The sequence below is a fragment of the Hymenobacter cheonanensis genome, assembly GCF_030581075.1.
Lineage (GTDB): Bacteria > Bacteroidota > Bacteroidia > Cytophagales > Hymenobacteraceae > Hymenobacter.
In genome coordinates this window covers 1-56140 of record NZ_JAUQSW010000012.1, presented here as the reverse complement: position 1 = coordinate 56140, position 56140 = coordinate 1, and the positions used below count along the sequence as shown (strand labels likewise).

Here is a 56140-nt window from a genome sequence, read left to right as displayed (position 1 = left end):
ATGGGCAGCCCGCCCTGGCTGCGGCGGTGCAGGTAGGCAATGACTTCGGTGGCCCGTGCCCGTAGCGGCCGGCCACTCAGGCCGCCCGCGCCGTAGGCCGCCACGGTGGCCGCCGGGGTGGCTAGCCCACCGCGGCCGATGGTCGTGTTGGTAGCCACCAGCCCGCTCAGCTTGGTTTCTTGGGCTATTTCCAGAATGTCGTCGAGCTGCGCGTCGGTGAGGTCGGGCGCAATTTTGAGTAGCAGCGGGCGCGGCGTGGGGCGGGCCAGGTTGTGCGCCTGCACCTGCTGCAAGAGGCTGATAAGCGGCTTTTTATCCTGCAATTCGCGCAGGCCCGGCGTATTGGGCGAGCTAACATTGACCACGAAGTAATCGACCACCTCGGCCAGGGCCTTGAAGGCGGCCACGTAGTCGTCGGCGGCGCGCTCATTGGGCGTGTCCTTGTTCTTCCCGATGTTGCCGCCGATGATGAGCTGCCGGTTGGTACGCTGCCGCAAGCGGGCCGCCACGGCCGCCGCCCCGTCGTTGTTAAAGCCCATGCGGTTGATGAGCGCCCCATCCTGCGGCAGCCGAAACAGGCGCGGCTGCGGGTTGCCGGGCTGCGGCCGGGGCGTCACCGTCCCGATTTCCACAAACCCGAAGCCCAGGCTGGCCAACTCATCGGTAAGCACCGCGTTCTTGTCGAAGCCCGCCGCCAGCCCCACGGGGTTGGCGAAGGTTAGCCCAAATACCTCGCGCCGCAGGCTAGGGTGCTGGTAGTCGTAGAGGCTGCGCAGCAGCGCGGCCGTGCCCGGCACGCGGCTAGCCCGCTTCAAGTTGTTGAAAATGAGATGGTGCGTCCGCTCGGCATCGAGCTGAAACAGCAAGGGCTTGACAATGGATTTATACATCGGGAAGGCTTCGCTAGCGCTCAAAAGCCGGGCAAAGTTACCCCGCCCAGCCTTCGCGGTCGAGCGAGCGGTACTGAATAGCCTCGGCCAGGTGCTGAATCTGAATCTCGTCGGTGCCGGCCAGGTCGGCAATGGTGCGGGCCACTTTCAGGATGCGGTCGTAGGCGCGGGCGCTGAGGCCTAGCCGCTCCATGGCCGTTTTGAGCAGGTTGCGGCCATCTGCGCTTATCTCACAAATGTCCTTCACCATTTGCGATGGCATCATGGCATTGGAATGAATATCAGCCTGTTCGGCAAAGCGCTTACTTTGTACTTCCAGGGCTCGCTCCACGCGCTGCTGAATGTCGTGGCTGGTTTCGGCCTTGCGCGTCTCGGTCATCTGGTCGAAGGTGACGGGCGTTACCTCCACGTGCAGGTCAATGCGGTCGAGCAGCGGGCCGCTCACCTTGTTGAGGTACTTCTGCACCACGCCGGGGCCGCACACGCACTCCTTGTCGGGGTGGTTGTAATAGCCACACGGACAAGGGTTCATGCTGGCAATGAGCATAAAATTGGCCGGAAAATCGATGCTCACCTTGGCCCGCGAAATGGTCACGCGGCGCTCCTCCAGCGGCTGGCGCATCACCTCCAGCACGGTGCGCTTAAACTCGGGCAGCTCATCCAAAAACAGCACGCCGTTGTGCGAAAGCGAGATTTCGCCCGGCTGCGGGTTGCCGCCGCCGCCCACCAGCGCCACGTCCGAAATGGTATGGTGCGGTGCCCGAAACGGCCGCTGGCTCAGCAGGCCCTGGCCGGTGCCCAGCTTGCCGGCCACCGAATGAATCTTGGTAGTTTCGAGCGCCTCCTGCATGTTGAGCGGCGGCAAAATGGTGGGCAAGCGCTTGGCTAGCATGGTTTTGCCGGCGCCGGGCGGGCCTATCATGATGACGTTGTGACCGCCGGCCGCCGCTATTTCCAGCGCCCGCTTGATGTTCTCCTGGCCCTGCACGTCGGCAAAGTCGGCGGCGTATTGGTTGGCAGTGTGCTGAAAAATATCGCGCGTGTCAATGCGCACGGGCTCAATGCTTTCGCGGCCCTCGAAGAAGTCGATAGCCTGCTGCATCGTGGCCACCGGAATCACGTCGAGGTTGTTGACAATGGCGGCTTCCTGAGCGTTCTCCTTGGGCAAAATGATGCCCTTAAAACCCTCCTTGCGGGCCTGAATGGCAATCGGCAGCACGCCCTTGATGGGCCGTAGCGCACCGTCGAGCGATAGCTCGCCCATTATTACGTAGTCGCCTAGCGTCTCGGTATTCAGCTGCTGCGAAGCGTGCAGGATGCCTAGCGCGATGGGCAGGTCGTAGGCCGCGCCTTCCTTGCGGATATCGGCAGGCGCCATGTTCACCACCACTTTGGTGCGCGGCATGCGGTAGCCGCGCAGCTTCAGGGCCGACTCGATGCGCTGCTGGCTTTCCTTAATAGCGTTATCGGGGAGGCCAACCACGTAAAAATTCGTCCCGGCCGTCACAACTACTTCAATCGTAATGGTATAAGCATTGACACCCTGCACGGCCGAGCCGTAGGTCTTGGTTAGCATCTGTGTTGGTATAATACTTTATTCTGGCAAAGGAACGCTAAAGTACACCTAAACAAACAACGTCATGCCGAACAAAGGAAAGCACCTTACCCATGCCGCTAGGGTGGTAGCCTAGTGACACGGATAAGGTGCTTTCCTTTGTTCGGCATGACGTTGTTTATCAAAACGCTATACCGGAGTTTTCTTAGCCGATTACCAGCTTCTCAATCAGCATAATCAGGATATGAATGACCTTGATGTGCACTTCCTGGATGCGGTCGGCGTAGCCGAAGTGCGGCACCCGGATTTCGACATCGCTGAGGCTAGCCAGCTGGCCACCGTCTTTGCCGGTAAGGCTCACCACTTTCAGGCCAGCGGCACGGGCGGCTTCGGCGGCGCGCAAAATATTGGGCGAGTTGCCGCTCGTGCTGATGGCCAGCAGCACATCGCCGGGCCGGCCCAGCGCTTCTACGAAGCGGCTGAACACGAACTCAAAGCCGAAGTCATTGGCTACGCAGGTCATGTGCGAGGCTTCGGTGAGGGCAATGGCGGCCAGGGCGCGGCGGTCCTGGCGGTAGCGGCCGCTTAGCTCCTCGGCAAAATGCTGGGCGTCGCAGAGGCTGCCGCCGTTGCCGCAGGTGAGGGCTTTGCCGCCACTGGTGAGGCTAGCGGCAAACACCTCGGCCGCCTGGGCAATGCGGTCGAGGTTGGCTGGGTCGGCCAGAAACTGGTCGAGTACGGAGCGGGCTTCGGTAAGCTCCGTGCGGATGAGGTCGGGGAGGTGCAAGCAGAAAAAACTAGTAGGTGGGCGGGGTAGTGGGCGGCGTGTTATAAGTAGGCGGGTAGGCCGTGGCGCCCGGGGCCGACGAGATGCCGGGCGGCGAGGAGTGCATGGTGGGGGCGGCCGCCAGGGCCTTCTGCGTGTCGAAAAGCTGTGCCTTCAACTCGTTGATTTTCTGCTCCTGCTTGGAAGCACTGCGGCGAAGCAGGCCGCTGTCGAGGTTCTCAAACACAAGCAGCAGCCCCATAATAAAGACGCTGGCCCAGGTAAAGCCCAGCAGCATGTTAATTTCCATGGGCAGGCTGTAGACGCTGAAAATACCGACCGTGGAGCTGCGCACAAACGGAAAAAACAAGATGAGCAGGGCCAGCAGCAGGTAAACCAGGGCTAGCACGGTGACGATGCGTTTTAGAAAAAGCATGGTGGGAGGGCGGAGAGGGGTAAAACGCGAAAATTAAGCAAAACCACACGGCCTGCCAGCTTGCTTACGTTTAGACCAAGGCCGCGTTGGTTTGCAGCTGGCTCAGGCGCTGGTACAGCCCCCCTTCGCGGGCCAGCAATTCGTCGTGGGTGCCGCGCTCCACAATGCGGCCGTGCTGAAGCACGATAATCTCGTCGGCGTGGCGCACCGTGCTGAGGCGGTGCGCGATAACGAGCGAGGTGCGCGAGGCCATGAGGCGCGTGAGGGCTTCCTGCACCAGCTTCTCGCTCTCAGTATCGAGGGCCGAGGTGGCTTCGTCGAGGATGAGGATGGGCGGGTTGCGCAGGATGGCCCTGGCAATGCTCAGGCGCTGGCGCTGCCCGCCGCTCAGGCGCCCGCCCCGGTCGCCGATGGTAGTTTGGTAGCCGTCGGGGCTGGCCATAATAAAGTCGTGGGCGTTAGCCGTTTTGGCGGCTTCTATCACCTCGGCTTCGGTAGCTTCGGTGTTGAATTTGATGTTGTTGTAAATTGTGTCGTTGAAGAGAATGCTCTCCTGCGTGACAATGCCCATCTGGGCGCGCACCGAGTGCAGGGTGCAGTCGCGCACGTCGTGGCCGTCGATGAGCACCTGGCCCGCGCTAGGGTCGTAGAAGCGCGGCAGTAGGTCGGCGATGGTGCTTTTGCCGCCGCCGCTGGGGCCCACCAGCGCCACCGTCTGGCCTTTTTTTACGGTCAGGTTCAGGTCGAAGAGCACCGGCACGTCGCCGTAGTGAAAGCTCACGTCGCGCAGCTCTACCTGCTCGTTGAAAGCCGGTAGTATAGTAGCATCGGGCCGGTCGCGAATCGTCGATTCGGTGTCGATGATGCCCAGTACCCGGCCGCCCGCCACCAGCCCGCGCTGGATGTTGCTGAAAGCGCCCGACAGGTTTTTGGCCGGCGTCAGAATCTGCGAAAACAGGATGATGTAGGTGATAAACGCCGAAGCCGACAACTCGGCCTGCCCGCCCAGCACCAGCGAGCCGCCGTAGTACAGCAGCCCCGCTACCACCGTAACGCCCGCAAACTCCGAGAACGGCGAGGCCAGGTCGCGGGTGTTGTCGATGGCCTGCGTGGTGCGGGCGTACAGGTCGTTCTGGTACTCAAATTTCTCCACCACGTAGGGGCGGGCGTTGAAAGCCTTCACCACGCGCATACCCCCTAGCGTTTCCTCAATCACCGAGAGCATGGCCCCCAGCGTGGTTTGGCTGATGGTGGCGTGGCGGCGCAGGCGCTTCGATACGCTGGCGATAATGCCGCCCGAAATGGGCAGCAGCACCAGCGAAAACAGCGTGAGCTTGGCCGACATCGAGAACAGCAGCACGAAAATGCCGATGATGTTGGCGGGCTCCTTGAACACGGCCGTGAGGGTGTTCACCACCGAAATCTCGATTTCCTGCACGTCGTTGGTGAGGCGCGAGATGAGGTCGCCCTTGCGCTCATTCGAAAAGTAGCCCAGCTCCAGCTCCGTAATGCGTCCGAAGAGCGAGCCGCGCACGTTGCGCACCACCCGCGCCCGCACCCTGGCCAGCAGCCGCCCGCCGAGGTAACGAAACAGGTTGCTCAAAAAAACCGACCCGATGAGCAGCCCGCACACAAAAGCCAGCGTGCCCTGCTTGCCGTGCTCGGCCAGCATCTGGGCAAAGTAGAAGTTGAACGTGCCCTTGATGTAGTCAATTGAGAGCGAGAAGGAGGGCAGCACGGCGGGCGCCTCGGCCGTGTGCGTGCCGGTGGTACCGAAGAGCACGTTGAGCAGCGGAATAACCAGCGTAAAGTTAGCGATGCCGAAAAAGATGCCTAGCGTGGCGTACAGTGCATACAGCGGCACAAAATCGGCGTAGGGCCGCGAAAAGCTCAGCAGGCGGAGGTAAGTCTTCATAGATGGGAGAGGCTACCAGCTAAGAACGCCGGAAGGTAGCCGTTACTTCAATCGGGCCCACAATGTGCTGGTTGAACTCCGCTAGCTGCTCGGCGGGCACCCACAGCTCATTATGCTGAGCATCGCCCACATTTTGCACCGCAAATTGGGCCAGGTAGTCGCTATCGACGGCAAAGCGCACCACGTGGCCCACACCGTAGTAGGGCACATTCCAGTCGCGGCTAATTTGCACGGCGTAGTCTTCATTCAGCACCGGATAAAAAATGGGCTGCTCGGGCAGGCGCGGCGGAAAAGCCCGCCAGCCGCTGGCCGCAATCAAGTCCAGCTCCTGCTGATTGACGGGGCGATATAAAAACGTAGTGGCGGGCATGGCTTAAAACTCGTGCAGGCGCTGGGCAATGTTCCAGCGCAGGGCCAGCGAGGCGTAGACCTCGGTGCCCGACACGGCGCCATAGTAGGTGGGCTGGTCCAGCTTCTGGTTGCGGGCAATGAGGGTGGCATCCACAAACAGATTCAGCTTGGGCTGATAAGTACCCGTGAGGTCGAAGTGCAGCAGGCGGTTTTTGTCGCCGTTGCCCACGCGGTAGCCGTAGTCCATCGCCCGCGTGTTGTAAGAGAGCAGCACGTTGCCCCCGTTATTATTGAAACCAATGGGCGAAGTAGCCAGCGCATCCACACCCTGCACCGTGTAAAAGGCCTTGGCCACGAGGCTCAGGCGGGGCAGCGGCTGGTAGCTGAGCACGCCGAGCACCTCCGTGAGGTTGGCGCCCATGGGGTGGGCTAGCGGCTGCTGATAGTTCTGGTAGTTGGTGTACTCGTTTTCGTGCTGGTAGGTGAAGGGCCGGATGTAGTTGACTTCCATCTGCAAATCGAGGTTCGATACGCCGGCCACATCCAGCAATTTACCCCCTAGCTGGAAAGCCTGCTTATTGGCCCACCAGCCATTACCGGCCAGAATTTCGCTCAGCTTAAACTCATCGAGCACCAGCTGGCCGTAGAGCTGGGCGCGGTGCTTGATATTCCACTTAAAGTCGAGGCCTAGCAGGGCGTTATCCGTCGAGCCCACTTGCTGCTCGATGGCGCGGTAAAAAATAACCGGGTTCAGGTACTGCAATTCCAGCCCGCGCCCCGGCCCGCCCGACACTTCCGACTCGAACACGCCGATGTTGAAGTTATTGGTCACGTCCAGGCTCAGGTGGTGCAGCGCCAGGTACTTTTTAGGAAAGAGCGAATCGAGGCCCGAGATGCTGCGCCGGGCATTCAGCTCGGCAAAGATGTTCTGGTAGTTGAACTTCCAGACCCGCGTATTCAGCTTCAGAAAGAAATACGGCGCACTGTAATCCGAGAGGATGAGCGAGCGGTAGCCGTTGCCAATAAAATTGCGGTCGTGGGCAAACTGCACATTGATGTGCTTGGTAGCTGCATACGTGATGCCGCCCCGCGCCGTGAAGAAGTCGTACTGGTCAACCTTGTCCTTGAAATACTTGGTGTAGCCCTCGTGGGGCGCCACCGGCACGAGGCCATTGTCGCGCAGGCCGCGCTGGTACACCCAGCCCGGCACGGCCTCCTGGTTGTCGGTGAGAAAGCCGTAGAAGCCCAGCCGCTGGTCAATGAGGCCTTCGAAAGCCACGCCGCGCGTGTTCACGTAGCGCAGGCCGTCGCGGCTGTTTTCGCCACCGTCTTTGCCAGCTTGCAGCAACAGCACAGGGTTTAGCCGAAAGGCAAAATCCTTGGTCTGGACGTCGTAGAGGTCCGTCTGGTTGCGGTAGAGATAGTTCAGAAACGGCCGCTGGCTCTGGTTGAGGCTGTCGCCGAGGGGCGAAAACATCCAGTTATCCTTGGCTAAGTACTGCGCATTAAACTGGTCGGCGGCCGAGAGCCCGGCCGGGCTAGCCAGCAGGCGCTCGCCCAGGTGCGCGGCGGCCGAGCGGGTGTAGGGCCGGGCGCTGGTGTGCGGGTCCTGCAGCGAGTCGGGCCCGTACTTGATGGCGTAGCGGTCGATGAGCCGGTAGGTATTGGGGTCGAGCGGCACGTAGAGCGGCCCCTGGTAAGGCGCGTGCACTATGCGGCCGGGGCTGGCCACCGGGGTAGGGCGGGGGCTAGGGGCCAGTGCCGGGCGCGGGGCTGCCTCCCGCACCACCGGCGCGGGCGTGGCACCTGCAGTTTGCTCCCGCAGCGGCTGTTCCGAATTCAGCGGTTTGGCGTCTTTCACCGGCTTGTCGCCCTGCGGCGTAGCGGGCAACGGCTGGTTGAAGATGTACCAGTTGGCCGAGTTGGGCGTGGGCGCGCCGGCGGGCGGGGTCGTCTGGGCCGCCAGGGGCCCAGCCAACGCAAAGAGAAGCGAAGACAGGTAGTATTTCATCAACCAAAAAACTACCCGAAAGGGGGCAGGCCAGGCAAATTTACGTCGGCCGGCGCGGCCCCGGCTTTTCGCCCCGACCTTTGGCCCCGGCCCACTGCCCGGGCCGCTTGCCTGCCGTGCTGCGCCTGCTCCGTTTCCGTGCCCTCGACCTTGCCCGCTGGGCGGCCTGCGTGGCCGCTAGCCCCGGCGCGCCGCCCTACGTGCAGGCGTGGTGGCTGGCCGCCACCGCCCGCCGCTGGGCTGCCGTGGTGGAGCTGGGCCCGGCCGGCGAGTACCGCTCGCTGCTGCCCCTGCCCACCAAGTGGCGCCCTGGGGGCCGGGTGGCCTACCAGCCGCTCTTCACCCAGCAGCTAGGCCTGGTGCTCACACCTGAGAGCCAGCAGCGCGACCTAGCCGCTTACCTGGCCGTGGCGGCCCGGCACTGCGCCCGGTTTTACCAGCAATTGCCACCCGCCGCCGCGCCGCTGCCCCCGCTGCCGCCGGGCTTCACCGCCGCCGAGCGCCTGACCTACCACCTCGACCTGAGCCCTGGCGCCGAGGCCCTGCGGGCAGGCTACGCCCCCGACTACCGCCGCCGCCTGCGCCGTAATGCCGGGCTAGCCACGCCCCTGCGCGTGACGCCGGGCCCCGACCTGCACGAGCTGATTTCCCTGTTTCTGGCCTACCGCGGCCCCGAGCACACCGGCCTGCACCCGCGCCACTACGCGGTGCTGCCGCGCCTGGTGGCCGCCGCCCAGGGGCTAGCCGAGCTGCGGCAGGTGCGCCACCCTGCCACCGGCGAGCTGCTGGCCGGGGCGCTGTTTGTGCGCCACGCGGGCGGGCTTATTTATTTGTTTGCGGCAGCCTCGGCGGCGGGGCGGGCGGCGGGCGCCCCGCTGCTGCTGCTCGACGAGGCCATCGCCCGCCACGCCGGACAGCCGGGCCAGGTGTTCGACTTTGAGGGCGGCAGCCTGCCGGCCATTGGGCGTTTCTTCGCCAATTTTGGGGCGCGGCCCGTAAGCTACCCGGTCCTCACGTTTACTTCTAGCCCCTGGTTTCCCGCATGGATGCGCCCCTGACTTCTTCCGACACGCCGGCCCTGCCCGCCGACCGCCTGCACGTGGTGTGCGCCGAGCCCAGCATTGCCAACCATTTCCTGGCCGAGCTGCGCGATGTGGACATCCAGAAAGACAGCCTGCGCTTTCGGCGCAACCTGCAGCGCCTGGGCGAAATTATTGCCTGCCGCATCAGCGCCCAGCTTAGCTACACGCCGCAGGCCGTAAAAACGCCGCTAGGCGAGGCCGCCAGCCAGCTGCTGCGCGATTTTCCGGTGCTGGCCACCGTGCTGCGCGCCGGCCTGCCGTTTCACCAGGGGTTTCTGAATTATTTCGACCAGAGCCCCAGCGCCTTCGCCGCCGCCTACCGCATCGAGGGCACGGCTCAGGTGCAGGTGCAGCTCGATTACCTCACCGCCCCGCGCCTCGATGAGCGCGTGCTCATCCTGGCCGACCCCATGCTGGCCACCGGCAAAAGCCTCGTGCAAACCTACCGGGCCATGCTGCGCTTTGGCACGCCACGCCAGGTGCACATTGCGGCCGTTATCGCCTCGCCCGAGGGCGTGGCCTACGTGATGCGCGAAATTCCGGAAGCCACACTATGGGTAGCCGCCGTTGATGACAAGCTCAATGAGCAGGCTTACATAGTGCCGGGTTTAGGCGACGCTGGCGATTTGGCTTTTGGTAGTAAAATTTAGGACTGTAGCCGGGGGCATTTGCCACTAGCTGTTGTACCTTCATCAGCAGGAGACTAGCTGTGCCCGGCCCGGCCATGTTTCGGCGGCCCGTAGTCAGTTAGTGGCAGCCACCAAAGCTGGCACGAAAACAGCAGCGTAAAACACATAACATAAATTTCAAGGCCTAGCGCGTAAACTGATACCGGAAATTGTCTATTTTTGCTGCCATACCTGTTTAAACACACAGGTTGGGTTGCTATTTTATTGTTATTCCTGTATTAGTGTTACACTTTGCCATGAAGCTTGCTTCTGTTTTTCTGCTCAGCACCGTAAAATTTTTGGGCGGCCCACTAGCGGGCAGCAGCATGGGCCTGGGCTTTTGGCCCACGCTGGTCCTCACCGTGGCTGGCATGATGACGAGCGTTTTCATTATTTCGGGCGTGGGCCGGGCCTGGGTGCGCCACCGGCAGCAGCAGCGCCGACTGCGCCGGGCACCAGTGTTTTCCAAGCGCTCGCGCAATATCATCAAGGTATTCAAGCGGTTTGGTATGGGTGGCATTGCGTTTCTGACGCCTGTTTTGCTTTCGCCCATCGGCGGCACTGTCATTGCCACGCTGCTAGGGGTGCCGCGCCAGCGCATCTTGCTGCACATGCTCTGGAGCGCCGTGCTGTGGGGCGGCGTGCTCACCCTGGCCAGCGCCCGCCTCGGGCACCTGCTGCACCATTAATAAGGTGCCCGGAAACCCAGTAAGTAAAAAACACTAAATCAGCTAAAAGCTTCGTCTAAAAAGCCAGCGCCCCGTATAAGCCCCGCGGTTTCGCCCTGCTCAGCAGCGCGGAGCTGCGGGGCTTTTTCATTTCCTTTTCCCACCTGTATGAGTACTTCTTCTTCTCCGCTTGTAACAACGCTGCTGGTAGAGCCGGCCCCCGTGCAGGCGGCCGTGTCGCGCCGGCTGGCCGTCGAGTTTGTGGGCACCTTCTGGCTGGTGCTGGGCGGCTGCGGCAGCGCCGTGCTGGCGGCTGGCTTTCCCAAAGTTGGTATTGGCCTGCTAGGGGTGTCGCTGGCTTTTGGCCTCACGGTGCTCACTATGGCGTTTGCCTTCGGGCATATCTCGGGCGGCCACTTCAACCCGGCCGTGAGCCTGGGGCTGTGGTTGAGCGGGCGCTTTTCGGGCCGCAACCTGTTGCCGTATTGGGTAGCGCAGGTATTGGGCGGGCTGGCCGGCGCCGGCGTGCTCTACGTCATTGCCTCTGGCAATCCGGCCTACAATGCGGCAGTCAATGGCCTGGCGGCCAATGGCTACGGCACGGCCTCGCCGGGCGGCTACTCGCTGCTCGCCTGCTTCGTGACCGAAACGCTGCTCACGATGATTTTCCTCTACATCATCCTGGGCGCTACCGATACGCGGGCGGCCAAAGGCTTCGGTCCCCTTGCCATTGGGCTGGGCCTCACACTCATTCACTTGCTTAGTATTCCGGTCACCAACACCTCCGTAAACCCGGCGCGCTCGCTGGGGCCGGCGCTTATTTTGGGTGGCGTGGCCTTGCAGCAGGTGTGGCTGTTTTGGGTGGCGCCGCTGCTAGGGGCGGCCCTGGCCGGGGTGTCATACCAGTGGCTCACGGGCAGCGAGGGTACCGAAGCCGTAGCGGCCTCGGCGCAGGCCATTGGCCGAGCTACCACCACTATTGGCGAGGTAACGGCCAACAGCCCAGCCCCACCCCTGTAGGCGCGTGCCTAAGAAGCAAGAACCCCTCCGCAAAGCAAGTATTCCTTGCTTTGCGGAGGGGTTTTTTTAGGTAATATTCTGTCAGTCAATATGCAACCCTGGCGCTGCCAGAAGAATCATCGCTAAAATGCCTGTCTCTTATGAAAGCACTACGACTACCACTAGTAAGCGTACTAGGGGGCCTGCTGCTGCTAGCGGGGTCCTGTAAAAAGACGGATGAGCTAGCCGCGAACGCCATCATCACGGGCTACGACCCACGTATGTGCGCCTGCTGCGGTGGCCTGATGATAACCTTTACGGGCAAGCCGCAGCCTTTCGCCGGCGAGTTTAAGCTTATTGACAATAGTGCCGGGCTAGGTATCAGTTCCACCGAAAAATTTCCGCTCTACGTGCAGGTAGATTATATAACGCTGGCCAATACGTGCGGAGGACAGCACATTAAAATCACCAGTTTGAAAAGGTAACACCGCTAGTCAGCAGCTGGCTACTAGCTGCTGCGCCGGCGCGGCCGGGCATTAATAGCCTTCATGGCCGGGGCCGAAGCGCCTTTCTTACCCGGGTTCTTCTTGTTGCCTTTCTGGCTCTTTTTGTGGTGCTTGCCCTCCTCAAAAGGCTTGCCGGTGCGCTTATCGATGGTGACGCCGGGCTTTATCCACTCCTTCTTTTCGTGGAAGGAGCCCTTAAAATCGGGGTCGTCGCGGCGGCGCTGCTCATCCAGCACGCGGGCGTGCTGCTGGCCTTCGATAAAGGGCGTATTCGTGATTTCAACTTCCTCCGGAATGGGCAGCAGTGGAATTTCCTGCCGAATCATCTCCTCAATACGCTCGATGTGCTGGCGCTCGGCGGGGTTGGCAAAGGTGATGGCCTCGCCCGTGTGCCGCGCCCGGCCCGTGCGCCCAATGCGGTGCACATAGTCGTCGTAAATCAGCGGCACGTCGAAGTTGATAACGTGGCTCACCTGCGGCACGTCAATGCCCCTGGCCGCCACGTCGGTAGCCACCAGGTAGCGCACGTTGCCTTCCTTAAAGGCGTCCATGCTGTTGAGGCGGGCGTTCTGGCCCTTGTTGCCGTGTATCACGCGCACCTCACCCACGGGCGCCTTGCGCTGCAGAAAGCGGGCTACCTCATCGGCGTTTTCCTTGGTGCGGGCAAACAGCATAACACGGGTCATTTGCTCGGCCTCGTGGTGCAGCAAGTGCTCTAGCAGGTTGATTTTGGTGGCCAGGTTGGGCACTTCGTACAGGCGCTGGGTTACGGTTTGGGCCGTTTGGGCGGGCGGCGTCACCTCCACGCGCACCGGAAACTCCAGAAACTCCTCGCTCAAAATCGTGACCCGCTCGGGCATCGTGGCCGAAAACAGCACGTTCTGGCGCTTGCGCGGAATAATTTCCAGGATGCGCCGAATCTGGGGCATGAAGCCCATGTCCATCATCTTATCGGCCTCGTCGAGCACCAGCGTGGTCAGGTTTTTCAGCACCAGGTCGCCCTTCAGGTAAATCTCCATCAGGCGGCCCGGCGTGGCAATCAGAATGTCGAGCCCCGCCTTTATCGTCTCAATCTGCGTTTTGGGCCCTAGCCCGCCGTAGATGGCGTAAATGCGCAAATCGGTATAAGTGGCCAGCGCTTTGAGGTGCTTTTCGAGCTGAATGGCCAGCTCGCGGGTGGGCGCCAGAATGAGGGCGCGCGGGTGCTCGCCCTGCGCATATTTCACCTTCATAAGCAGCGGCAGGCCGAAGGCGGCCGTTTTGCCGGTGCCGGTTTGGGCAATGCCCAGCACGTCGTGCCCGGCCAGCAGCAGCGGAATGGTCTGCACCTGCACCGGTGTGGGCTCGGTGAAGCCAGCTTCGGCTACGGCGGTGAGTAATTGCTTGTTAAGCTTGAAGTCGGTGAAGGCGGCGGGGGTATCCATCCTACAAAGGTCGGGCAATTTTGCTGCGCGGGGCGCGCCGGGCAGTTTGCGCACCCCGCGCCGGGCTAGCCCACGCAGATGATTTTTTGCCCGAAAATCTTGCAAAAAACAATCCTCCGCGTATCTTTGCACCCACAAACCACCACACGGTAGATATAGCTCAGCTGGTTAGAGCGTCGGATTGTGATTCCGAAGGTCGTGGGTTCGAGCCCCATTATTTACCCGCAGGAAAGTCCCCGGATGCGAATCCGGGGACTTTTTTTGTTATTTGCATAGTTGCGTCTCCAAACGCCTCTTTTCTTTTTACCCTAATTACTCGCGATGAGTCTGCTCGTTATCGGCTCCGTGGCCTTCGACGCCCTGGAAACTCCCTTCGGCAAAACCGATAAAATTATCGGTGGCGCGGCTACCTATATCAGCCTCTCGGCTTCGTACTCGACCAAGCCGATTAATCTGGTGGCTGTGGTGGGCGGCGACTTTCCGCAGTCCGACATCCAGATTCTGGAAAACCACGGTGTGAACACCGAAGGCCTGCAAATCAAGCCCGACGAAAAGTCGTTTTTCTGGTCGGGCAAGTACAACAAGGACCTCAACTCGCGCGAAACCATCACCACCGAGCTTAACGTGCTCGGCTCGTTCGACCCCATTATTCCCGACAATTACCAAACCTGTAAGTACCTGATGCTGGGCAACCTGGCCCCGCAGGTGCAGCGCCTTGTGGTGCAGCGCCTCGTGAACCGGCCCAAGCTCATTGTGCTCGACACGATGAACTTCTGGATGGACTCGGCGCCCGACGAGCTGCTCGCCACCATCGAAATGGTAGACGTGCTCAGCATCAACGACGAGGAGGCGCGCCAGCTTTCGGGCGAGTACTCGCTGGTGAAGGCCGCCCGCAAAATTCTGGCGCTAGGGCCTAAGTTTTTGATTATCAAGAAGGGTGAGCACGGCGCGCTGCTGTTTCACAAAAACAAGGTGTTCTTCGCCCCGGCTCTGCCGCTGGAAGAAGTATTTGACCCCACTGGCGCCGGCGACACCTTCGCGGGCGGCTTCATCGGCCACATCGCCGCTACCGACGACTGCTCGTTCGAGAACCTCAAGCGCGCCGTTGTCCATGGCTCGGCCATGGCCTCTTTCTGCGTCGAGAAATTCGGCACCGAGCGCCTGCTCAACCTCACGCAGGAAGAAATTGAAGCCCGCGAAGCCCAGTTTGAAGAACTGGTAAAAGTGCAGCCAGTGAGCGTAACGGCTTAGTAAATAAGACATAGACAGAAAAAGCGTCCGTCATGCTGAGCTTGTCGAAGCAGATTACTCGCCCCGCTAGGGTTCTTAACCTAACGATGCGAGCAAGCTGCTTCAACAAGCTCAGCATGACGGACGTTTTGTTTTTATTCAACTCTTAAACGCATTTTCTTATGCCAACCTGGCTGCGCAAAAACCTGGGAGAAGTCTGCTTTTTCGGCGCTTTCGCGGTCGTGATGGGCACCGATTTGCGCCTGCCGGTTGTCAGCACCTTGCAGCGCGGGCTGCTGGCTAGCGGGTTGTGGCGCGCCACGCCGCCCGCTGCCCCGGCCGCGCTGGCTAGCCCACTGGCCGACTATCCGCACCCGCTGCCGCTGCTCACGCTCGATGGCCGGCCGGCCAACCTGCGGCAATTTCGGGGCAAGGCCGTGCTGGTGAATTTGTGGGCTAGCTGGTGCCCGCCCTGCCTGGCCGAAATGCCGGGCCTACAGGCGCTGTACCAGAAAACGGACACCAGCAAAGTAGCTTTCGTGCTGATTTCGCTCGATGCCAACCCCAATAAGGCCAAGGCCTTGCTAAAGCGGAAAGGTTACACGCTGCCGGTATATTTCCCGGCTGCGCCGCTGCCCGCGCCGTTCGATTCGCCCTCCATTCCGTCTACCATCATCCTCACGCCTAGCGGCCGGCTGGCCGACCGCCACGATGGCATGGCCGACTACGACACGCCCGAATTTCGAGCGGCGCTCGAAAAGCTGGGGGCTGGCCGCTAGCCCGGCAACCCTAGCGCCGCCCCAGTGGTAAAAGGAAGGGTAAGTGCGTCCCACCTTTCCCTTTTCCAGCCATGTCACTCGCCAAGAAAGAAACCGACCTCACGAACGATAAAACGTCCGTAAATCCTGCCGCCAATACCAAGCGTAAAAGCACGCAGGTGCAAAGCCCGAACACGACCGACGTATCGGCCCACGGCAACACCACCGACGGCAACAGCGCCGGCCACGGCGTAAACAACATTCGCAACAACCCCCAGGGCAACAAGCCCATGTCGGTAAACAGCGGTAAAGTGGGCAAGGGCGGCGACGCCAAGCACTAGGCCCTGTTAACTGCGGCTAAACGCCCGGCTCCAGCGGTAGTACCGCTGGAGCCGGGCGTTTCAGTTGGGCAGAATGAGCCGAACGTAAGTAGTGCGTTCCCGGGGCTCAAAGCGTACTTGCTCAATGGCGATGGTATAGTCATCGAGCCACCGCGCCTGGTGCGGCTGCCAGTTGTGCAACTTTCTGCTCCACAGCGGCTTTACTGCTTGATTAGAAATAGCAAGCAATTCGAGCCCGTTAAGGACGCTTTCGATATCCAGGCCGGGCGAGGCAACAACTAAAAGCTGTCGATTGGGCGAGATTTCCGGGTCCCATTTAAGCAGAGTAGCGCGGCCCGAATATTTATTGACGAGAAACGGCTGATAACGCTCCCACTGCAAGCTGTCGATTAGCCAGTAGGGCCGACCGGGCACGCTACCCGAAAACTGGCAATGCGTATCGATTTCTTCGTTGTCATCTTTCCGCAGCTGGTACGTATCGTCAGCAAAACGCAGTAAAGGGCCATTGAAAGGCCGCACCACCAGCGTATGGCCAATGCGGCGTACCCGGCCATCGCCTTCTTGCCGGATGGTGCGGGCTTCTGAGTAAAGCAGCTGGCTGCCTGCTGCCTGCGCAAAATCACTTTTGCTGCCCGGTTCCAGCCGAAGCACTCCGCCCAGGCCTACGTGCAGCGTGTCGTGTGGCCCACTGGTGGTCCGGTCGCCGGAGGTGAGGATTATGGAAGATGTAGCCGGCGGCACCGGCCTAGCTGCCACCGCAGGCCGCGTAGCTGCCCGGCGAACAGCAGGCTGCTGCTCGGCCGTGTTCTGTCCGCAGCTGGCTAGTATCGGCAGCAGCCAAATCAGCTTTTTCATGGCCGAAAAATAGGTTGGCGAAGTAGCTGCGCTAAAACTCCCAGCCCAGCCATTTCTGAAAGCCCGCCTGCTGCGCCTCGTCGGCTTCGGCTAGCTGCTCTACGGCGTAGCGCGGGCCAAAATGCACGCCCGGCAGCGCGGCCAAATCTACCAGCAGCAGGCGGTTTTGGCGAAACACGGCCACCTCGTAGTGCGGGGCCCCGGTGCTGAGCAAGCTTTGCAGGTTCATATCGACGCGGCGGCCGTTCACGGCCACAATCTCGTCATCGACGGTGAGCGCCGCGGCGGCCGGCGAGCCCGGCCAGATGTAGGTGACCTCGGTACGCTCATTCTTCACCACCGTGCGAAAGCCGAACATGCCCTCCGATGTCGAAGCATTCTCATAGGCCACCAGCTGGCAGCCCACCGTGTGCAGGGCTTTGTCGAGCGGCTCCTGCAAAGGCGCGGTGCCGTTGATGAATTTATCGAAGTAGACCTGCATCTTGCGGCCCGCCACCTCGCTCACAATGCGGGCGTAGTCGGCCTCGGTATAGCCCACGCCGGTTTTGCCAAACTCCTCGTAGAGGCGGCGCATCACGTCGTCGAGGCTGCGGGCGTGGGCGTGCAGCTGCCGGATGGTGAGGTCGAGCAGCAGCGCGACCAGGGCCCCTTTGTGGTACACGCTCACCTTGCGGTCGGGCACGCCGGGCTTGTAGCCATCGAGCCAGAGGTCCATGCTGGCATCGGCCAGGCTCAGGTTCTGGCCGCCCGCGTCGTCGTAGTGCTTACGCAGCACCAGGTTCAGCTCCTCAAAATACTGGGCCGGCGTGCGCACGTGGCAGCGGGCCAGCAGGTACTCGCCGTAGTACGTCGTCACGCCCTCGGCGAGGTAGCAGGTGCGGAAGTAGTTTTCGCGGGCGTAGTCATAAGGCTGCATCTCGGCGGGGCGAATGGCCTTGATGTTCCAGGTATGAAACAGCTCGTGGCAGCTCACGCCCAGCAGCTCCTTATACAGCGCCTCTTGCATCAGCAGCTCGGCGGGGCCTAGCACAATCACCGTCGAGTTGTGGTGCTCCACACCGTGGTAGTGCTTGTAGGGCAAAAACTGATTCAGAAAGTGGTACTCCTGCACCGGAAAGCCGCCGAACAGCGCCAGCTGCTCTTCCGAAAAAGCCTTAAAATCAGTCAGCAGGCGTGGCCAGTTAATAAGCGCTTCCTCGCCCTGCGCCCACACGTGAAAGGGCAGCCCGCCCGCCTCATACTGCTGGTGCTCGATGGTGGGGCTAGCGATGAGTGGCGCATCGGCCAGCTGGTCGAAGTTCTTCGCTTGCAGCGTGTTGGGCAGGGTTTGGGGCAGGCCGCAGGCCAGGCGCCAGCCAGCGGGCAGGTCCAAGGTGAGCTGGCAGGGCGCCCCCTGCTGGCCCTCGGCGTACATAAGCGCCTGCACCGGGTTAAGGTAAAGCTGCGTAGCATCGAGCCACGAGCCGCCGGCATCCATCTGGTGGGCGTAGAAGTGGTAGCGCACCCGCACGCTGCGGCCGGCCGCGCCAGGCACTTCCCAGCGGTCCTTGGTGGTTTTGCGGTAGGGCAGGGGCTCGTCGGTTTCGGCATCGCTAATCTCCACGCGCTGAATCTTCTGGGCAAAGTTTTGCAGCTCGTAGCGGCCCGGCCGCCAGGCGGGTAGCTGCAGGGCCAGCGGCTCGTTGGCCTCGGCGGGCACCTCCACCATCAGCTGCACCTGCAGGTAAAACGTAAGCGGATTTTCGAACGAAACGTGGTAATAAGTCATAGAAGAGCGGGTGAAAAGCGGCCGCGTGTAGAGACGCAGCTTTGCGTCTTGGCGTTGTTGAATTCGAAGTAAGGGCTAACCCGTCGCGCTATCCTGAGCCCTGGCCGGCGGGCCGGGCCCCCGGGCCGCAAAGATGCAGCGCTGCCCGCCGCTAGGCCGGCACTGCGGCAATGAGCAAAGGCCCCTTGTTATTGTAAAGAGAAATCCGTACCTTTGCCGGCCCAACTCGCAATTTGACCGGACATGAAACGTACCTATCAACCCTCGCAGCGCAAGCGCCGCAACAAGCACGGTTTCCGCAACCGTATGGAAACCGCTAACGGCCGCAACGTGCTGGCCCGTCGCCGCGCCAAAGGCCGCAAGCGCCTCACCGTATCGGACGAAGGCCGTCACAAGCGCTAGTACCTTAGGCTGTTAGCGCGTAGCTGATGGCGGGGGCCCTTCATTGGACCTTCGCTAGAAGGTAGCCGCATTGTTGGGGCAGGTTGTTTTCTGGCTAGGCCAGAAAACGCTGCCGCTACAATGCGGCTTCGCTATTTCCTCTATTTTCGTGAACGAGCTATCCGCCCCCGGCCCGCCGCTGCCCGCCGCCCGGCAGTACACTTTTCCTAAAGCAGAGCATTTGTGCAGTAAAAAGCGCATCGAAACGCTTTTTAACCGGCGCAATCCTTCGCTAGGGGTATATCCGCTGCGCCTTACCTGGGTGGCGGCCCTAGCGCGCACCACTGCCCCGCCCGAGGTGCTCATTACGGTGCCCAAGCGCGCCTTCAAGCGGGCCGTGGACCGCAACCGCCTCAAGCGCCTGCTGCGCGAGGCATATCGCCTCAATAAGCATCTGCTCACGGAAGCCGAAAACGGCCATCCGGTGGCGCTGCTGGGCATTCTCTACACCGGCAAAGAAAAAAGTGAGCTGCCGCTGATAGAAAAAAAATTAATTTCCGGGTTGAATCGTTTGCTGGCAGAATCCTCGGTGCAACCCGCACCGTAGTTTTTCTTATCTTCACCTAGCAACCCCGCAGGGGGCGAAGGCTATAGCGCCCCTAGCCGGGGCTGCTTCTGGCCAACGTACCATTCCTTGCTATCTTTCTGCCCGATGACAAACCGTAAAAAACTACTCGCCGTTTTGGGTCTTGGTACGCTCGGGCTGGTTAGCTTTCGGGCCGCTTCCGACAGCGACCGATACTTCGAGATTGCCAAAAACCTCGACATCTTCGCCACCTTGTTTAAGGAGGTGAACACGTACTACGTGGACGAGATTACGCCCGGCAAGCTGGTGAAAACGGGTATCGACGGCATGCTGAAATCGCTGGACCCGTACACCAACTACATTCCGGAAGACGATATTGAGGATTTCCGCACCCTCACCACCGGGCAGTACGGCGGAGTGGGGGCTTCCATTGTGAAGCGCAACGGCAAAACGGTGGTGCAAAGCGCCTACGAAGGCTACCCGGCGCAAAAGGCTGGGTTGCTGCCCGGCGATGAAATATTGACTATCAATAACATAAACGTTGATAAGAAAAGCAATTCCGACATCAACAAGCTGATGCGGGGCCAGGCCAACTCGGTGGTAAAGCTCATCGTGACGCGCTACGGCCAGGAGAAGCCCGTTGAAATCGACATCACCCGCGATAAAATTCAGGTTGATAACGTGCCGTATTACGGCATGCTAACCAATGATATTGGCTACTTCCAGCTCATCGGCTTCACGATGGATGCGGGCCGCGAGGTGCGCAACGCGGTAGTGAAGCTGAAGGAAAAGGGCGCGAAAAAAATCATCTTCGACATTCGGGATAACCCCGGCGGCCTGCTCAACGAGGCGGTGAATATCTCTAACCTCTTCGTAGACAAGGGCCTCGACGTGGTGAGCACCAAGGGCAAGGTAACGGAGTGGAACAAGACCTACAAGGCCCTCGATGTGCCGCTCGATACCCAAATGCCGATTGCCATTATCACGAGCAACCGCTCGGCGTCGGCGTCGGAAATCGTGTCGGGCGTGCTGCAGGACTACGACCGGGCCGTGCTGGTGGGCGAGCGCACGTTTGGCAAGGGCCTTGTGCAGGCCACTAGGCCCCTGAGCTACAACTCGCAGCTCAAGGTGACTACGGCCAAGTACTACATCCCTAGCGGGCGCTGTATTCAGGAAATTGACTATTCGCATCGCGGCGACGACGGGGCACTGACCAAGTTTCCGGACTCGCTGCGCACGGCCTTCAAAACCCAGGCCGGCCGCACCGTGTACGACGGCGGCGGCGTGGCGCCCGACGTGGACGTGCAGGACCGCGAAATTGCGGATATCACCCGCGTGCTCATCCAGAAGAGCTACCTCTTCGACTACGCCACCCGCTACCGCGCCGAGCACGCCACCATTGCCCCGGCCCGCGATTTCAAGCTTTCGGATGCTGACTATCAGAAGTTTGTAGCCTACCTGCAAGGTAAGAGCATCTCGTATAGTACCGATGCCGAGCGCTCGCTCACCGACCTCACCAAGAAGGTGAAGGAAGAAAAGCACTACGACGATGTAAAGCTGGAGCTAGACGCCATCAAGCGCAAAGTAGCCGCCAACAAAACCAACGACTTACAGCGCTTCAAACCCGAAATCCGCGAGCTGCTGGAAGAGGAAATTGCCTCGCGCTACTACTACGAGCGGGGTCGCACCGAAGCTGGTTTCAACGACGACCCCAATATCCAGGCCGCCGTGGCCGTGCTCAACGACCCCAACCGCTACGCCGCGCTGCTGAAGCCGGGCGGCCGGGCCGCCAGCGCTACAAAATCGGCGGGCACGAAGTAAAAAAAGAGGCGTCGTAACTGACGCCTCTATCATTTTTGTGGCAATGGATATCCGAGCTTTAGTCGGCGTTATTCAAACTAACAAATGCAAGGTTAGGATGAAAGTAAGAGGCTATTCTGCCCCTGAAGGCTGGAATGATTGGGCCATAATTCCAACCGCTGGCTACATTGAGATAAACGGCCCTTGGCCAATTCGTCAAGTAGATTGGGTAGAAATAAACCCTATTGTTACAGAGCACATAGGGCGCCTCGTGCCACCTAAGCGAATTGATAGTTCGATGCAGATTGAGGAAGGCCTACGCCAAGCAGACATATCCTACATCGTCTTGGATGGAATCATCCGTATTTCGTTCCCAGATACAGCATACTAGCGGCTATTAGCGGGAGCGGTACTTATTCGTCGTAAAAATTGCCGCGCTGCCCGAGTTTCACTACTTCAACCATCAGCACTTTGTCGGAGATGGTATACAGTATTCGGTAGTCGCCTACTCGCAGCCGGTAGCCTTCTTAACCCTTGAGTTTTTTAACCCCGGAAGGACGTGGGTCAGTTGCTAGCCCATCAATGGCCAATTGGATAGCGCCTTTTGCTTTGTCCGGAAGCTGTAGCAATTGCTTGCGGGCCGGGCGAGCCACGGTAATCTGGTAAATAACGGGTGAGCCAGCTGCCTTTTTCACGCGGCTTGGCGCTGAGAAGCGTTTTCTGCGGGGCTAGTTGCGGTGCCCATCTCAGCCTTCACTTGCTCCCATGGAACCGCGTTTTTGGGGTCAAAATCATCAGGATTAGCGGCGCGGGCGGCCTCCAGTTCCTGCAAATCCAAGGCGTCCTCGTAGTCGTCGAGCAGCTCTACGATACGCTGCTTCACCTTGCCGGGCAGCGCCCCGAAGGCGGCCAGAAAGGCTTCGGCGGTAGCTTCTACGGCCGCCGCCGTGAGCTTGGGAGTAGCGGACTTTTTGGCCATGAGCGTAAGAGCTAAGATGATACGTTAATAATACGTGCCCGCCGCCAAATACCCCTGCACGTAATCCCGAATACCCTCCTCAAGCGAGGCAAACGGCCGGTCGTAGCCAATACTGCGGAGCTTGCGCATGTCGGCCTCGGTGAAGTACTGGTAGGTGTCGCGGATATCCTCAGGCGTATCGCGAAAGCGGATATCGGCGGGCTGGCCCATTGCGGCGAACGTGTTGAGGGCCAGGTCCATGAAGGTGCGGGCCTGGCCGGTGCCGAGGTTGTAAAGACCCGAGTGCGTGCGGTGGTGCAGCAGGAAGTAGCACACTTCCACCACGTCCTTCACGTACACGAAGTCGCGCATCTGGCCGCCATCTACGTACTCGGGGTTGTGCGAGCGGAAGAGCTGCATGCTGCCGTTTTCGCGAATCTGGCGGAAGGCGTGCAGGATGACCGAGGCCATGCGGCCCTTGTGGTACTCGTTGGGACCGTAGACGTTGAAGAACTTGAGGCCGGCCCAGAAATAGGGTTTCTCTTCCTGGGCCAGCGCCCATTTATCGAAGTCGTTTTTGGAATCGCCGTAGGGGTTGAGTGGGTGCAATTGGTAAGGCAGGGCATCATCCTGGTCGGAGTAACCGAGGCGACCGTCGCCGTAGGTGGCGCCGCTGCTCGCGTACACCAACGGCAGGTTGTAGCGCACGCAAGCCTGCCACATTTGCTTGCTGTAGTTGAGGTTGAGCAAGTCGAAAATGGCGGGGTCTTGTTCGGTGGTGTCAGTGCGGGCGCCGAGGTGAAAGATAAATTCGACTTGCTCGTGGTGGGCGTCGAGCCACGGAAAAAACTCCTCGCGGTCAACGTATTCGCGCAGCTTTTTGCCTTGAATATTAGGCAGCTTTTTCTCAATGGCGAAGTTATCAACCACCACGAGGTCGTTGAAATTGGCGGCGTTGAGGCGGGAAACTAAGCAGCTGGCAATGAAGCCGGCGGCGCCGGTGACGACTATCATATAAGGTAGGGTAAGCTTTGGCTTGCCGATTGGGGTAGTACGCTTTCTGCGAACGGCAAGCTAAAGCTTATCCTACGCTCGCCAAAGGTACCCTGCCGCGTTGGTTCGGGCTACCTTTGCGGCCATGCGCGTTTCGCTCTTTCTGCCGCTAGGGCTACTTGGGTTGCTAGCCTGCCAACCTGAAAATAAGCCGGCTAGCCCGGCCGCCACCGTGCAGGTGCACGACGATTTGGGCCGGGCCCTTACGCTGCCCGCCCACCCGCGCCGGGTGCTGGCGCTAGCCCCCAGCCTCACCGAAATGCTGTACGCGGTGGCCGACACGGCTACCATAATTGCCCGCACTCAGGCCGACGACTACCCGGCCGCCGCGCTGCGCAAGCCGCTGGTGACCTCGTATCCGCTTGATTTGGAGCGCCTGGTGGCGCTGCACCCCGACGTGGTTTTTACGGTGGAAGGCATGACGCCGCCCGATGCCGCCGCGCGCCTGGGCGAGCTTGGCATCCCGGTATATTACCAGAAATACCGGCGCGTGGCCGACGTGCTGCGCGGTATCAACGATGTAGGCCGGCTGCTCGGCCGCCCGGCGCAAGCCAAGCGCCTCACCGATTCGCTGCAAGCGCAGCTAGCCCAGCTAGGGTCGGCCCCAGCCGCCACCCGGCCCACGGTGCTGGCGCTGGCCTCGGCCGACCCTATTTATGTGTACGGCCAGAACACGCTATTTACGGATGAAATCAGGCTAGCCGGCGGCCAGAATGCGGTGCGCGACACGTTTCCGCAGCCCTTCCCAGCCCTTACGCGGGAGTATATTTTGAAGCTGAACCCCGAGGTGGTGCTCGGCGGCCGCTTCGGAAAGCTGGATAGCACATTCTTCAAGAATAACCCCGAGCTGCGTCGCACCCGCGCCTACCAGCGCCGCCGGGTGTATACCACCACGCCCAACCTGCTGCAACGCCCCAGCCCGCGCATTGTGGAGGCCGTGCGTGAGCTGCAAGCCCTTTTGCGGAAGTAAGCGATGGGCCACGCGCACCCCGGCCGTTGGCTTTTGGCGGGCAGCCTGCTCACGCTGCTACTACTCGGGCTGGGGCTGCGCGTGGGCTCCTACGCCACCAATTACGCCTTTATTTTCAAGACGCTGCGGCACTACGACCCCGCCGACCCGGCCCAGCTGGTGCTGGTGCAGCTGCGGCTGCCGCGGCTGCTGCTGGCCTGGTTGGCGGGGGCTAGCCTGGCGCTGAGCGGTTATTTGCTGCAAACGCTGGTAACGAACCCGCTGGCCGACCCCTACTTGCTGGGCACAGCCTCGGGGGCGTCGCTGGGGGCCATCGTGGCGTATTTGTTTTTCCCGGCGCTCACGCTGGGCGGGCTGTATCTGCCGCCGCTGGCCGCCCTGGCGGGTGGGTTGCTGGCCACGGTGCTGGTGGTGGCCATTGGCTCGCGGCGGGGGCGGGTGCTGCCGGCGCCGCTGCTGCTGGGCGGCGTGGCAGTGGGCGCGCTGGCGGCGGCCGTGGGCTCGCTCATCACGTTTCTGAAGGCCGACCAGGGCAACTTGCAGGCGGTGGTTTTCTGGGCCTTCGGGTCGTTTGAGCGGGCTAGCTGGGCAGTGCTGGGCTACCCGGCCGCCGTGCTGGCGGGCAGCCTGGGCCTGCTGATTTTTTTGCAGAAAGACCTGAACCTGCTGCTGCTAGGCGAGGAGCGGGCGCAGGCGCTGGGCCTGCCGGTGGCGCGGCTGCGCTGGCTGCTGCTGGGGCTGGTGGCGGCGCTCACGGGTGGGGTGGTGGCCTTATGCGGGCCGGTGGGCTTTGTGGGGCTGGTGGTGCCGCACCTCACGCGGGGGCTGCTGGGCACGGCGGGGCGCCTCAATTTAGCATTTTGCGCGGTGCTGGGCGGCGGCTTCCTGCTAGCCTGCGATTTGCTGGCGCGGGTGTTGTACCCACCTGCTGGCCTGCCGGTGGGGCTAGTGACGGCCCTGCTGGGGGTGCCATTTTTTGTATCTTTGCTGCGGAAAAAGAGTTTCTAGCTCTTCGCTTTTTGCCTTTCGTGGTTGGTTTTTTGTTGTTCCTCAAACGGCAAGCCAATTGGTGAACTCCAAAAAGCGAATACCGACCAACGAAAAAAACTATGCTATACGTCAGCCGCCGCGAGCACTTTAACGCCGCCCACAAGCTCTACAACCCCGCCTGGAGCCCGGAGCGCAACGCGGAGGTTTTTGGCCCCTGCGCCAACGAAAACTGGCACGGCCACAACTACGAGATGATAGTGACCGTGAAGGGCCAGCCCGACCCCGACACCGGCTTCGTGGTCGACCTCAAGGCCCTCAGCGACCTCATCCGCACACACATCACCGAGCAGGTAGACCACAAAAACCTTAACCTCGACGTGCCCTTCCTGAAGGGCCAGCTCGCCAGCACCGAAAACCTGGCCGTGGCTTTCTGGCAGATTTTGCAGCGCGAGCTGCCGGCCATTACCCCGGCCCAGCTGCACTGCATCAAGATTTACGAAACGCCCCGCAACGCGGTGGAATACTTCGGTTAATTATGAATTATAAATTATGAATTATGAATTGAGCCAGCTGCTTCGGTAGCGGCTTGAGAATCAATTCATAATTCATAATTCCCAATTCATAATTAAAAAATGAAATACTACCTGATAGCCGGCGAGCGCTCCGGCGACACCCACGCCGCCCACCTCGTGCGCGAGCTGAACAGCCAGGACCCGGCCGCCGATTTTCGCTTCTGGGGCGGCGACCAGATGGAGGCCGAGGGCGGCCACCTCGTGCGCCACTACCGCGAGCTGGCCGTGATGGGCTTCTGGGAAACGGCCACCAGCCTGCTCAAATTTCGGGGCTTTCTCAAAGAATGCCAGCGTGATATACTCGCCTACCGGCCCGATGTGCTGATACTTGTCGACTACGGCGGGTTTAACCTGCGTATGGCGGCCTGGGCCAAAACGCAGGGCATCCGGGTGTTTTACTACATCTCGCCCAAAATCTGGGCCTGGAACCAGAGCCGGGTCGAGAAGATTAAGGCCTTGGTAGATAAGATGTTCGTCATCCTGCCCTTCGAGTCGGAGTTCTACCAGCGCTTCGAGTATAAGGTCGATTACATTGGCAACCCCACGGCCGATGAGGTAGCCGCCTTCCGGCCCGACCCTGATTTTATGACCCAGCACGGGCTCGACCCCGAGCGCAGGATTATTGCCGTGCTGCCGGGCTCGCGCAAGCAGGAAATCGAGGAGATGCTGCACGAGATGCTGGCCGTGCTGCCCGCGTTTCAGGAGTACCAGTTTGTGGTGGCCGGCGTGAGCAACCTCGACCGCGCCTACTACGCGCACTTCGAGCGCAACGGCATCAAGCTCGTCTTCGACCAGGCCTACGACCTGCTGAGCCGGGCCAGCGCGGCCCTCGTGACCAGCGGCACGGCCACCCTCGAAACGGCACTTTTTGGCGTGCCGCAGGTGGTGTGCTACCGCACCAGCGGCCTCACCTACATGATTGGCAAGGCCGTGATTAAGGTGCCCTACATCTCGCTCGTCAACCTCATCGTGGGCCGCACGGTGGTGGAGGAGTTTATTCAGGGCGACTTCACGGCCCGCAACCTGCTCGACGAACTCAAGCGCCTGCTCACCGACGAGGCCTACATTGCCAAGCAAAAAGCCGGCTACGAAGAGCTGCGCCAAAAGCTGGGCCAGCACAACGCCGCCCGTCAGGCCGCCGCGCTGATGATTAACTATTTAGGTTTAGGCGAAAAGCAAGTTACTGCTTAATCGGAAAGCAAGTAGGCCAGTGCGCTGAGCGCGTGAACATTTGGGCCGGCTTGGTTATTTAGGTAACCAGGCCGGCCCGCTTAGTTGGCGGCTAGCCTCCCTTTATGCTGCCCCTCCCGACCTACTCCCAGGCCAGCGCCGAGCGCACCACCGTGCAGCGCGTGGTGGGCTCGGTGCTGGCCCGCGACACCGATTTGCTGGCCATCGAGGCGCCGCTCGAAATCAGCCTCGAATACGGCCCTAGCGGCCAGCGCCAAACCCAGACCCTGGCCGTGACCATGCGCACGCCCGGCCACGACGCCGAGCTGGTGGCGGGCTTCCTGCTGAGCGAGGGCATCATCAGCGGCCCGGCCGATATCGAGGGGCTGGCCCACCACGCCGACCCGCGCCGGCCCAAGGAGCGCGGCAACGTGCTGCGCGCCGCGCTAGCCCCCCACGTGGTGCTGGAGCTGGGCCGGCTGGAGCGCCATTTCTACACCACCTCCAGCTGCGGGGTGTGCGGCAAAACCAGCATCGACGCGGTGAAGGCGACCAGCTGCCCCGCGCCCCCGCCCGCCGACAGCCCGCGGGTGCCGGCCAGCCTCATTCACCAGTTGCCCCAGCGGCAGCGGGCGGCCCAGGCAGTATTTGAGCAAACGGGCGGCCTGCACGCCACGGCGCTCTTCTCCGCCGAATGCGAGCTGCTGCTGCTGCGCGAAGACGTGGGCCGCCACAATGCCTTCGACAAAGTAGTGGGCGCCGCGCTGCTGGCCGGCCAGCTGCCGCTAGGCCAGCACATTGTATTATTGAGCGGCCGGGCCAGCTTCGAGCTGGTGCAGAAAGCTGCGCTGGCCGGCGTGGCCATTCTGGCCGCCGTGGGCGCGCCGAGCAGCCTGGCCGTGGAGGCCGCCGAAGAGTTTGGCCTTACGCTGCTGGGCTTTGTGCGCCAGGAGCGCTTCAATATCTACACCCACGAATCACGGATTACACGGATTTAAGCGGATTGCACAGATTTTGTGTACGCTGGCTATCAACCGGCTAGCAAAGCCACCCTATGCAGCCTAAATAACTACGGAACGCTAACCATGCTGGCAAAACTGGGCAGCGCGCCCACGTAGAGATGCAGCCTAAATAATTAATAATTACGGAACGCCAACGGCCAACAATCAGGTAGTAGCCAAGCAAATACAGCGTAGCCGGCGCTCACAAAATCCGCGCAATCCGTTTAAATCCGTGTAATCCGTGATTTATGAAATTGAGACTGGAAGAAAATTCCCTGCGCCTGCGGCTGTCGGAGGCGGAAGTGCAGCAGTTTGCCGCCACCGGCCGGGTGGCCTACACCATCGCCTTCGGCTCCGCGCCGGGGCAAACGCTGGTGTACGCTCTGGAGCGCCTGCCGGCCGCCAGCCCCGCCACCAGCGTGCAGGTGCGCTACGAAGCCGGCGCGCTGGCCGTAGAGGTGCCCGCGGCCGTGGCCCGGCACTGGACTGATACCGAAAACATTGGCTTCAAAGGTCAGGTTCTGGTAGCAGAAGGCCAGGAATTACGTATTCTGGTTGAAAAAGACCTCGACTGCCGACATTAGCCCACCCAACTGCCCGCGGGCGCGGGTAGGGGCTAGCCCCGGCACTCCTTTGCGCTAGTCATTCCCACCTTTTTTAGTATGCATCCTATGGAAGAGTCACCCATCGCCGACCCTGGCAAAGCCGGCAAATCTGAGCAGCAGGGCGCCCAGGACAACAAGCCGAAGAGCGGCGAGCGCTCGGAGCAGGGCACGGCCCCGGCGCCCGACCACTACAAGCCCGACCCGCAGAATGAGCGCGACCAGCGTCACATTCCGGCCCCCGACAACCTGGGTGCCAAGTTTCAGTACCCCGTGCTGGCCCAGCCCACCGAGGAGTTTACGGGCCTGAAGCTGGAGAAACGCATGAAAATCGCGGCCGGCGTGCAGGCCGTCATCAAGTCGATGGAGTTCAACTGGGGCGAGGCGGGCCTTACGCGGGGCACCCACGGCTTGCTCAAGATGAACCAGAAAGACGGCTTCGACTGCTCGAGCTGCGCCTGGCCCGACCCCGACGACCACCGCTCGGTGGCCGAGTTTTGCGAGAACGGCGCCAAGGCTACGGCCTCCGATGCCGACGACAAGGCCTGCGGCCCCGAGGTATTTGCCAAGTATAGCCTGGCCGACCTCTCGCACCTGAGCGACCGCGACCAGAACAACCTGGGCCGCCTCACGCACCCCATGGTGAAGCGCCCCGGCGGCACGCACTACGAGCCCATCGAGTGGCCGGAGGCGTTCGAGATTATCGGCCGCGAGCTGAACGCCCTGAAGTCGCCCCACGAGGCGGCGTTTTACACCTCGGGTAAGGTGCCCAACGAGCCGGCGTTCCTGTTTCAATTGTTTGCCAAGCAGTTCGGCACCAACAACCTGCCCGACTGCTCCAACATGTGCCACGAAAGCAGCGGCGCGGCCCTCAGCCCCACGCTAGGGCTGGGCAAGGGCTCGGTCACGCTCAACGACATTCACGAAGCCGAGGTGATTCTCATCATCGGCCAGAACCCCGGCACCAACCACCCGCGCATGCTCACGGCCCTGCAAAAGGCCAAGCGCAACGGGGCTAAAATCATCAGCGTGAACCCGTTGATTGAGGCCGGCCTGAACCACTTCAAAAATCCGCAGGATTTTATGAACCCGGTGCGGGCGCTGGGGGCGCTGCTCGGCGACGGCACCCAGATTACCGACCTCTTCCTGCAAGTGCGGGTAGATGGCGATATGGCCCTGCTGCGCGGCATTATGAAGCACCTGTTTGAGGCCGAGGACCGCAACCCCGGCCAGGTCGTCGACCATGCTTTTGTCAAGGAGTTTACCACCGGCTTCGAGTCGTTTGAGCAGAATATTCGCGCTACGAGCTGGGAGGATATTGAGCAGCTCAGCGGTATCAGCCGGGCCTTGCTGCTGGAGGCGGCTAACATCATCGCCACCAAGCAGAAAATCATCACCTGCTGGGCTATGGGCGTAACGCAGCAGCGCCAGGGCGTGCAAACCATTCAGGAGATTGTGAACCTGCAACTGATGAAAGGCGCTATTGGCAAGCCCGGCGCGGGCACCTGCCCGGTGCGCGGCCACTCCAACGTGCAGGGCGACCGCACGATGGGTGTATGGGAGCAGCCGACCAAAGTATTCCAGGATTCGCTGGGCAAGGAGTTCAACTTTAAGCCGCCCTACGAGCACGGCTACGATACGGTGGAGGCCATCAAGGCCATGTACCACGGCGATTTGAAAGTGTACTTCGGGCTAGGGGGCAACCTGCTGGCCGCCGGCCCCGACACCGAGCTGATTGCCGAAGGCATGCGCCGCCAGAACCTGACCGTGTACGTGGGCACCAAGCTCAACCGCGGCCACCTCACCACCGGCAAAACCAGCCTGCTGCTGCCCTGCTTCACGCACGCCGACATCGACATGCAGAAGAGCGGCCACCAGATGACCTCGTGCGAAAACTCGATGGGTGTGGTGAGCCAGAATAAAGGTGTGCTTGTGCCGCTGCCCGGCAACCAGATGATGAGCGAAGTGGCCATCCTGGCCGGTGTAGCCATTGCCACGCTAGGCCCCGACCGCACCAACGTGGCCGACTGGGTAGCCATGACGGAAAACTACGACGTGATTCGCGACCACATTTCGCACGTTATTCCGGGCTTCGAGAAGTTCAACGAGCAGCTGCGCAAGCCCGGCGGCTTCTACCTGCCCAACGGCCCCCGCGAGCGCAAGTTCACGACCCACAACGGCATGGCCAACTTCACCACTACCGAGCTTGAGAAGTACACCGTGGAGCCCGACCAGCTCATCCTGATGACGGTGCGCAGCCACGACCAGTTCAACACGACCATCTACGACTACAACGACCGCTACCGGGGCATTCATGGCGAGCGCCGGGTGCTGTTTATGAACAAGGAGGACATTGCCGCGCGCGGCCTCAAGGCCAAGGACCTCATCGACATCACGAGCCATTTTGAGGGGGAGCAGCGCACGGTAGAGAAGTTTATCGTGGTGCCCTACGACATTCCGAAGGGCAACGTGTCGGCCTACTTCCCGGAGGCTAACCCGCTGGTGCCCATCTCCAGCGTGGCCAAAACGAGCAATACGCCCACCTCAAAATATGTGGTAGTAACGGTGGCGCCTACCAAGGCCGGCCAGGCCCCGCAGGCCCGGAAGCAGCGCCAGCAGGCGGTGCCGGCCTAGCCACTCAAGTGCTTAAAAAAGCCCCTGGCACCCTAGCCAGGGGCTTTTTCTTTCCCAACCAATTGCTTCCGGCAGCAGTAAAAGCGCAGCTATAGCTACTGAGCAAAATAATGCTCCTGGCTGGCTTGCCGGGCCAACTGCTGGCTCTACCTTGCAGCAGCTTATTTTCTACTAACCCACCCATTCACAAAGTTTTCACTTTCTTCTTTCACCTATGGCCGATTCTTCCTCCGCTGGGCTGCTTGACCGCAGCCGTACTATTGCGCCGCCCGGCTACAACCGCTGGCTGGTGCCGCCGGCCGCGCTGGCTATTCACCTGGCCATTGGGCAGGCGTATGCTTTCAGCGTATTTAACAAGCCGCTGGGCTCGCTTATCAGCGGCGACCCGGCCCACCCGGCGCCCACCGACTGGACGCCCGGCCAGATTGGCTGGACGTTCTCCATCGCCATTGTGCTGCTGGGCTTGTCGGCCGCCATTTTTGGCAAGTGGCTCGAGCGAGTGGGGCCGCGCAAGGCCATGCTGGCCGCGTCGCTGTGCTTCGGCGGCGGCTTTCTGATTGGCTCGCTAGGGGTGCACCTACACAGCCTGCCGCTGCTGTATTTCGGCTACGGCTTTGTGGGCGGCATCGGCCTGGGCATCGGCTACATTTCGCCGGTGAGCACGTTGATTAAGTGGTTTCCCGACCGCAAGGGCGTCGCTACGGGCATGGCCATCATGGGTTTTGGGGGCGGTGCCATGATTGGCTCGCCGCTGGCCGTTGCCCTGATGAACCACTTTAAAGGCTCGGCGCCGCAGGGCGTAGCGCCCACGTTCATTGCAATGGGCATCATTTATATGCTGTTCATGCAGTTTGGCGTCTGGACCATCCGTGTGCCGGCCGACGACTGGAAGCCCGCCGGCTATGTGTCCAACGAGCAGCACAACGCGCTCATCACGACGGGCAACGTATCGGCCGATAACGCCATCAAAACGCCACAGTTCTGGCTGCTGTGGGTAGTACTGCTTTGCAACGTAACGGCCGGCATTGGCGTGCTCGAAACGGCCTCGCCGCTCATTCAGGCCGTTATTTCCGGCACCGCGAAAGGCAAGGGAATGGATACGGCGGCGCTCGCGGCAGCTGGCGCCGGCTTCGTTGGCTTGCTCAGCTTGTTCAATTTGCTGGGTCGCTTTTTCTGGTCATCCGCTTCGGACAAGCTGGGTCGCAAGCCTATCTACCTCGTCTATTTTGGCTTGGGAGTAATTCTCTACGCCTTGGCTCCGACGCTCGGTCTCAACGGGCAACTCACCCTGTTCGTGGTCGTGGCCTGCGTAATTATCAGCATGTACGGCGGCGGTTTCTCCACTGCCCCGGCTTACCTGTCCGACCTGTTTGGCAAGTACCAAGTAGGCGCCATCCACGGGCGCCTGCTCACGGCCTGGAGCACAGCCGGCGTGCTGGGGCCGCTCATCGTGCACAGCTTGTCGGAGGGCCGTAAGGCCGCCGGCTTCACGGGCGCTTCGGCATACCAAACGGTGTTTTACACGATGGCGGGCCTACTGGCCGTCGGCTTCCTGGCCGACCTGGCCGTGACGGCCGTAAACGAGAAGTACCAGGAAAAAGGCCCCGTAGTTGCCGAAGCCGGCGGCCATTGAGCACCGTTTTTCACTTCCTAATTTTTCTATTAAGATGAATCCGCAATCAACTCCAAATGCTGCCGTTGCTCCCGAGGCAGCCAGCGGCGGCTCCACGGTGCTAGCCTGGCTGTACGTGGGTATCCCCCTGGCCTGGGGCGTGTCGCAAACCTTCCTGAAGGCGCTGACGCTGTTTAAGTAAGCTTGCCAGCGCAAGCAAAAAGCCGCTCGTTTCTTCGTGAAGCGAGCGGCTTTTTCGTGAGTTGTTCTCTTGCAGTTAGCTAGCCCCGATATCGCCACACCGGCCACGCCGTACCGGCCGCAAACTGCGTTTGCCCTGCCGCCAGCTCCAGCAGCCCGTCGGCGGCCAGCAAGCCCGCTAGGTCGCCCGAGCCGGCGGTGGGGGCGGGGTGAGCCAGCAGGCGGCCATCGGGAGCGCTTTCAAGGCGCACGGCCAGGAAATACGTGAGCGCGGGCTTGAACTCGACTGGGCTGGCCAGCTCGGCAACTACCGGCTGCCTAGCCCCGGCGGGCAGGCCCTGGCACTGGCGCAGCCAGGGCTGCACGTAGCGGTAGTAGTTGGCAAACGTGGCCACCGGATTGCCGGGCAGCGCAAAAATCACCGCTCCGCCGAGCACTTGCCCAAACCAAAACGGCTGCCCCGGCCGCTGGGCCACCCGGTGGAAAATCTCCGTCACGCCCACCTCGCGCAGCGCTTGCGGCAGAAAGTCGGCCTGGCCCTTCGACACGCCGCCGCTCAGCAGCACCGCGTCGAAGCCGGCCAGCAGCGCGGGCAGTTCTGCTTTAAGGTTAGCTAGGTCATCTATTAAATGAAATTCCTGGCTTTCGCAGCCGGCCAGGGCTAGCGCGGCGCACAGCATGGGGCCGTTGGAGCGCCGAATCTGGTGGGGCAGGGGCGTGGCTTCGATGTCCACAATCTCGTCGCCAGTGCTCACCACGGCCAAGCGCGGGCGGCGCGTCACGGCCAGGGTAGCGGCGCCCACGGTGGCGGCCACGGCTATTTCGGCGGGGCTTAATAGCAGGCCGGGGGCTAGCAGCTGGGTGCCGGCCGGCTGGTCGCTGCCCTGGGCGTGCACGTTGTGGCCCGGGCGCGGCGGGGGCACCCGCACGGTAGCCTGCCGGCTGGGGGCGTCGCTAAAATCCAGGTCTTCGTAGCGAATAACGGTATCGGTGCCGGGCGGTAGCACCGCGCCGGTCATGATTTCCACGGCCGCCTGCGGGCTAGCCAGCGGCACGGGCACGGCGCCGGCCAGTTGGGTGCGCTCGATGGGAAACGTGGTTTGCCCCGCCGCTAGGCTGCTGTAGCGCAGCGCAATGCCGTCCATCGTCACGCGTGGGTAGGGCGGAAAATCGCGGTCGGCCACTACAGTTTGGCGCAGCACGCGGCCCACGGCCAGGGCCAGCGGCACAGTTTCGATGGGTAGCAGGTGGGCGGTAGCCAGCACCTGACGGGTGGCATCTTCGACGGAAAGCACGTAGGAGGGAAAGAAAAAGGACGACTGACAAGCTGAATCCAAGCTAATTTTCCGCTGAATTGTTGTGAAGCTATGACCGAAAACGCCGCCCCCCGCCCCAAGCACGCCGACCTCACCCGCCCTGACCTCGGCGAATTTGCCCGCCACGAGCTGGCTTTTCTGGGCGCGCCCTGCGGCGATATTCAGCGCCTGGCCGCTGGCCTCACGGTCGCGCTGGCCCCGGCCGGCCATCGCGTGGGCTACGTAGATGCCGACCACGCCAGCGGCGACGCCGACGCGGCCCAGGCGCTGAGCCCGCTGCTGCAAGCCGGCGCCTACGCCGAGCTGACCGACAAGATTCACTTCCGCCGCTTGGATGAGCGGCGCGCCATCGACCGCTTTTCGCAGCCCGCGCTGCTGGCCGGGGCTAGCCTGGCGCTGGTGAATGGCAACCACTTTCGGGCCCGCCAGCAGGTAGTGCTCATTGACCCGCGCAAGTCGCTGGCCCACAAGCTCGATAAGCTGACCGATGTGCAGGCTTTTGTGCTAGCCGAAGGGATGACGGAACTCCCGGACTACCTGCGCGCCCACCTGCCGCACCACGCCCACCTGCCGCAGTTTGCCCTGGCCGACGTGGCCGGCCTGGCCACCTGGGTTCAGCAGTGGCTGGCCGCCCGGCAGGCGCCGCTGCGCGGCCTGGTGCTGGCCGGCGGCCTCAGCCAGCGCATGCAAACCGACAAGGGCCGCCTGCGCTACGGCCCCGCTGGCCGCGAGCAGCGCGAGGTAGCCGCCGGCCTGCTGGCCGAAGTGTGCCAGGATGTATTCGTATCGTGCCGCGCCGAGCAGGCTGCCGAGCTACCGGCCGGCCTCCAGCCGCTGCCCGATACTTTTTTGGGGCTGGGGCCGCTAGGGGGCATTTTGTCGGCCTTTCGGCACGACCCCAATGCCGCGTGGCTGGTGCTGGCCTGCGACCTGCCTTTCCTCACGGCCGCGGTGCTGCGCCAGCTGGTAGCCGGCCGCCGGCCCGCCCGGCTGGCCACGGCCTTCCAGAGCCCGGGCAATGAGTTTCCGGAGCCGCTCATCACCATTTTTGAGCCGCGCGCTTACCCCGAGCTGCTGCGCTTTCTGGGGCTAGGGTATTCGTGCCCGCGCAAGATGCTCATCAACAGTGATGTAGAGGTATTGCCCACGCCCGGCGGCGAGGCCCTGCGCAATGTAAACACGCCCGCCGAGCGCGCCGCCGCCGAGCAGGCGCTAGGGTAGCTGCGGAAAGCGGAGGCCGGGTATCCGCAAATAAGTCCGTGCGTGCTAGGTTTGCCGGGCGGCTGCCGACCAGCCCGGTCCTCGCCCTATGAAGCAAGCCATCCTCGACGCGAAGCAACTCTATAACTGGCACTTGCTGGCCGCCGTGGGCCTGGCCTGGATGCTGGCCATCGTGCTGCGCTCGCTGCTCGACCGGCCCCGCTACATGCCGCGCGCGCGCGCCTGGCTGCTGGTGCTGTGGGCGCCGGCCGCCGTGGGCTTTGGCGTGACGGCCGCGCTGCACTACAAAAACGACCTGCTCGACGACTGGTACATCCTGTTTGCGCTGGGCGTGGCAGCGGCCGTGCTGTGGCCGGTGCGCCACTACCGGCCGGCCGCCATTATGCTGTGGGCGCTGGCGGTGCCGGCCTTGTTTCGGGCCATTTCGCTAGGGCAGCAGGTGCTGGGCTATCAGTTTGTGGCGCCGCTGGCCGAGTATTACAAAAGCCTGGGCAAGCTCAACGTTTACTGGTTTGGAATAATAACGGGACTGGCTTTTTATCAAAAAAAGACCCTGGCCAAGCAGCAGGCCCGGCGCGATGAGGAGGAAAAGCAGCTGCGGCTTGCCGCCGCCCGCAATGCCGACCTTGAGCGCCTGGTGGCGGCGCGCACCACGGCCCTCACCCAGCAGGCCAGCGAGTTGCAAACGGCCCTGGCCGAGCTGCGCGCCACCCAGCAGCAGCTCATTCAGCGCGAAAAGATGGCGAGCCTGGGCGAACTCACGGCCGGTATTGCCCACGAGATTCAGAACCCGCTCAACTTCGTCAACAACTTTGCCGACGTGAGCGCCGAGCTGGTGGCCGAACTCGAAGCCGAGCAAGCCAGCCCCGCGCCCGACCCTGGCCTGGAAGACGAACTGCTGAGCGACCTGCGCCACAACCTGCACAAAATAAACCAGCACGGCCAGCGGGCGGCCAGCATTGTGCGGGGCATGTTGGCCCACTCGCGCCAGAGCACCGGCGAGCGCCAGCCCACCGACGTGAACGCCCTGGCCGACGAGTACCTGCGCCTGGCCTACCACGGCCTGCGCGCCAAGGATAAAACATTCAACGCCACCCTCGATACCGATTTTGCAGCCCTGCTGCCGCTGGTGCCTGCCGTGCCCGGCGACCTGGGCCGGGTGCTGCTCAACCTCTTCACCAACGCTTTCTACGCCGTGCAGAAGCGCCAGCAGGCGGCTGGCCCCGGCTACGCGCCCACCGTGCAGGTGCGCACTCGCCGGGCGGGCGAGGAGGTCGAAATCTGCATTCGCGACAACGGCACGGGCATTCCGGAGGCCGTGCAGAGCAAGATTTTTCAGCCTTTTTTTACGACCAAGCCGAGCGGCGAGGGCACGGGCCTTGGCCTCTCGCTCGCCCACGACATTATTACCAAGGGCCACGGCGGCACGCTCACCGTGGCGAGCCAGGAGGGCGAGTTTACCGAGTTTGCGGTGCGGCTGCCATTTCGGTAAGCGGTGGGCCAGCACGTTTTTTACGCTACTATAATCGACTGACTACATGGCTGGTGGGGAACTTTACATGGCTGCGCCATCGGCCATTGGCCTGGTATACTGGGGGCGCAAGGCGCTCGATTTGCCCACGCGCCTACCGCGGTGGGACCGCTGGCTGACGCGTCTCTGGCGCCCGGCGGCGGCTATTACCACGCTGGGGCTGGTGCTGGGTGGCCCGGTGCTGGACTGGCTCGACGATATGTTTCTGGCCTTTGTGCTCTGCCTGGGCGTTGCCATTGGCTGGCGGCTGCGCGCCTACCGCCCCGCGCAGTGGCTGGCCGTAGCGCTGGCGCCCGGCGCGGGGCTGCTTATCGTGGAGCTGCTGGCGCGGCCTTTCTCCACGGCTTTGGATAAGAATGGTGGAGTCGATACCCTCGAAGGCCTGGTAATTTGCTGGCTAGGGGCCTGGCTACTAGTGGCCCGCAGCCAGGCCAAAACCCTGAGCACGGAAGAGCAGGCGCGCCTGGCCGCCGAGCAGGAGCAGCGGGCCATCGCCACCCAGAGCCAGACCCTCGAATACGAGGTAAGCCAGCGCACCGCCGCGCTAGCCCGCCAAACCGACGAGCTGCGCACGGCCCTGGCCGAGCTGCAAGCCACCCAGGACCAGCTCATTCAGAGCGAAAAAATGGCCTCGCTAGGGGAACTCACGGCCGGTATTGCCCACGAGATTCAGAACCCGCTCAATTTCGTCAACAACTTTGCCGACGTGAGCGTGGAGCTGGTGGCCGAGCTGGCCGAGGAGCGCGCCCGCCCCGCCCGCGACCGCACCCTCGAAGCCGAGCTGCTCGCCGACCTGCGCCAGAACCTCCAGCGCATTGCCCAGCACGGCGGCCGGGCGGCGGGCATTGTGCGCGGTATGCTTGAGCACAGCCGCGCCAGCACCGGCGAGCGCCAGCCCACCGATGTGAACGCCCTGGCCGACGAGTACCTGCGCCTGGCCTACCACGGCCTGCGCGCCAAAGACAAGTCCTTCAACGCCACGCTGCTGCCCGAGCTGGCGCCCGGCCTGCCGCTGGTGGAGGCCGTGCCCGGCGACCTGGGCCGGGTGCTGCTCAACCTCTTCACCAACGCTTTCTACGCCGTGCAGAAGCGTCAGCAGGCGGCTGGCCCCGGCTACGCGCCCACCGTGCAGGTGCGCACCGAACAGGCCGAGGGCCAGGTGCGGATAATGGTGAGCGACAATGGCACCGGCATGCCAGCGGCCGTGCGCGAGCGCATTTTTCAGCCCTTTTTCACGACCAAGCCGAGCGGCGAGGGCACGGGCCTGGGCCTCTCGCTGGCCCACGACATCATCGAGCAGGGCCACGGCGGCACCCTCACCGTGGCGAGCCAGGAGGGCGAGGGCACCACGTTTACCATCACCCTGCCGCTGGCTACTGCCTAAGGCCAGCCTTTTCCTATCTTTACGCAGTATGAAAATTCTGGTAGTTGACGACGAGCCCGACGTGCGGCTGCTGTTTGAGCAGCGCTTCCGGCGCGAAATCCGCAGTGGGGAGTTCGCCTTTTCCTTTGCCTACTCGGGCGAGGAGGCGCTCGCCTTTCTGCGCGACCACCCCTCGGAAGTCGTCCTCATCCTCTCCGACATCAACATGCCCGGCATGAGCGGGCTCGAACTGCTGCGGCACGTGAAGCAAGACCCCCTGCCGCCGCCCCCGCCGCTCGTGATGATGCTTACGGCCTACGGCGATACCGAAACCCACAACCAGGCTATGCAGCTGGGGGCCAATGACTTTTTGACCAAGCCGGTCGACTTTGCCGCGCTCAAGGAAAAGCTCCACGCTATTGAAAACTCATGAAAACAAAGATTCTGGTAGTTGATGATGAGGCTGATTTAGAGCTGCTTATCAAGCAGAAATTCCGCCGCAAAATCCGCGAGAATGCCTACGAGTTTGTCTTCGCGGCCAATGGCCAGGAGGCCCTCGACCGCCTGGGTGAGCACCCCGATACCGACATCGTGCTCAGCGACATTAACATGCCCGTGATGGATGGCCTCACGCTGCTGGGCCGCCTGCCCGAGGCTAGCCCCGTTACCAAAACCGTGATGGTATCGGCCTACGGCGACATGCAGAACATCCGGGCCGCCATGAACGGCGGAGCCTTCGATTTTGTGTGCAAGCCGGTCGATTTCAATGACTTGGAGCTGACTATCGAAAAAACCGCCAGCCACGTGCAGCAGCTGCGCGACACGATGAAGGCCATCCAGGAAAACAACATCCTGCGCATGTACGTCGATGAGACGGTCATCAACTTCATGGCTAGGCCGGGCTTCGAGAACAAGCTGCTGGCCAGCGAAACGGTGGAGGCTACGGTGATGTTCGTGGACATTTGCGGCTTCACCTCGCTCTCCGAAACGCAGTCGGCCGCCACGGTCGTGGGTTTGCTCAACAAGTACTTCGACCAGATTGTGAAGGAGATAATCGCCCACGGCGGCTACGTCGATAAGTTTATGGGCGATGCCGTGATGGCCGTGTTTCGGGGCGAGTACCACCTCGACCGGGCCCTCGATGCGGCCCTGGCCGTGCGCGCCCAGCTGCAAGGTGCCCACGACCCGCTGCCCAACGGCACCGACTACCACCCGGCCATCAGCATCGGCATTAATACCGGCGAAATGGTATCGGGCAACATTGGCTCGGCTAGCCTCAAGCGCCTCGATTACACCGTGATAGGCGATACCGTGAACGTGAGCCAGCGCCTGCAATCGGCTGCCCAGCCCAATCAGATTGTCATCACCGAGGCCATCCACGAGCGCATAAAAGAGAGCTTTCAGTGCGCTCCCATTGGCGAGCTGAAGCTCAAAAACAAGGCTAACCCGATAATGACCTACGAGGTGGTGGCGTAGAAAAATTGAAATAAAAACGTTTGTCATGCTGAGCTTGTCGAAGCATCTTGCCCAATTCGCTAGGGGTATTAATCCCAACGAAACGAGCGAGATGCTTCGGCAAGCTCAGCATGACAAACGTTTTTTAATAGCCTACTTCGCTACCTGCAGTGCCTCGTTTTGCCGGCGCAGGCGCTGGCACAGCACCCGCAAAATGTTGCGCAGCACCTCGGGCCGTTCCTCCATCACATCGTAAAAGTCTTCCTGGTCGAGTCGGAAAGCCGTAGCCGCGCCCTGCGCCACGGCCGATGCCGAGCGCGGCTCGGCATCGAGCAGCGCCAGTTCGCCAAAGAAATCGCCCTTGCCGAAGGTAGCCAGCTGCTGCGCGCCGTTGAAAATGCCTACCTGGCCTTCGTACACAATGAAAAGCGAGGCGCCCAGGTCGCCCTTGGCAAAAATCTGCTGGCCCGCTGCAAAGCTGACCTCGTGCATGATGGGCACGATGCTGCTGAGTACGTTTTCGGGCGTTTCGGCAAATAAGGCTGTTTGCTGGAGCACCGCTACCCGCTCGGCGGCGCTAATGTGCGAAGTAGTGGCGGCGTGGCTCATAAGCAGATTATCAAGGGTTTGATGGGCGGCATTCACTTGCTGGTACAGGCTGGGCTGCTGGCTGGCCAGCCGCGCCAGAATGGCAAACGCACTCTCGCGCACCAGGAGGCTGGCACTGCGCAAATGCGGCGAGAGCGCCGCCACGGTGGCGGCAGTGGGCTGCCAGTGGTCGAGGGCCGTGCGCACCGTCCAGTCGGTAAACGCCGTTTCGCCGCGCTCCATAATGGTTTCGACGATGGGGGCGGGGGCTAGCAACGGCCCCAGCAGCCGGTCAAAAACGCGTTCTTTTTCGGCGGGCGGGGCCAGGCTCAGCAGCGCCTGCAAGCCCTGGTAGGTGGGCCTGGCAATACTGTTGTCGAGTATTTCGAGGGCGTTGGCCTGGCGCTCGCGGGCGGCGTTGGCCACGCCGCGCTGGGCATCGGCAATGAGCTGGGGCGGATAAATCTGGCCTAGCAGGGCAAAAACCCGCTGCTGGGTGCGCAGCAGCTCATAGTCGAGGCAGCTGGCCAGGTCGGCGCTGGCCGTGGCCTGGCCGTGGAGCAGCTGCTGGCCTAGCTGCAGCTCGTCGTGCACCAGGGCCTGAAACAGCGGCACTTCGTGCGGCACCACGTCAAAGTGGCGCAGCGCGCGCAACGCCATTTCGCGCCGAAACAGGTGCGGCTGCCGGGCCAGCGCCACCAGCAGCTGGCGGCTGGCGGGCGTGCGCAGCCGGCCGCATACCTGCGCCACGCGCCGCACTACGCTTTGGTCGGCGTCGGTGCTTAGCACCTCGGCCAGGGTGGGCAGGGCGGCATCGCCCAGGCGCAGTAGCTGCTGGGTGGCCTGCGGCCGGCTGGCTTTGCTGGGCAATTGGCGCACGAGCTGGCGAATACTGGCGGGGCTAGCGGCCGGCGCGGCGGCCTCGGCCGTCGGCGCGGCGGCCGCCGGCTCGGTCGTGTCATCGGCGAAGCGGCGGCTCAGCGCGTGCTGCAATTCGGCCACGTACTGGCGGTAGGTGCGCAGCAGCAGCAGCAATACGCCCGCCATCAGCAGGCCCATCCAGAGGAAGGGCGCCCAGGTTTGGCCGCCCGGCAGCGCGTGCAGCGCAAACAATAGCCCGCCGCCCAGCGCCATGCCCAGCGGCTCATACAGGCCCTTGGCCAGCGTGTGCGCCTGCAGCCGCTCGGTAGGGGTAAGGGGTTGAAATAAGAGCAGAAATACTGGGTCGAAAACCGCCCGGCGCAATACTTCCAATCCTAAGTATAAGCCGCAGAAATACAGCAAAGTGCGTTCGGTGTCGGCCCGGTTGAGGCCGCCGTAGAGGCCTAGCCCCAGCAGTATGGCTACCGGCAGGGCCAGCAGCACCCAGCGCACGCCCAGCCGGTCTACGGTGTGCTGCGAGAGCAGCAGCTTGAAGAGCATGGCCACCAGGTAGGTGCTCACCAGCACCGTGCCCACGTAGCGCATAATGGCCGCCTCGTCGTGGAAGCGGTGCTTGACGTTCACAAAAAACAGGTACTCGATGCCCGTCGTTACGGCGGCCAGGGCTAGCAGGCTCAGGCACATGGTCTGCACCATCTGGCTGTCGCCAAACCAGCGGCGCAGCCCCGGCGCCACCGCCTGCGGCCGCGCGCGCCGCGCCACCGGCGCGGCCTCCACCACGTGCGAGCGCAGCGTGGCGCGCAGGGCCAGCAAGGCCAGCAGGTAGGCGCCGAAAGCCGTGCCCAGCAGCCAGGGCAGGTCGGCATTGCTGTGAATAAAGATGGCCAGCACCGCGCCCATCGCCTTGGCCGGCATGTCGCCCGCGCTGATGATGCCAAACAGCCGCTTGCCCTGCCGCACATCAAACACCACCGCCGACACCCCCCAGAACTCCAGGTTAGTCAGCAGGTAAATAACCCGGTAGCCCGCCATAATGGCCACCGCTGCCGCCACCGAATGGCCCGTGGCCACCAGCACCCCTAGCACCCCTGTGAGGGCCACCGCCGCCAATAGCACCCGCACCGCCAGCTTTTGCAGCAGCCAGTGGTGCTCAAAATGCGCGTATACCTGGCCGGTGGCCAGCATGGCCAGCGCGGCCACGCCATAGGCCAGCGGCAGGTTGCGCTCGGGGTTGTTCTCCAGCAGCAGCACGTTGGCCGCCACGTACACCAGGATGGTGCCGACCCCTAGCAGAAAATTGTGCAGGAAAAACAGCCACACCGTGCGCCCTTCGTCGGGGCGCACGCCTAGCAGCCGCTGCCCGCGTTCAGTTATCGTCATCGCCCGCAAGTTAGGTTAGGGTTTGACTGCGGAAAAACTATGCTAAAACGTCATGCAGACCGCAGGGAAGCATCTCGCTTGCGCCACTAGGGTTGTAATCCAGCGGTGCGAGCGAGATGCTTCCCTGCGGTCTGCATGACGTTCTGCTTGAAACAGAAATATGTCAGGGAGTTACGCGGCGCGCATCAGGCGCAGCGGCGACTTCTCAAACTTGCTGCGGGCGTAGCTCTCCGTAATCGTAAACTCGACCACGCCCGCCTCCGAAGGCATCTCAAACATGGCGTCGGTCATGATGCTCTCACAGATGGAGCGCAGGCCCCGCGCCCCTAGCCGGTACTCGTCGGCGCGCTCCACAATGTATTCCAGGGCGCCTTCGGTGAAGTCGAGGGCAATATTTTCCATCCCGAACAGGCGCTTGTACTGGCGCACCAGCGAGTTTTTCGGCTCAGTCAAAATCAGGCGCAGCGTGTCCTTGTCCAGCGGGTTGAGGTGCGTAAGCACCGGCAGGCGGCCAATCAGCTCCGGAATCAGGCCGAAGCTCTTGATATCCTGGGCCGACACGTAGCGCAGGAAGTTCTGCGTGTCCACGTTCTCATCGAGGTTGGTCTTCGAAAAGCCCATCGGCTTGGTATTGAGCCGGCTCTTGATAATGCGGTCAATACCCGAAAACGCCCCGCCGCACATGAAGAGAATGTTCTCGGTGTTTACCGAAATCATTTTCTGGTCGGGGTGCTTGCGGCCGCCCTGCGGCGGCACGTTGATGTGCGTGCCTTCCAGCAGCTTCAGCAAGGCCTGCTGCACGCCCTCGCCGCTCACGTCGCGCGTGATGCTGGGGTTGTCGCTCTTGCGGGCAATCTTGTCAATCTCGTCGATGTACACGATGCCGCGCTCGGCCGCTTCGAGGTTGTAGTCGGCCGCTTGCAGCAGGCGCGTGAGAATGCTTTCCACATCCTCGCCCACGTAGCCGGCCTCGGTCAGCACCGTGGCATCGGCGATGCAGAAGGGCACTTGCAGAATCTTGGCCAACATCCGGGCCAGGAAGGTTTTGCCCGTGCCGGTTTCGCCCACCATGATGATGTTCGACTTCTCAATCACTACTTCGTCGTGCTGCGGCTTCTGCATCAGGCGCTTATAGTGGTTGTACACGGCCACGCTCATCACGCGCTTGGCCTCGTCCTGGCCCACCACGTACTGGTCGAGGTGGGTTTTGATTTCGCGGGGCTTGATGAGGTTGAACTTGGGCTGGCGGGCCTCGGCCTGCAGCTTGGTTTCTTCCGAAAGAATGTGCTGGGCCTGCGCCACGCACTTCTCGCAGATATGCGCATTGATGCCCGAAATCATCACCGCGACATCGCGCTTGGGCTTGTTACAAAAGGAGCAGGCTATTTCCGGCATCGGGTCAAAACAGGTAAACTAGGTAGGCTAAGCTACTTTCGGCGAAACGGGTTCAAAGATACGGCGGCCACCCGCGTTTGGGCGGGCTAGCCCCTACAGCCAGCTAACGGCCCGCAGGCTGGCGGCCGTTCGGTTAGCAACCCCCAGCTTGTGGTAGATGTTGTGCAGATGATTCTGCACGGTGCGCGCGCTGATGGCGCACAGCTGCCCGATTTCCTTATCGGCCCGCCCCCTCGTGAGGTGAAAAAGAATGTCAGCCTCGCGGCGCGTAAGGCCCAGCGCGGGCGGTATGCCCCCGCCCTCGGGCACCGGCCCCAGCGCCCCGGGCAGGTGGGCTAGCAGGCCCGCCACGTGCGGCTGCACAAAAGCCAGCAGCGTTTGCTCGAGCGGCGTAAAATCGGCGCTGGCGCGGCCAATGAGGCAGGCAATAAGCCCGCCGCCCGGCAGCGCCGTGCCCATTGCCAGCTGGTAGGGCAGGCTAGCGGCGCGGGGCTGCCCCGGGTGGTAGCCGACTTTGCCGCTACCCGGGGCGCCGGCAAAGTCGGTGAGCCGCAGCGGGCGCGGGTTGCCACGCACAAACAGCTCTTCGTAAAGCGGGTGCGGCGGCCTTAGCTGAGCCGCTGGCTGGCCGCCCTGGGCCTGCCGTGCTGGCGGCCAGGCCCCTAGCAACTGCCCCCGGCCCTGCGCATCGCCACACTCCACACCCACGGCGGCAGCCCCAAACAAAGGCCGGAGCGCCGCCGCAAACCGGGTGCCGAGCGTGGCGGGGTCGGGGGCGGCGTAGAGGGGGGCGAGGGCCGCGCCAAGCTGCTGCGCGTGCCGGATGCTGAGAGTGGCCATCATCCAAAGCTAGCTAGGGTAGTATTCGTGCTGAATGCCAGCGCTAAAGGTAGTGGAAGCTAGGTGAAATTACCTATTTTTTGCCTTGCTTGCCAGGGGTATTTTTGCCTTGGAGCCGGTCATTTTACCATCGGCTTTTTACCCTAAACCCTTACTCAACTATGAAAACTTTTGCTCTGCTGGCGCTGCCCATGCTGGCTAGCCTGGCGGGCGCGGCTCAGTCGCTGCCCGCCACGCCCAAGCGCCCCGTTACCGACACCTACTTTGGCCGCCCCGTGGTAGACGACTACCGCTGGCTCGAAGACACCAAAAGCCCCGAGGTGCTGGCCTGGTTTAAGGCCCAGGGCGATTATACCAAGCAGATGCTCGACCAATTGCCGGGCCGCGACAGCCTCGTCAACACCTTCGTGCGCTACGATGCGATGCGGCCCATGCGCTACAGCGAAGTCAAGAAGCGCGGCAACCGCTACTTCTACCGCAAAACGCTGCCCACCGAAACCGTGGGTAAAATTTACCTGCGCGAGGGCGAAACCGGCCCCGAAACCCTGCTCTTCGACCCGGTGGCCTACGACCCTGGCAAGACGTACTCCGTCACGGCTTTCACCCCTAGCAACGACGGCCAGCACCTGGTAGTGGGCCTGCAGGAAGGCGGTGCCGAGCTGTCGACCCTGCGCACTATGACGGTGAATACCAAGGCGCTGCTGCCCGAAAGCATCGTGGCCGTGTCGGGCGGCGGCATCGACTGGCTGCCCACCGACGCCGGCTTTCTCTACACCCCCAACAACTCGACCGACCCCAAAGACCCCAAGGGCAACCTCAATACCAAGGCCCGCCTGCACCAGCTCAACACCCCGGCCAGCGCCGACCCCGAGCTGTTTTCGCGCGCCAAAAACCCGTCTTTCAATATTCGGCCCGATGAGTACCCGTTCCTGTATTTTTCCGACGACCACACGCAGGTCTACGGTGGGCTCGGCTCGGTTGATAACCGGCAAAACGTGTGGATAGCCAGCCCCGCCGATTTGCGCAAGCCCGTCATTCCGTGGAAGCACCTGGTGGTGCCCACCGATAGCGTGTACAGCTACCTCAAGCTGGGCCCCAACATGTACTGCTACAGCGTGAAAGGCGCGCCCAAAGGCCGCATTCTGGTCACCGATGCTTTCAAGCCCAACCTGGCCGCCGCCAGCGTGCTGCTGCCTGAAGGCCAGCAGATTATCACGAGCATCGTGTCGTCGAAAGATTACCTGTTCGTCACGCTCAACGACGGCATCAACGACCGCATCCGGCAGTACGACCCGCGTACCCGGCAGTGGGCCGACGTGCCGCTGCCCGGCACCGGCACCGCCTACGTGCAGCCGCTCGATGCGCCCCGCAGCAACGCCGTGCTGGTCGGCCTCACCTCGTGGAAGCAGCCGCCCGTGCTCTACAGCTACAATCCCGATACCAAAGCGCTAGCCACCAGCGTGTTCGATGTAAAGGCAACGTACCCCGGCCTGGCCGACCTCGTAGTGGAAGAGCTGGAAGTGCCCGGACAGGATGGTACTATGGTGCCGCTCTCGCTCATCTACCGCAAGGGCCTGAAGAAAGATGGCCAATCAATCTGCTTTATGGATGGCTACGGGGCCTACGGCTTCTCGGCGGTGCCGGGGTTCAGCCAGCGCTACCTGGCCTTGCTCAACCAGGGCGTGATTGTGGCCGAAACCCACCCGCGCGGCGGCTCCGAAAAAGGCCAGAAGTGGTACCGGGCCGGCTACCAAACTACCAAGCCCAACACCTGGAAAGACTTCATCGCCTGCGGCGATTACCTCGTCAAAAACGGCTACACCAGCCCTAGCCACCTCATTGGCATGGGCACCAGCGCGGGCGGCATCCTCATTGGCCGGGCTATCACCGAGCGCCCCGACCTTTTTGCCGCCGCCATCAGCAACGTGAGCTGCTCCAACGCGCTACGCATGGAAAACTCGCCCAACGGCCCCGTCAACGTGCCCGAGTTTGGCAGCGTCAAAGACCCCGTGCAGTGCCAGGCGCTGTACGAGATGGACGCCTTCCAGCACGTGAAGCCCGGTACCAAGTACCCTGCCGTCATCTGCGTGGGCGGCATGAACGACCCGCGCGTTATCGTGTGGCAACCCGGCAAGCTAGCCGCCGCCCTGCAAGCCGCCAGTACCTCGGGCAAGCCCGTGCTCATGCAGGTCAACTACGACAACGGTCACTTCACCGAAGACAAAAAAGTGACCTTCCGCAACTTTGCCAATATGTATGCCTTTGCCTTGTGGCAGGCCGGCCACCCCAACTTCCAGCCCAGGTCCTTAGCCGCGAAGTAGGGCTGTTCATTCATTGGCCGGCAACCCAGCCAGCTAGCCTCTCAGGCACAAAAAAGGCCCCTGCTATACCAGCAGGGGCCTTTTTCAGTCAAACAGCTTAGCACTAGGCCGGCTTCTTCTCCAGTACTTCGTCAATCAGGCCGTACTCTTTGGCCTCGTCGGCGCGCATCCAGTAGTCGCGCTCCGAGTTGTCGTAGATTTCCTGATACGTTTTGCCCGAGTGTTTTGCCAGAATGTCATACAGCTCTTTCTTGAGCTTCAGAATCTCGCGGGCAGTAATCTCGATGTCGGTCGACTGGCCCTGTGCGCCGCCGCTAGGCTGGTGAATCATCACGCGGGCGTGGGGCAGCGCCGAGCGCTTGTTGGCCGCGCCGCCGGCTAGCAGCACCGCACCCATCGAAGCCGCTAAGCCCGTGCAAATCGTGGCCACGTCGGGGTTCACGTACTGCATGGTGTCGTAAATGCCGAGGCCGGCGTACACCGAACCACCGGGCGAGTTGATGTACAGCAGAATGTCCTTCTTCGAGTCGGCCGACTCCAGAAACAGCATCTGCGCCGTCAGGATATTGGCAATGTAGTCGTCCACGGCCGTGCCCAGAAACACGATGCGGTCCATGATAAGGCGCGAAAACACGTCGATTTCGCGGAAGTTCTGCGGACGCTCCTCGATAACTGAGCGCGTCATGTTCGACGGCATAATCATTCCACCACGTGCCTGACCTTCCACGTGCTGGATATATTGGTCAACACCCAAACCATTGAGGCCCTGATGCTTCACGGCAAATTTGCGAAACTCTTGTTTATTCAGCATGGGAAGTAAGTAGGGGGCCAGCGGCTGCCGGCCCGTGTTCAAAACCAAAAGACGAGTAGGGGCCGCCAATGTTGTAAACGTACTGCGCACAACACAAAAAAGCCCTTACGCGGGGCGTAAAGGCTTTTTTAACTTGTCAACCGGCCCGAAGGTTTAGCCCTCGTTCTGGTTGCGGAATTCTTCGGCCGTTACGGGCTCATCCGTAACAACAACTTTGCCACGCAGGGCCTCCACTACTTTCTCTGCCAGAATGGCTTCGTACTCCTGCACGTAGTTTTTGCCGTTCTCCTGCTTCAGGTAGTTATCGGCAAAGCCCACCATGCCTTGGCGCATTTCGTCGGTCAGCTGCATACCGCCGCCAAACTGGCCCAGAATCTTGTCCAGCACGCGGTCACGGATTTCAGCGGTTTCTACTTTGAGGCCCATGTCTTCCACCACCTTGTTGCGGATGAGGCTCCACTTCAGCTCGCGCTCGTAGTCCGAGTAGTGCTGCTCCACGGTAGCGGCGTCGAGCTTGCCTTCGTTGGCGCGCACCAGCCACTTTTTGAAGAAATCCACCGGAATGCGGATGGTGGTGTTGTCAATCATCGCGTCGATGAGCTTGCGGTTCAGTAGGTTATCCGACTCGCGGTCGTAGTTGCCCTGCACCGTCTCGCGCACCTTGGCGTCGAATTCCTCTTTCGAAGAAACCGCCTCGGGGCCGAATACCTTGTCGAACAGCTCCTGATTTTCTTCGGGAGCCGCCGTGCGGTTGATTTTCTCTACCTCAAACTCGTAGTCGCCGGTAGCACCGGCAGCTTCCTCGCGGCTCAGGCCCGAGAAGCTGCGGATAGCCCCCGCGTCGCCCCCAAAGGCATCGCTCAGGTCAAACGTCAGCGTGTCGCCGGCCTTCACGCCGATGAAGCGCTCCTGGCCGTTTTTCACCTTGTTGATGGGCAGCAGCACTGTCTGGCCTTCGCCTTCGGCACCAGCCTTCTTCAGCTTGCCGAAGAGGTAGTCATCCGCCTCCGAAACCTCGGGGTTGGTGGTTTCACCAAACTGACGCACAATCTGCTCGTTGGTTTCGGCCAGGGTCGCGTCGTCGAGCGTAATGGCGGGGCGCTTCAGCTCCACCTGCTGGTCGGCGGGCAGCTCGAAGTCGGGCAGCAGGCCTAGCTCAAACTGGAAGTCGAACGACTTAGCGGTATCGAAATCAACATCGCTCGGCACCGGAATCGGCTCGCCCAGGATTTTTACGTTGTTATCCTTCAAATACGTATCAACCGAGCTGCCGAGCAGGCGGTTGATTTCATCGGCCAGAATGCCTTTGCCGTACATTTTGCGCACCAGGCCAGCGGGCACTTTGCCGGGGCGGAAGCCCTTGAACTGCGCCTTCTTGGTGGTTTCCCTGATTTGCTTCTCTACGGCATCGCTGTAGTCAGCCTCGTCCAGGTGCACGTTCAGCAGCCCGGTTAGCTGCTCCTCATTGCGGTCAAGCGTAATATTCAAAACGGTGGGAGCAAGCTGGTGCTTGCCAGTCGGAAAGGTTAAAAAAAAGGCCCCCAACTACGTAGCCAGGGGCCTGCTTAACAGAAAAGTGCGGATGGAGGGACTCGAACCCACACACCGTAAGGAACCAGAGCCTAAATCTGGCGCGTCTACCAATTTCGCCACATCCGCAAGTTGGGGCTGCCCGTCGCCATTCGCTGCGGGGCCGCAAAGGTATAACTTATTCGCTGGCTTCACAAGTGTAGTGCAAGCTTTAGCCTGGCAATTGCCAGGGCACGCCCCGCCGGCCGAGCCCACGCTTACTTAGCCGGCCCGTGCCACCTTTCCGCTTCCACGCCTGTTATTTGTGGTACCATGCCTCCCGTAATTGACCTCGAAGCTGAGCGCCAGGAAATTCTGCGCCACTACCGCCGCCTGCTGCGCACGGCCAAGCCGTACCTGCACGATGGCGATACCAAGCTGATTAAGAAGGCTTTCAACCAAAGCCTGGAAGCGCACAAAAACATGCGCCGCAAGTCGGGCGAGCCCTACATTCTGCACCCGCTGGCCGTGGCGCAGATTGCGGTGGAAGAAATCGGGCTGGGCACCACGAGCATCGTGGCGGCCCTGCTGCACGACGTAGTGGAGGATACACCCACCGAAATTTCGGATATCGAGCGCGACTTCGGCCACAAAACGGCGCGCATTATCGATGGCCTCACCAAAATTTCGGGTGTTTTCGAGCAGGGCACCAGCGAGCAGGCCGAGAACTTCCGCAAAATGCTGCTTACGCTGAGCGAGGATGTGCGCGTGATTCTCATCAAGCTCGCCGACCGCCTGCACAACATGCGCACGCTTGACTCGATGCCGCGTCACAAGCAGCTCAAAATTGCCAGCGAAACCATCTACCTCTACGCGCCGCTAGCCCACCGCCTAGGCCTCTACGCCATTAAAACGGAGCTGGAAGACCTGCACCTCAAGTATACCGATACCGAGGTTTATAACGAGCTGAAAGGCAAGGTAAAACAGAGCCAAAGCGCTCGTAATCGCTTCATCAAGGAATTCGTACAACCCATCGACGACGAGTTGAAAGCCCAGGGCTTCAGCTATGAGATAAAAGGGCGGCCCAAGAGTATCTACTCCATTCTCAAGAAGATGCGTAAGCAGAACGTGACCTTTGAGGAGGTGTACGACCTGTTTGCCATCCGCGTCATCCTGGATGTGCCGCCCGAGCAGGAAAAGGCTGCCTGCTGGCAGGTGTACTCTATCGTTACGGACTTTTACCAGCCCAACCCCGACCGCCTGCGCGACTGGGTGAGCACGCCCAAGGCCAATGGCTATGAGAGCCTGCACACCACCGTGATGTCGCACCCCGGCCAGTGGGTGGAGGTGCAAATCCGCTCGCGGCGCATGGATGACATTGCCGAAAAAGGCTACGCCGCGCACTGGAAATACAAGGATACCGGCAGCCTCCAGCCCGAGAGTACGCTCGAAGCCTGGGTGAACCGGGTGCGCGAGATGCTGGAAACTAACAACTCCAGCGCGCTCGAATTCATGGACGAGTTCCGCCAGAACCTGTTCGTGAAGGAGGTGTACACCTTTACGCCCAAGGGCAAGCTCGTGATTCTGCCCGATAAAGCCACGGCGCTCGATTTCGCCTTCGATATCCACACGCACATCGGCCTGCATTGCCTGGGGGCCAAGGTGAATCAGAAGCTGGAGCCCTTCAGCTACCAGTTGCGCAACGGCGACCAAGTCGAAATTCTGACCTCGCACAAGCAGCGGCCCACGCCGGAGTGGCTCAACTACGTGATTACCAGCAAGGCGAAGTCCAAAATCAAGGAATTTCTGCGCGACGACAAGCGCGCCAAGGCCGATGATGGCAAGTTCATTCTGGAAAAGCGCCTGGAGCTAATCGGGGTAGAAAACACGCCCGAGAATTTTCAGCGCGTGCTCACGTATTTCAACGTGCCTACGGCCCAGGAATTCTATTACCGGCTAGCCACCGGCCAGCTCGATGGCCGCGAAATCCGCGATTCCCTGTTCAAGCCCACTGCCGCCGCCCGGGCCGACTCGGTGCTGGAGCGCAAGGCATTCGACCACGAGGTGCAGAAAATCAGGGGCGTGCGCGCCGATATGCTCGTGGTAGGCGAGCGCACCGACAAGTTCAACCACAGCCTGGCGCGCTGCTGCAACCCGATACCGGGCGACGACGTGTTTGGCTTCGAAACCGAAACCGGCCTCATTATTCACCGCACCAGTTGCCACCGGGCCGTCGACCTGATGTCGAACTACGGTAACCGCATCGTGCGTGCCAAGTGGACCGACCAGTTGGAACTGGCCTTCCTGGCCGGCATCCGCATCAAGGGCTCCGACCGCGTGGGCATTGTGAACGACGTGACGCGCATCATTTCGACCAGCCTCAAGGTGAATATGCGCTCCATCACCGTCGACTCGAACGATGGGTTCTTTGAAGGTCAGATTATGGTGTTCATCAACGATACCGACCACCTCAACAAGCTCATCCAGCGCCTCTCTAAAGTGAATGGCGTGCTGCAGGTCGAGCGCTTCGATTCGTAAATGCCCCTAGCGCCCATCTCCCTGGCCGGCACCAACCTGAATGCCCGTACCCAGTGCGCGCACTACCACAGCGAGCGCGATATTATCGCCCTGCGCCTCAAGTGCTGCGACACGTTTTACGGCTGCATTCACTGCCACGAGGAAGCGGCGGGCCACGCGCCCGTGGTATGGCCCAAAGCCGAATTTGCCACCCACGCGGTATACTGCGGCAACTGCCACACTACCCTCAGTATCAGTAGCTACCTGGCCTGCGGTAATAGCTGCCCCGCGTGCGGCGCCGCCTTCAATCCGGGCTGCGCCAACCATTACCCGCTTTATTTCGAGCAGTGAAACCTAACGCCAGGCTCGCGGCTTGTGTACCCGACTTACTTATTACGTGCCTCCTATGTCTTATCCCGTGAATTCATCTTCTGCCGCACTGGCTGCCGAGGCCGCGCAGGGCGCCGGCGGCTCGTCCGAAACCGGCTACGCTGCCCGGCACACCCCTAGCGCATCCAGCCAGGCCACGCTGAATACCGACCGCCTCGAAGAGGTTAAAAAAATATTTACCGCCCACCTCGAAAATAAAGGCCTCCGCAAAACGGCCGAGCGCTACGCCATTCTCGAAGAAATTTACGTGCGCTCGGGCCACTTCGATGTCGAAGAGCTTTACGCCGGTATGAAGGAGCGTAACCTGCAGGTAAGCCGCGCCACGGTGTATAACACCCTGGATTTGCTGGTAGAGCAGGGCCTAGTAAGCAAGCACCAGTTTGGCCGCAACCTGGCGCAGTACGAAAAAAGCTACGGCTACCGGCAGCACGACCACGTTATCTGCACCGAGTGCCACAAGGTGGTTGAGTTCTGCGACCCGCGCATTCACGGCATTCAAACGATGGTGGGCGACCTGCTCAACTTCCATATCCTGCATCATTCCCTAAATTTGTACGGCGTTTGTGGCGATTGCCGCGCCAAAGCGGCGGCCACACCGCCCGCTCACTAGCCCTCTACGCTACCTACCTAACCGGCTTTTACCAACCAAAGCCACCCGAATGACTTCCACCAGCACGCTCACCAACGGCATCTTATTAGTCACGCTCACCGGCGACCTCATCGGCAGCCCCGATACGCAGCAGATGCTGCACGCAGTAGATAGCTATTTGGGAGAGGCCGTTACGAATTGCGCGGTAGATTTATCCGGTGTGCGCTATATCAACAGTACGGGCCTGGGCATCCTGGTGTCGCTGCTCACTAAGTTTCGCAGCCGGGGTGGAGAAATGGTCCTTATCAACCCCGCCGACCACCCGCGCAAAATGCTGGCACTTACCAAGCTAAACAACATTTTTACCGTAGCTGCCGACGAGGCCACCGCCCGCCAGCAGCTTACCCTAGCCGCCTCCTAGGCGGCTATTTTTTTGCCCTGAATCTTAAAACACCCTCCCAGCCAACGAAGAATTAGTAGGTTCCGACTTTCCAAGTAGGAGAGAGGCCTAGTGATAAAGCGCCACGCGAAGAGAAATAAACACCTAGCAAAATGCCAGTTGACGTACTAGTAGGCCTCCAGTGGGGCGACGAAGGAAAAGGTAAAATCGTAGATGTGCTAGCCCCTACCTACGATGCCGTAGCCCGCTTCCAGGGCGGCCCCAATGCCGGCCATACCCTCACCTTCGATGGCCTGAAACACGTATTGCACCAGGTGCCCAGCGGCATTTTCCACCCGCACATCCTCAATATCGTCGGCAACGGCGTCGTGCTCGACCCCGTCGTATTCCGCGGCGAGCTGCAAAAACTTACCGATAGGGGCGTGGACTGGAGCCAAAATCTCTACATTTCCAAAAAAGCCCAGCTCATCCTGCCGTCGCACCGCGCCCTCGACCGCATTAGCGAAGAAGCCCGCGGCAACACCAAAATCGGCAGTACTCTCAAAGGCATCGGCCCCACCTACTCCGATAAAATCGGCCGCGTGGGCCTGCGCGTCAGCCACATCCTGCTCCCCGATTTTAAGGAGCGCTACCAGGAAGCCGTCGCTCACCACGCCAGCATTGCCGCTCATTATAATAAAGAGTTGGAAATCGCCGAGTTCGAAGCCGAATTCTTCTCCGCCGTCGAGTTCCTGCGCACCCTCCAACTCGTCGATACCGAGTTCCTGCTCAATGACCTCCTCAGCCAAGGCAAGCGCATCCTCGCCGAAGGTGCCCAGGGCTCGTTGCTAGACATTGATTTTGGCACATATCCCTACGTTACGTCGTCTAGCACCATCGCCGCCGGCGCCTGCACCGGCCTCGGCATCGCACCCCGCCATATCGACAAGGTCTACGGCATCACCAAGGCCTACTGTACCCGCGTCGGCAGCGGCCCTTTCCCCACAGAGCTAAATGACGAAGTCGGCGAGCAAATCCGCCAGGCCGGCCGCGAGTTCGGCTCCACCACCGGCCGCCCCCGCCGCACCGGTTGGATAGACCTGCCCGCCCTGCGCTACGCCATCATGCTCAACGGCGTTACCGAGCTGCACCTCATGAAGGCTGACGTGCTCGACGGTTTCGCCGAAATCCAGGCCTGTACCCATTACCGCACCGCCACCGGCGATAGTACCCCCAACCTCCCCGACCCCGGCCAGCTCGAAACCATTACTCCCGAGTACGTCACCATCCCCGGCTGGTACACCGACCTCACCCAAGTCACCGACGCCGCCCAGTTCCCCCAGCCCCTCCAAGATTATCTGGCTTTCCTCGAAAAAGAGCTACAAGTGCCCATCCGCATCGTCAGCGTCGGCCCGGATAGAGTGAGCACGCTATTTCGGTAGCGCCACCTGAGCTTCTGCCGCCTGTATCGTTAGCAGATTCCGTTTTTCAATAGGAGTGAGTACCAAATCCAGAGACACCTTCTCGACTTGGTACCACTCCTTTTTTGTAAAATGACGCCGCATCTTCTCATTCTTTGAAAAGGCATACCCATACCTGGCAAATACTTCGTTGCGCATTAGCGCCAATTGCTCCTGAGTATACCGAGTGAGTTCCGCAGGCTTCAACACCTTATAAGAAGCCTGTGGATAATCGCCGTAGTAGTAGTCTGCCAGTGGCCCGGTCCGTGTCCCAACTTCAGCTTGTTGTTTAGTTGCTGGAAAACTTCAAGACTTCCTAACTCGAAATCCATAAGTCCTTTTACCTTCATCGGAGAAGGTCACAAAATCTCCCTCAGTCTCTTTTGAATAAAACTTGTTTCCAATAATTCTGACGTTAGTGAGGGTCTTATAAGCTTTCTGCCACCTTTCTGGATTCTTTGTCCATTCTCCCGAACGAATCTGCGCCGTTACAACCCCATCGCTAACGACCAATGCAAAATCCGATTCCCATTCCGACTCTCCAAAATGGTAAACACCTTCGTAAGCTTTTGGCGTCGCCGCAGCCCACTTTGTAAAAGCCGACGCTGGCATGTTCTCCATGCCGAACATTGTTTGTCCATAAGTTGCTATGGCAAAGAAGTATAAACTCAAGCAGAGAAATAAGAAGCGCATAGAGTGATAATAAGGGGATGAAACTGAGCGGGAATATGGCATCAAACAGCAAATAAAATTTTTCTTCCCTAAACCCAGCTACTTACAACCCTCGCTCGCCTTATTTCGTACACCACTGCTTGCCCACCCAAAAAGTCCTCCTACCTTTGCAGTCCCAAACGGCAACCGGCCCACTGGAAACCTGGAAAAACGCAAGTCCCCCAGCAAAAAGCAAAGCTCACGGAACTCCCCGGCTGGCCAGCGTGTCTCACTTGCCGTGCCCCTTCTGCAAAACGTAGAAAAAGAAATTTTTCAAACCTCTTGCAAACTCGGAAAAGCCCACCGTACCTTTGCACCCCGCTTCAACCGAAAGCGATTCAGACCGAAAAACGAGAAAAGAAAAACTTAAAAATTTTTCGCTTCAAATTTGGAAAGTCAAAAAATTCAGCTACCTTTGCACTCCCAATTAAAACAGGGCGCTGCAAACAGCAAAAAAGGGCCGCCTACGCAGCTCACCATGTTGCTTCAAATGGAAGCAACAATCGTTCTTTGAATGTTGGAAATAGACAAAACGTGAGGAGTCACGCTAGTAAGCGCAAGCCTACTAACGTGACTAAACCAAACGACACGAATTAAAAACGTCAAACAAAAAGAGCAAGGAAAGCACTCGACATCAGCCTATCTTCGGATAGGTGCAGGAATATTTTACAATGGAGAGTTTGATCCTGGCTCAGGATGAACGCTAGCGGCAGGCCTAATACATGCAAG

The 56140-nt window shown here is 61.1% G+C and carries 52 protein-coding genes, 2 tRNA genes and 1 rRNA gene (1 of these 55 cut by a window edge); 34 read left to right on the top strand and 21 right to left on the bottom strand.

Features of this window, described 5'->3' with window-relative positions:
- The 7 genes from Q5H89_RS19480 to Q5H89_RS19450 all read right to left on the bottom strand — a co-directional run.
- A protein-coding gene (locus Q5H89_RS19480) for a quinone-dependent dihydroorotate dehydrogenase (RefSeq protein WP_305021138.1) crosses the window boundary here: on the bottom strand, window positions 1-890 show its 5' portion. 142 nt of this gene lie to the left of the window's left edge; the window shows 890 of its 1032 coding nt (coding positions 1-890); it begins with the start codon at window positions 888-890; its stop codon lies beyond the left edge, outside the window.
- 37 nt (window positions 891-927) lie between these two features.
- Window positions 928-2466 (bottom strand): YifB family Mg chelatase-like AAA ATPase, encoded by a 1539-nt coding sequence (locus tag Q5H89_RS19475; RefSeq protein WP_305021020.1) that lies wholly within the window; start codon window positions 2464-2466, stop codon window positions 928-930.
- 184 nt (window positions 2467-2650) lie between these two features.
- Complete coding sequence (gene lpcA, locus Q5H89_RS19470; protein WP_305021019.1) at window positions 2651-3232, bottom strand: D-sedoheptulose 7-phosphate isomerase; 582 nt, start codon at window positions 3230-3232, stop codon at window positions 2651-2653.
- A 10-nt stretch (window positions 3233-3242) separates the two neighbouring features.
- Window positions 3243-3647 (bottom strand): hypothetical protein, encoded by a 405-nt coding sequence (locus tag Q5H89_RS19465; protein WP_305021018.1) that lies wholly within the window; start codon window positions 3645-3647, stop codon window positions 3243-3245.
- A gap of 70 nt (window positions 3648-3717) precedes the next feature.
- A complete protein-coding gene (locus Q5H89_RS19460; protein WP_305021017.1) occupies window positions 3718-5562 on the bottom strand; it encodes an ABC transporter ATP-binding protein in 1845 nt (614 codons plus the stop codon).
- A gap of 19 nt (window positions 5563-5581) precedes the next feature.
- Window positions 5582-5932 carry a hypothetical protein gene (locus tag Q5H89_RS19455; RefSeq protein ID WP_305021016.1) on the bottom strand — a complete coding sequence of 117 codons (351 nt, stop codon included), beginning with the start codon at window positions 5930-5932 and terminating at the stop codon, window positions 5582-5584.
- Window positions 5933-5935: 3 nt separating this feature from the next.
- Window positions 5936-7924, bottom strand: a complete 1989-nt coding sequence (locus tag Q5H89_RS19450; protein ID WP_305021015.1) for a capsule assembly Wzi family protein — start codon at window positions 7922-7924, stop codon at window positions 5936-5938.
- A 116-nt stretch (window positions 7925-8040) separates the two neighbouring features.
- Here Q5H89_RS19450 and Q5H89_RS19445 point away from each other — a divergent pair, with 116 nt between their 5' ends.
- From Q5H89_RS19445 to Q5H89_RS19425, 5 genes are all read left to right on the top strand, one after another.
- Window positions 8041-8982: a GNAT family N-acetyltransferase gene (locus Q5H89_RS19445; protein ID WP_305021014.1), complete on the top strand. Its 942-nt coding sequence runs from the start codon at window positions 8041-8043 to the stop codon at window positions 8980-8982.
- A complete protein-coding gene (gene upp / locus Q5H89_RS19440) occupies window positions 8967-9656 on the top strand; it encodes a uracil phosphoribosyltransferase (RefSeq protein ID WP_305021013.1) in 690 nt (229 codons plus the stop codon). The genes Q5H89_RS19445 and upp overlap by 16 nt, the downstream gene beginning before the upstream one ends.
- Window positions 9657-9931: 275 nt before the next feature.
- The gene (locus tag Q5H89_RS19435; protein WP_305021012.1) at window positions 9932-10363 is read left to right on the top strand and encodes a hypothetical protein; all 432 of its coding nucleotides are present in this window, start codon (window positions 9932-9934) and stop codon (window positions 10361-10363) included.
- A gap of 147 nt (window positions 10364-10510) precedes the next feature.
- Window positions 10511-11362, top strand: coding sequence for an aquaporin Z (aqpZ, locus tag Q5H89_RS19430; protein ID WP_305021011.1), 852 nt, complete (start codon window positions 10511-10513; stop codon window positions 11360-11362).
- A gap of 140 nt (window positions 11363-11502) precedes the next feature.
- On the top strand, window positions 11503-11826 hold the full coding sequence (locus Q5H89_RS19425; RefSeq protein ID WP_305021010.1) for a hypothetical protein: 324 nt from the start codon (window positions 11503-11505) through the stop codon (window positions 11824-11826).
- A gap of 23 nt (window positions 11827-11849) precedes the next feature.
- Here Q5H89_RS19425 and Q5H89_RS19420 read toward each other — a convergent pair whose 3' ends face one another.
- Complete coding sequence (locus Q5H89_RS19420) at window positions 11850-13271, bottom strand: DEAD/DEAH box helicase (RefSeq protein WP_305021009.1); 1422 nt, start codon at window positions 13269-13271, stop codon at window positions 11850-11852.
- A gap of 149 nt (window positions 13272-13420) precedes the next feature.
- On the opposite strand from Q5H89_RS19420, the gene Q5H89_RS19415 reads away from it, so the two are divergent.
- From Q5H89_RS19415 to Q5H89_RS19400, 4 genes are all read left to right on the top strand, one after another.
- Window positions 13421-13494: transfer RNA gene (locus Q5H89_RS19415), tRNA-His, on the top strand.
- Between the two features lie 98 nt (window positions 13495-13592).
- Window positions 13593-14522 (top strand): PfkB family carbohydrate kinase, encoded by a 930-nt coding sequence (locus Q5H89_RS19410; RefSeq protein ID WP_305021008.1) that lies wholly within the window; start codon window positions 13593-13595, stop codon window positions 14520-14522.
- A gap of 161 nt (window positions 14523-14683) precedes the next feature.
- Window positions 14684-15280, top strand: coding sequence for a TlpA family protein disulfide reductase (locus Q5H89_RS19405; protein WP_305021007.1), 597 nt, complete (start codon window positions 14684-14686; stop codon window positions 15278-15280).
- 71 nt (window positions 15281-15351) lie between these two features.
- Complete coding sequence (locus Q5H89_RS19400) at window positions 15352-15600, top strand: hypothetical protein (RefSeq protein ID WP_305021006.1); 249 nt, start codon at window positions 15352-15354, stop codon at window positions 15598-15600.
- A gap of 60 nt (window positions 15601-15660) precedes the next feature.
- Here the strand turns inward: Q5H89_RS19400 and Q5H89_RS19395 are convergent, their stop codons facing one another.
- Together Q5H89_RS19395 and Q5H89_RS19390 are read right to left on the bottom strand one after the other, a co-directional pair.
- On the bottom strand, window positions 15661-16455 hold the full coding sequence (locus Q5H89_RS19395) for a hypothetical protein (protein ID WP_305021005.1): 795 nt from the start codon (window positions 16453-16455) through the stop codon (window positions 15661-15663).
- A gap of 31 nt (window positions 16456-16486) precedes the next feature.
- Window positions 16487-18223 (bottom strand): M61 family metallopeptidase, encoded by a 1737-nt coding sequence (locus Q5H89_RS19390; RefSeq protein ID WP_305021004.1) that lies wholly within the window; start codon window positions 18221-18223, stop codon window positions 16487-16489.
- Between the two features lie 243 nt (window positions 18224-18466).
- Here Q5H89_RS19390 and rpmH point away from each other — a divergent pair, with 243 nt between their 5' ends.
- The 4 genes from rpmH (at window position 18467) to Q5H89_RS23335 (ending at window position 21381) form a co-directional block, all read left to right on the top strand.
- Window positions 18467-18625 carry a 50S ribosomal protein L34 gene (gene rpmH / locus Q5H89_RS19385; protein WP_068337113.1) on the top strand — a complete coding sequence of 53 codons (159 nt, stop codon included), beginning with the start codon at window positions 18467-18469 and terminating at the stop codon, window positions 18623-18625.
- Between the two features lie 148 nt (window positions 18626-18773).
- Window positions 18774-19211, top strand: coding sequence for a ribonuclease P protein component (locus Q5H89_RS19380; RefSeq protein WP_305021003.1), 438 nt, complete (start codon window positions 18774-18776; stop codon window positions 19209-19211).
- A 105-nt stretch (window positions 19212-19316) separates the two neighbouring features.
- Complete coding sequence (locus tag Q5H89_RS19375; RefSeq protein ID WP_305021002.1) at window positions 19317-21011, top strand: S41 family peptidase; 1695 nt, start codon at window positions 19317-19319, stop codon at window positions 21009-21011.
- A gap of 43 nt (window positions 21012-21054) precedes the next feature.
- Complete coding sequence (locus Q5H89_RS23335; protein WP_369810683.1) at window positions 21055-21381, top strand: DUF6678 family protein; 327 nt, start codon at window positions 21055-21057, stop codon at window positions 21379-21381.
- A gap of 300 nt (window positions 21382-21681) precedes the next feature.
- Here the strand turns inward: Q5H89_RS23335 and Q5H89_RS19370 are convergent, their stop codons facing one another.
- Both Q5H89_RS19370 and rfaD read right to left on the bottom strand, forming a co-directional pair.
- Entirely contained in the window at window positions 21682-21969 is a 288-nt protein-coding gene (locus Q5H89_RS19370; RefSeq protein WP_305021001.1) for a hypothetical protein, read from the bottom strand.
- 24 nt (window positions 21970-21993) lie between these two features.
- Window positions 21994-22962 carry an ADP-glyceromanno-heptose 6-epimerase gene (rfaD, locus tag Q5H89_RS19365; protein WP_305021000.1) on the bottom strand — a complete coding sequence of 323 codons (969 nt, stop codon included), beginning with the start codon at window positions 22960-22962 and terminating at the stop codon, window positions 21994-21996.
- A gap of 124 nt (window positions 22963-23086) precedes the next feature.
- On the opposite strand from rfaD, the gene Q5H89_RS19360 reads away from it, so the two are divergent.
- The 9 genes from Q5H89_RS19360 (at window position 23087) to Q5H89_RS19320 (ending at window position 32754) form a co-directional block, all read left to right on the top strand.
- Entirely contained in the window at window positions 23087-23971 is an 885-nt protein-coding gene (locus Q5H89_RS19360) for an ABC transporter substrate-binding protein (RefSeq protein ID WP_305020999.1), read from the top strand.
- 3 nt (window positions 23972-23974) lie between these two features.
- Complete coding sequence (locus tag Q5H89_RS19355; RefSeq protein ID WP_305020998.1) at window positions 23975-24979, top strand: FecCD family ABC transporter permease; 1005 nt, start codon at window positions 23975-23977, stop codon at window positions 24977-24979.
- A 101-nt stretch (window positions 24980-25080) separates the two neighbouring features.
- Window positions 25081-25494, top strand: coding sequence for a 6-pyruvoyl trahydropterin synthase family protein (locus Q5H89_RS19350; RefSeq protein ID WP_208132835.1), 414 nt, complete (start codon window positions 25081-25083; stop codon window positions 25492-25494).
- A gap of 99 nt (window positions 25495-25593) precedes the next feature.
- A complete protein-coding gene (gene lpxB, locus Q5H89_RS19345) occupies window positions 25594-26724 on the top strand; it encodes a lipid-A-disaccharide synthase (RefSeq protein WP_305020997.1) in 1131 nt (376 codons plus the stop codon).
- Window positions 26725-26828: 104 nt separating this feature from the next.
- Window positions 26829-27701, top strand: a complete 873-nt coding sequence (fdhD, locus tag Q5H89_RS19340) for a formate dehydrogenase accessory sulfurtransferase FdhD (protein ID WP_305020996.1) — start codon at window positions 26829-26831, stop codon at window positions 27699-27701.
- Between the two features lie 251 nt (window positions 27702-27952).
- Entirely contained in the window at window positions 27953-28288 is a 336-nt protein-coding gene (locus Q5H89_RS19335) for a DUF7009 family protein (RefSeq protein WP_305020995.1), read from the top strand.
- Window positions 28289-28375: 87 nt separating this feature from the next.
- Window positions 28376-30940, top strand: coding sequence for an FdhF/YdeP family oxidoreductase (locus Q5H89_RS19330; protein ID WP_305021137.1), 2565 nt, complete (start codon window positions 28376-28378; stop codon window positions 30938-30940).
- A 214-nt stretch (window positions 30941-31154) separates the two neighbouring features.
- Window positions 31155-32573: an OFA family MFS transporter gene (locus tag Q5H89_RS19325; protein WP_305020994.1), complete on the top strand. Its 1419-nt coding sequence runs from the start codon at window positions 31155-31157 to the stop codon at window positions 32571-32573.
- Between the two features lie 34 nt (window positions 32574-32607).
- Window positions 32608-32754, top strand: a complete 147-nt coding sequence (locus Q5H89_RS19320; protein ID WP_305020993.1) for an MFS transporter small subunit — start codon at window positions 32608-32610, stop codon at window positions 32752-32754.
- Window positions 32755-32833: 79 nt separating this feature from the next.
- Here Q5H89_RS19320 and Q5H89_RS19315 read toward each other — a convergent pair whose 3' ends face one another.
- Window positions 32834-34048 (bottom strand): molybdopterin molybdotransferase MoeA, encoded by a 1215-nt coding sequence (locus tag Q5H89_RS19315; RefSeq protein WP_305020992.1) that lies wholly within the window; start codon window positions 34046-34048, stop codon window positions 32834-32836.
- A 72-nt stretch (window positions 34049-34120) separates the two neighbouring features.
- On the opposite strand from Q5H89_RS19315, the gene Q5H89_RS19310 reads away from it, so the two are divergent.
- From Q5H89_RS19310 to Q5H89_RS19290, 5 genes are all read left to right on the top strand, one after another.
- Window positions 34121-35290 (top strand): NTP transferase domain-containing protein, encoded by a 1170-nt coding sequence (locus Q5H89_RS19310; RefSeq protein WP_305020991.1) that lies wholly within the window; start codon window positions 34121-34123, stop codon window positions 35288-35290.
- A gap of 88 nt (window positions 35291-35378) precedes the next feature.
- Window positions 35379-36782: a sensor histidine kinase gene (locus Q5H89_RS19305; protein WP_305020990.1), complete on the top strand. Its 1404-nt coding sequence runs from the start codon at window positions 35379-35381 to the stop codon at window positions 36780-36782.
- Window positions 36783-36849: 67 nt separating this feature from the next.
- Window positions 36850-38205: a sensor histidine kinase gene (locus Q5H89_RS19300; RefSeq protein ID WP_305020989.1), complete on the top strand. Its 1356-nt coding sequence runs from the start codon at window positions 36850-36852 to the stop codon at window positions 38203-38205.
- A 28-nt stretch (window positions 38206-38233) separates the two neighbouring features.
- Entirely contained in the window at window positions 38234-38617 is a 384-nt protein-coding gene (locus Q5H89_RS19295) for a response regulator (RefSeq protein ID WP_305020988.1), read from the top strand.
- Window positions 38614-39660, top strand: a complete 1047-nt coding sequence (locus tag Q5H89_RS19290; protein ID WP_305020987.1) for an adenylate/guanylate cyclase domain-containing protein — start codon at window positions 38614-38616, stop codon at window positions 39658-39660. The genes Q5H89_RS19295 and Q5H89_RS19290 overlap by 4 nt, the downstream gene beginning before the upstream one ends.
- Before the next feature lie 132 nt (window positions 39661-39792).
- Here Q5H89_RS19290 and Q5H89_RS19285 read toward each other — a convergent pair whose 3' ends face one another.
- The 3 genes from Q5H89_RS19285 to Q5H89_RS19275 all read right to left on the bottom strand — a co-directional run bounded on the left by Q5H89_RS19285 (window position 39793) and on the right by Q5H89_RS19275 (window position 44724).
- Window positions 39793-42489, bottom strand: a complete 2697-nt coding sequence (locus Q5H89_RS19285) for a cyclic nucleotide-binding domain-containing protein (protein WP_305020986.1) — start codon at window positions 42487-42489, stop codon at window positions 39793-39795.
- Window positions 42490-42660: 171 nt separating this feature from the next.
- The gene (gene clpX / locus Q5H89_RS19280; RefSeq protein ID WP_305020985.1) at window positions 42661-43884 is read right to left on the bottom strand and encodes an ATP-dependent Clp protease ATP-binding subunit ClpX; all 1224 of its coding nucleotides are present in this window, start codon (window positions 43882-43884) and stop codon (window positions 42661-42663) included.
- Window positions 43885-43977: 93 nt separating this feature from the next.
- A complete protein-coding gene (locus tag Q5H89_RS19275) occupies window positions 43978-44724 on the bottom strand; it encodes a helix-turn-helix transcriptional regulator (RefSeq protein ID WP_305020984.1) in 747 nt (248 codons plus the stop codon).
- Between the two features lie 161 nt (window positions 44725-44885).
- Between Q5H89_RS19275 and Q5H89_RS19270 the strand changes: the two genes are divergently transcribed.
- Window positions 44886-47045 carry a prolyl oligopeptidase family serine peptidase gene (locus Q5H89_RS19270; protein ID WP_305020983.1) on the top strand — a complete coding sequence of 720 codons (2160 nt, stop codon included), beginning with the start codon at window positions 44886-44888 and terminating at the stop codon, window positions 47043-47045.
- 103 nt (window positions 47046-47148) lie between these two features.
- Here the strand turns inward: Q5H89_RS19270 and Q5H89_RS19265 are convergent, their stop codons facing one another.
- The 3 genes from Q5H89_RS19265 to Q5H89_RS19255 all read right to left on the bottom strand — a co-directional run bounded on the left by Q5H89_RS19265 (window position 47149) and on the right by Q5H89_RS19255 (window position 49515).
- Window positions 47149-47856: a ClpP family protease gene (locus Q5H89_RS19265; RefSeq protein WP_305020982.1), complete on the bottom strand. Its 708-nt coding sequence runs from the start codon at window positions 47854-47856 to the stop codon at window positions 47149-47151.
- Between the two features lie 153 nt (window positions 47857-48009).
- Window positions 48010-49344, bottom strand: a complete 1335-nt coding sequence (gene tig, locus Q5H89_RS19260) for a trigger factor (RefSeq protein WP_305020981.1) — start codon at window positions 49342-49344, stop codon at window positions 48010-48012.
- An 89-nt stretch (window positions 49345-49433) separates the two neighbouring features.
- Window positions 49434-49515, bottom strand: a tRNA-Leu gene (locus tag Q5H89_RS19255).
- Window positions 49516-49698: 183 nt separating this feature from the next.
- Between Q5H89_RS19255 and Q5H89_RS19250 the strand changes: the two genes are divergently transcribed.
- The 5 genes from Q5H89_RS19250 to Q5H89_RS19230 all read left to right on the top strand — a co-directional run bounded on the left by Q5H89_RS19250 (window position 49699) and on the right by Q5H89_RS19230 (window position 54682).
- Entirely contained in the window at window positions 49699-51903 is a 2205-nt protein-coding gene (locus Q5H89_RS19250; protein ID WP_305020980.1) for a RelA/SpoT family protein, read from the top strand.
- The gene (locus Q5H89_RS19245) at window positions 51904-52233 is read left to right on the top strand and encodes a CHY zinc finger protein (protein ID WP_305020979.1); all 330 of its coding nucleotides are present in this window, start codon (window positions 51904-51906) and stop codon (window positions 52231-52233) included.
- Window positions 52234-52411: 178 nt separating this feature from the next.
- Window positions 52412-52882: a Fur family transcriptional regulator gene (locus Q5H89_RS19240; protein WP_305021136.1), complete on the top strand. Its 471-nt coding sequence runs from the start codon at window positions 52412-52414 to the stop codon at window positions 52880-52882.
- Between the two features lie 49 nt (window positions 52883-52931).
- Entirely contained in the window at window positions 52932-53282 is a 351-nt protein-coding gene (locus Q5H89_RS19235) for an STAS domain-containing protein (RefSeq protein WP_305020978.1), read from the top strand.
- A 131-nt stretch (window positions 53283-53413) separates the two neighbouring features.
- Entirely contained in the window at window positions 53414-54682 is a 1269-nt protein-coding gene (locus tag Q5H89_RS19230; RefSeq protein ID WP_305020977.1) for an adenylosuccinate synthase, read from the top strand.
- Here Q5H89_RS19230 and Q5H89_RS23330 read toward each other — a convergent pair.
- Both Q5H89_RS23330 and Q5H89_RS19225 read right to left on the bottom strand, forming a co-directional pair.
- Window positions 54671-54955 carry a YARHG domain-containing protein gene (locus tag Q5H89_RS23330; RefSeq protein WP_369810684.1) on the bottom strand — a complete coding sequence of 95 codons (285 nt, stop codon included), beginning with the start codon at window positions 54953-54955 and terminating at the stop codon, window positions 54671-54673. The two genes, Q5H89_RS19230 and Q5H89_RS23330, sit on opposite strands and share 12 nt — an antisense overlap.
- A 51-nt stretch (window positions 54956-55006) precedes the next feature.
- A complete protein-coding gene (locus tag Q5H89_RS19225; protein WP_305020976.1) occupies window positions 55007-55393 on the bottom strand; it encodes a hypothetical protein in 387 nt (128 codons plus the stop codon).
- A 686-nt stretch (window positions 55394-56079) separates the two neighbouring features.
- Here Q5H89_RS19225 and Q5H89_RS19220 point away from each other — a divergent pair.
- Window positions 56080-56140 (top strand): 16S ribosomal RNA (locus Q5H89_RS19220); the annotation flags it as partial.

Bases quoted from the DNA above. Each gene is read 5' to 3' on its own strand.
- Q5H89_RS19475 (WP_305021020.1), bottom strand. From the start codon at position 2,466: ATGCTAACCAAGACCTACGGCTCGGCCGTGCAGGGTGTCAATGCTTAT.
- Q5H89_RS19465 (WP_305021018.1), bottom strand. From the start codon at position 3,647: ATGCTTTTTCTAAAACGCATCGTCACCGTGCTAGCCCTGGTTTACCTG.
- Q5H89_RS19460 (WP_305021017.1), bottom strand. From the start codon at position 5,562: ATGAAGACTTACCTCCGCCTGCTGAGCTTTTCGCGGCCCTACGCCGAT.
- Q5H89_RS19455 (WP_305021016.1), bottom strand. From the start codon at position 5,932: ATGCCCGCCACTACGTTTTTATATCGCCCCGTCAATCAGCAGGAGCTG.
- Q5H89_RS19450 (WP_305021015.1), bottom strand. From the start codon at position 7,924: ATGAAATACTACCTGTCTTCGCTTCTCTTTGCGTTGGCTGGGCCCCTG.
- upp (WP_305021013.1), top strand. From the start codon at position 8,967: ATGGATGCGCCCCTGACTTCTTCCGACACGCCGGCCCTGCCCGCCGAC.
- Q5H89_RS19435 (WP_305021012.1), top strand. From the start codon at position 9,932: ATGAAGCTTGCTTCTGTTTTTCTGCTCAGCACCGTAAAATTTTTGGGC.
- aqpZ (WP_305021011.1), top strand. From the start codon at position 10,511: ATGAGTACTTCTTCTTCTCCGCTTGTAACAACGCTGCTGGTAGAGCCG.
- Q5H89_RS19425 (WP_305021010.1), top strand. From the start codon at position 11,503: ATGAAAGCACTACGACTACCACTAGTAAGCGTACTAGGGGGCCTGCTG.
- Q5H89_RS19420 (WP_305021009.1), bottom strand. From the start codon at position 13,271: ATGGATACCCCCGCCGCCTTCACCGACTTCAAGCTTAACAAGCAATTA.
- Q5H89_RS19410 (WP_305021008.1), top strand. From the start codon at position 13,593: ATGAGTCTGCTCGTTATCGGCTCCGTGGCCTTCGACGCCCTGGAAACT.
- Q5H89_RS19405 (WP_305021007.1), top strand. From the start codon at position 14,684: ATGCCAACCTGGCTGCGCAAAAACCTGGGAGAAGTCTGCTTTTTCGGC.
- Q5H89_RS19400 (WP_305021006.1), top strand. From the start codon at position 15,352: ATGTCACTCGCCAAGAAAGAAACCGACCTCACGAACGATAAAACGTCC.
- Q5H89_RS19395 (WP_305021005.1), bottom strand. From the start codon at position 16,455: ATGAAAAAGCTGATTTGGCTGCTGCCGATACTAGCCAGCTGCGGACAG.
- Q5H89_RS19390 (WP_305021004.1), bottom strand. From the start codon at position 18,223: ATGACTTATTACCACGTTTCGTTCGAAAATCCGCTTACGTTTTACCTG.
- rpmH (WP_068337113.1), top strand. From the start codon at position 18,467: ATGAAACGTACCTATCAACCCTCGCAGCGCAAGCGCCGCAACAAGCAC.
- Q5H89_RS19375 (WP_305021002.1), top strand. From the start codon at position 19,317: ATGACAAACCGTAAAAAACTACTCGCCGTTTTGGGTCTTGGTACGCTC.
- Q5H89_RS23335 (WP_369810683.1), top strand. From the start codon at position 21,055: ATGGATATCCGAGCTTTAGTCGGCGTTATTCAAACTAACAAATGCAAG.
- Q5H89_RS19370 (WP_305021001.1), bottom strand. From the start codon at position 21,969: ATGGCCAAAAAGTCCGCTACTCCCAAGCTCACGGCGGCGGCCGTAGAA.
- rfaD (WP_305021000.1), bottom strand. From the start codon at position 22,962: ATGATAGTCGTCACCGGCGCCGCCGGCTTCATTGCCAGCTGCTTAGTT.
- Q5H89_RS19360 (WP_305020999.1), top strand. From the start codon at position 23,087: ATGCGCGTTTCGCTCTTTCTGCCGCTAGGGCTACTTGGGTTGCTAGCC.
- Q5H89_RS19355 (WP_305020998.1), top strand. From the start codon at position 23,975: ATGGGCCACGCGCACCCCGGCCGTTGGCTTTTGGCGGGCAGCCTGCTC.
- Q5H89_RS19350 (WP_208132835.1), top strand. From the start codon at position 25,081: ATGCTATACGTCAGCCGCCGCGAGCACTTTAACGCCGCCCACAAGCTC.
- lpxB (WP_305020997.1), top strand. From the start codon at position 25,594: ATGAAATACTACCTGATAGCCGGCGAGCGCTCCGGCGACACCCACGCC.
- fdhD (WP_305020996.1), top strand. From the start codon at position 26,829: ATGCTGCCCCTCCCGACCTACTCCCAGGCCAGCGCCGAGCGCACCACC.
- Q5H89_RS19335 (WP_305020995.1), top strand. From the start codon at position 27,953: ATGAAATTGAGACTGGAAGAAAATTCCCTGCGCCTGCGGCTGTCGGAG.
- Q5H89_RS19330 (WP_305021137.1), top strand. From the start codon at position 28,376: ATGGAAGAGTCACCCATCGCCGACCCTGGCAAAGCCGGCAAATCTGAG.
- Q5H89_RS19325 (WP_305020994.1), top strand. From the start codon at position 31,155: ATGGCCGATTCTTCCTCCGCTGGGCTGCTTGACCGCAGCCGTACTATT.
- Q5H89_RS19320 (WP_305020993.1), top strand. From the start codon at position 32,608: ATGAATCCGCAATCAACTCCAAATGCTGCCGTTGCTCCCGAGGCAGCC.
- Q5H89_RS19310 (WP_305020991.1), top strand. From the start codon at position 34,121: ATGACCGAAAACGCCGCCCCCCGCCCCAAGCACGCCGACCTCACCCGC.
- Q5H89_RS19305 (WP_305020990.1), top strand. From the start codon at position 35,379: ATGAAGCAAGCCATCCTCGACGCGAAGCAACTCTATAACTGGCACTTG.
- Q5H89_RS19300 (WP_305020989.1), top strand. From the start codon at position 36,850: ATGGCTGCGCCATCGGCCATTGGCCTGGTATACTGGGGGCGCAAGGCG.
- Q5H89_RS19295 (WP_305020988.1), top strand. From the start codon at position 38,234: ATGAAAATTCTGGTAGTTGACGACGAGCCCGACGTGCGGCTGCTGTTT.
- Q5H89_RS19290 (WP_305020987.1), top strand. From the start codon at position 38,614: ATGAAAACAAAGATTCTGGTAGTTGATGATGAGGCTGATTTAGAGCTG.
- Q5H89_RS19285 (WP_305020986.1), bottom strand. From the start codon at position 42,489: ATGACGATAACTGAACGCGGGCAGCGGCTGCTAGGCGTGCGCCCCGAC.
- clpX (WP_305020985.1), bottom strand. From the start codon at position 43,884: ATGCCGGAAATAGCCTGCTCCTTTTGTAACAAGCCCAAGCGCGATGTC.
- Q5H89_RS19275 (WP_305020984.1), bottom strand. From the start codon at position 44,724: ATGGCCACTCTCAGCATCCGGCACGCGCAGCAGCTTGGCGCGGCCCTC.
- Q5H89_RS19270 (WP_305020983.1), top strand. From the start codon at position 44,886: ATGAAAACTTTTGCTCTGCTGGCGCTGCCCATGCTGGCTAGCCTGGCG.
- Q5H89_RS19265 (WP_305020982.1), bottom strand. From the start codon at position 47,856: ATGCTGAATAAACAAGAGTTTCGCAAATTTGCCGTGAAGCATCAGGGC.
- Q5H89_RS19250 (WP_305020980.1), top strand. From the start codon at position 49,699: ATGCCTCCCGTAATTGACCTCGAAGCTGAGCGCCAGGAAATTCTGCGC.
- Q5H89_RS19245 (WP_305020979.1), top strand. From the start codon at position 51,904: ATGCCCCTAGCGCCCATCTCCCTGGCCGGCACCAACCTGAATGCCCGT.
- Q5H89_RS19235 (WP_305020978.1), top strand. From the start codon at position 52,932: ATGACTTCCACCAGCACGCTCACCAACGGCATCTTATTAGTCACGCTC.
- Q5H89_RS19230 (WP_305020977.1), top strand. From the start codon at position 53,414: ATGCCAGTTGACGTACTAGTAGGCCTCCAGTGGGGCGACGAAGGAAAA.
- Q5H89_RS19225 (WP_305020976.1), bottom strand. From the start codon at position 55,393: ATGCGCTTCTTATTTCTCTGCTTGAGTTTATACTTCTTTGCCATAGCA.